This window comes from Paraburkholderia sp. FW306-2-2C-D06C, assembly GCF_058781505.1.
Genome location: NZ_JBYSWU010000005.1, coordinates 117,363 through 174,416 on the forward strand (window position 1 = coordinate 117,363; position 57,054 = coordinate 174,416).

Here is a 57,054-nt window from a genome sequence, read left to right on the forward strand (position 1 = left end):
AGCCCGACATATTCCGGCCCGACCTGGCGAAGTCGTTGCACAACCTGGCCTGGATGCGCAGTGAAGTCGGACAGCACGAGTCCGCCCTGCAGGCCGCCCAGGAGGCGTCCAAGCTCTTCCGCGAACTCGCCGCCCAGCAGCCCGACATGTTCCGGCCCGACCTAGCGAAATCTCTGATGGTGTTGGCACTTCGAACCCGCGATGTCAGCGGCGCAACCGAGGCACTGCAGTTTGCGCGGGAGGCCATCGTGACACTTGCGCCCGAATCCCTTCGCCACTCCAACGCCCACGCCGGATTGATAAAGGCGGTGGGTCGCGGTTACTTACAACTGTGTGAATCGGCAGCGTGCGTACCAGACCGCGAGCTACTGGAGCCGATGCTGCCTTACCTTGTTGACAAGGAGTGAACCATGCTGGACATCGCAACGCTGACCACCCTGGCCTCATCGGCGGTGGCCGCACTTACACCGCTGCTGAAGACGGCCGCCGAAAAAGGTGTCGAGGAGCTTGGCAAATCATCCGCAAGCATGTTCTTCGACAAGCTGAAGGAACGGCTCAACCACAAAGGCGCTAGGGAAGCACTGGACGACCTGGCCGCACAACCCGACGACGCCGCCGCACAGGGAGCGCTCACCATGCAGTTGCGCAAGGCGCTTGCCGACGATCCAGCGTTGGCAGCGTTTCTGCAGCGGTGGGTGGCCGAATCTCAGCCGGCAACGGGCACCAGCCAGAACGCAAATGTGTCTGGGGACAATAGCAAGGTGACGCAAATCGTCGGGTCCGGCAATAGCGTGAGCTGAATGTGCCAGACCAGACCAGGCACAGGTAAACGAAACGGCCACTTTTCGCAGCGAAATTGTCTAGAGATTGGCCGAGAACTTGCCGACTGGCGTTCCCACAAAGCCAGGAATGGCCGTTGTAACCTTGGAAGCCGTCATTGATATGGCGCGTGGTCCAGTAACTGAGTTGGGTCGTCTACTGCCCGTCGCGGCGGCTCAGTTTTGATCCGCGTCAGTTGCAGTCAATGTGAGTACGGGGCGATGGAATGCAAGCATGCCCGGCTGAATGCAAGCACGGCTGCAGATTATCCGAGCACGCGCGCCCCGTCAGTTGCAGTTATTTCGAGCAGAAAATCTGCGTCGATTGCAAGCACAGCCGGTTTGGATTGCAAGCAGCTACAGCTAGTGGGACGGCGGAAGAACGGCGGACGCGAATGCAATGCTGAAGAGAATTGAGAAGAAATGAGGGAGGAAAAAGCCTCACAGAATCAAAGATGTGACGCTACAATGGCTATTGGTGTCTGGGCTAGATAGCGGTTCACACGGCAGGGGTCACTGGTTCGATCCCAGTACTACCCACCAGAATCTTGGTGTGTCGATCACCGAAGAATAAAGGGCTTGCGTAGAAATACGCGAGCCCTTTTCTTTTGTGCGATTTTTTTGCGCGATATCGCATCCCATGTCGCGGTGATCACATCGGCACGTAGCAACGCGAGCGCACTGCCCCAGTTCGCAGTCAACAGCGAATCTTCGTACGATTGCGATCGCTTAACAGTGCTGATATAGTCAGTTTTCGGGCACTCGCCCCGCCTTACTTCCTCTTCACCTCATCGACTACAGGGAGGCGTCACATGTTCACAGTGCATATCGCCGTCCCTGGCATGGTCTCGCGATCATTCTCGCGACCTTAAGTCGTCGCTCACGCGGCTCTGCCTGACCAGGCGTCCCGCGCAATTTCCAGACAGTCCGTAGTCTTTTCGCCAGTGCGTTCTGGCGCCGTTCGACTGTCTCGCCTTTTCGCTCCTGACTGGAAACTCGGTGCGCTCTTACGCCGCCGGGTCGTGGCAAATGACCAGAAAAAAACTCGACTTTCGCGGACAAGCCTTCAAGGACGTCCTCGGCTTCACCTTCCGTCACTGGGCCCGGCAGCCCTGGCGCATCTTCGTCATTACCGTGCTGGTGCTGTTCTCAGCCTTGGCTGACGTGCTCACGCCAATGTTTGCCGGACGGCTCGCCGACGCAATCGCATCCGGCCCGGCCGGCAACGACAGCGCCTGGCACGCGGCGATCACGGCCTTCTGCGTGCTGACCGCGCTCGGGCTCGGCGCGACGCTGCTGCGCCAAGGCGTGTTCTTCAACATCATCAAACTGACGCTCAAGATGATGAGCGAGACCGCCGCGAACGCGTTCCATCGCGTGCAGCGTTTTTCGACCGACTGGCACGCCAACAGCTTCGCCGGGTCCACGGTGCGCAAAATCACCCGCGGCATGTGGGCGCTGGATCTGCTCAACGACACGCTGCTGATCGCGCTGTTTCCGTCGCTGGTCATGCTGGTCGGCGCAACGATTTTGCTGGGCGTGCGCTGGCCCGTCATGGGCGCGGTCGTCGGTCTTGGCTCATTGCTGTATATCGCGGTGACCGTTGCGCTGTCGCTCGGCTTTGTCGCGCCTGCCGCGCGCCTTGCGAACGCGTGGGATACGCGCATGGGCGGCGCGCTCGCCGATGCGGTCAGTTGCAACGGTGTGGTAAAGGCATTCGGCGCCGAAGACCGCGAAGAAGTACTGCTGGCCCGCGTGATCGGCAAGTGGCGCCATCGCACACGCCGCACGTGGATGCGCGGCACGATCAACGGCGGCGTGCAAGGCGGCATGCTGGTGACGATCCAGGCCGCGATCCTCGGTGCGGCGCTGCTGCTGTGGGCGCGTGGCGAAGCGAGCGTCGGCGACATCACGTTCGCGCTGACGATGTTCTTCATGCTGCAAGGCTATCTGCGCGAAGTGGGCATGCATATCCGCAACCTTCAACGCTCGGTCAACGATATGGAAGAACTGGTGTCGCTGGAGAGTCAGTCGCTCGGCATCGAAGACCGGACCGGTGCTGGTCCGATCTCGATCGGCAAGGGCGAAATCCGCTTCGAACATGTCACCTTCCACTATGGCGCGAGCGCCAAGCCGCTCTATGACGATTTCTCCGTGCGCATTGCGCCTGGCGAACGCGTGGGGCTGGTCGGGCATTCCGGCTCAGGCAAGACGACGTTCATCAAGCTGATCCAGCGGCTTTACGACATCTCGGAAGGCAGGATCACGATCGACGGTCAGGACATCGCCCACGCGCAGCAGGCGTCGTTGCGCAATCAGATTGCGATCGTCCAGCAGGAGCCCGTGCTGTTTCACCGGTCGCTTGCCGAGAACATCGCGTATGCGCGGCCCGGCACGAGCCGCGCGGAGATCGAACGCGCGGCAAGGCTCGCCAGCGCCCATGGCTTCATCGCGGCGCTGCCTGACGGTTACGACACGCTGGTGGGTGAACATGGCGTCAAACTCTCGGGCGGCGAACGTCAGCGGGTTGCTATCGCGCGGGCGTTCCTTGCCGACGCGCCGATCCTGATTCTGGACGAAGCGACGTCGAGTCTCGACAGCGAAAGCGAAGTGCTGATCCAGCAGGCGATGGAACGGTTGATGATGGGCCGCACGACATTGGTGGTGGCCCACCGTCTTTCCACCGTGTGAGCGCTCGACAGGCTGCTGGTGCTGGACAAGGGCAAGATCATCGAGGAAGGCAACCACGAGACGCTGATCAAGCTCGAGAACGGCCTGTACCGGCGCTTGTTCGAACGTCAGGCGCTGGAGCTGATCAAGGGATTGACCGATTCGGATGTCACGCACAAAACCGCTGGCGTGAAGGCGAATCGGATGGACGATTCGACGTTGCTGGTGGGGAAGTAAATTGCTTTAAATGTGCGGGACGTCATGCGTTCCGCACACTCACAGTTCTAGACCACGCCCGTCGGCAGCCCGATGCCGCGCGCCATCCCAGATGCAGCGAACACCATCGCAATCAAAAGCACCGTCTGGATCACGCTGATGTGCGCGAACCTGCGCGCTCGCCGCAGATCCGGCGGACTGCCTTTGCGGAGTGCGGCGCGCCAACGCATCAGCGCGAGCATCGGCGCGATTTCGAGGACGAGGATCAGCACGAGCAGCGTCATCTTGACGTGAAAGAGCGGCTCATGCAGGTAGTAATCGGCGCCCTTCTCGAAGCCGCCGAACGCGCGCATCAATCCGGTGACGATCAGCAATAGTGCCGAGATGCCCCACCCTGTGTCGGCGCGAAATACCGAGCGCAACGCGGCAGGTACGGTGGCGCGGCGCAACGCCCAGGTGCGCCGGAGAATCGACGCAAGCGCAAGACCATAAGCAAGCAGGTGAACAGCGGCAAGCAACCAGCGAACCAGCATAGCGACTCCCGTAAAAGGACGCGACACGATCGATGTATTTCCCACTCGCCGGCGTTCGCACTGGGCGCGCCGGGCGGTGTTGCCTCATTGATGCTCAGTATGGGCTTACGCTAAGCATGCCTGGACCGCAGGCGCGGCCGATCGCTTTCACCGCCGGATTCAAACTTGCCGCAGCAATGTATCGAGCGCCCGAGCGGCGACCCGATCGCCTTCGGTAGCGAGCGCGGCGCGGAACACGGTTTGCCGGTTGTGACCCGCCGCAGCCGGCGAATCCCACAGCAATTCGATTTTCGGCCGCCGGCCGAAACCGTCGCGCGCAAGCGAAGCCGCGGCAGCTGTCCTGACCGGCACCGGAGCCACACCCGGCTCGCCGGCGGCGCCGAAAGCCACCGCGGGCGTCGGTGTCGGCGGGCTTGTCATGCCCTGCCCCGCCGGCCAACGCACGGACAACTCGCGTGCATCGTACTGACCGACCTTGCGACGCTCGGCCCATACGACCACCGTGCGCGTCGCCGGATCGAGCGCGACCGCATAGCGGCCGATCGCGAAGCGCCGCGCGGCGATATTGGTGCGCCACAACGCGCGCGGCCGGCAGATCCACACGACCGCCGCGTACAACACCGGCGCGGCCAGCAGCCAGCCATTGGTGGCCGCCACCGCTTGCGCGGCGCGCCGCCAGCCCGCGCTCGCCGCAAAGGCGCCGACCGACCAGGCCGCGAACAGGAATCCCAGGAAAGCGAACAGACGCAGCGCCTGCCGCAGCCATTGCGGCAACGGATGAAACGGCCGCTCGGCCACCGCGCGCGCGCCCGGCAGGAAGATCAGCAGGAACAGGAAGACCAGATTGATGCACGCCCACGGCGACGACAGCATCGCTACCAGCGACGCGCTCAGATCCATCTGCGCCATCGAAAAAAGCCAGCGAGCGAGGAGCACGAGACCGATGGCGCGCAGCGCGAAAATCGTTCCGGCGCCGGGCGCCGCGTTCGCACGCGTCTCTTTCGTTCTCGCCAAGGCATCCTCCTGTCGTCGGCGGCGCCGCAGCCAATTTTGCGGCACGGCCATTATAGGGATATTACGGAGAGTGGCTCATGCTTGCCGGCCCGAAAACCGTACTTTCTGCCGCTCACGCGGAAAAACGCGGCGCGCATGCAACAACGCCCCGCGTGCATGACGCACGCGGGGCGTTGCTGGTGGCTGGCGGCGTCGCCCGGAAGCGCTCCGCAAGCCGGCTTCTACTGCTTTTACCGATTAAGCCATTTGCTAGTGTCGTAGCGTCGATTAGCCCGCGTTGACTTCGCGCAGCACCGTGCGGTGCTTCTGACGCAGCAGCTCTTCATAGGTGGCGACGTAGTTCTGCGCCATGACCTTCGACGAGAAGCGCGACTCGAACGCCTGGCGCACCTTGGCGCGCGGCAGCGTGTGCAGACGCTTCACGGCGGCGACCGCGCTGATTTCGTCTTCGACGACAAAGCCCGACACGCCGTTTTCGATCACTTCCGGCACCGAACCGCGATTGAACGCGATCACCGGCGTACCGCAAGCCATGGCCTCGATCATCACCAGACCAAAGGGCTCCGGCCAGTCGATCGGGAACAGCAGCGCATGCGCATTGCCGAGGAACTCGGTCTTTTCGGCTTCGCTGATTTCGCCGATGTATTCGACGTGCGGCAGCGACATCAGCGGCTTGATCACTTCGTCGTAATACGCGCGGTCGGCCTTGTCGAGCTTGGCGGCGACCTTGATCGGCATACCGGCCTGCTCAGCGATGCGGATCGCCGTGTCCAGACGCTTTTCCGGCGAAATACGGCCGAGGAACGCGAGGTAGCTCGGCTTCACGTCCTTGATCGGCGTGAGCAGGTTTTCCGGCAGGCCGTGATAGACGGTTTGCAGCCAGTTGGCCTGTTGCAACGGGATGCGCTGGTTGTCCGAAATCGACACCACCGGCACGTCGCTGAACGTATTGAAGATGGGCTGCAGTTCCGGCAGATCCAGGCGGCCATGCAACGTGGTCAGGAACGGCACCGGTTGACGGGCGAACAGCGAGAACGGGTAGTAATCGATGTGGAAATGCAGCACGTCGAATTCGTCCGCGCGGCGGCGCACTTCTTCGAGCAGCAACATGTGCGGCGCCATCACGTCGCGGATCGTCGGGTCGAGGCGCAACGCTTGCGGCCAGAATGCTTCGAGTTTCGCCGAGGTCTGTGAATCGCCGCTCGCAAAAAGCGTCACGTCATGGCCCTGTTCGACCAGCGCTTCGGTCAGGTAGGACACCACACGTTCCGTGCCGCCATACAGCTTGGGAGGAACCGCCTCGTGCAACGGAGCGATTTGAGCGATTCGCATAATGGAGAACTCCTCGTAAAAAATCAGGCAAAGGTACTGCGTTTGGTTAAAAGCGACTCGCTTGCTCGCCAGGGCAGTCTGGCCGGTTGATCCCGGCACGGGCCTGTTTCTTTCGAGAAATCCTGCGATGGATCGCTTGGGTAGTGAGCCCAGATCGATGTCGTCACCGTCTGCGCATGTGCCGGTAAACGCACATATGCCACCTACGTTGACAAACTGTCAGATATTTCGCTGGGCCAACGGAGCATGCATTATCAGTGCCGGAATTCGCGCTGCACCACAACATTTCAAAGTCTTTACGTTGTTACAAAGGCGAAACACTTTGCAAACCCTTGTTTTATAAGACAGTTCTAGAGTAGCCACTGGCTTGCAACGCGGAACGTCGAACGCGGCTCTGTAAGCTCTTGCGTCAACTTTGCCGGCACGCATTGAAGAAATGCATCGGCAAAATTGTATGCAACTTGTAATTATATCCAGAAATATTCCGCAGCCTGCGTGAACCACCGGCCTGTTGGCGGGTCGAGCAATAACAGGTCGCGGTGGTCTATCGCGAAATCAGTCGCGTCAGCACGCCGGATACCCAGGGCGTAATCGCTTTTGCATGTTTACAATGCGAAGCATCGGCTTCGCGGCGAGCTATTCGCCGTGGCCCATGCTTTGCTTGCACAACCCGAAACACTCCGACCTCACGATCAATTGGAACACTCAACCATTGCCCAGCGTAATGCCCAGAACGCAAAGCTTGCGAGCTATGCGCATCGGCCGCTTGCGTTTCTTTTCCGCTTTATCCGCCGCCACCCGCTCGCGCATGCGATCGTCCTGTGCAGCGTGATTGCGGCCGTGGGCTGTGCGCTCGCTTCGCAATACGCGATCAAACACCTGATCGACGTGCTCGGCGAAGGCCGGCATCATCCCGGTCCGCTGTGGGGGGCGTTCGCCATCCTCGTCGGTCTGATCGCCGCCGACAACCTGCTGTGGCGGGTCGGCGGCTGGTTCGCCGCGCATACCTTCGTCGCCGTTACGGGCGACTTGCGGCGCGATCTCTTCCAGTATTTGAGCGGCCATTCGCCTACCTACTACGCCGAGAAGCAGCCGGGCATGCTCGCAAGCCGCATCACGGCAACCTCGAACGCGGTGTACACCGCCGAGAACACCACCGCGTGGAACGTGCTGCCGCCTTGTATTGCCGTGCTCGGCGCGATCGTGATGATCATCGCCGTGAATCCGCTTATGGCGGCCGGCCTGATGCTGTGCTCGGCCATTCTGTCGGTCGTGCTTTACAAGCTCGCCGGACGCGGTTCGGCACGGCATCACCACTTCGCGACCAAAGCGGCGTCGGTGGACGGCGAGCTGGTCGACGTGATCAGCAACATGGGCCTCGTGCGCGCCTTCGGCATGACGTTTCGCGAACAGCAGCGTTTCGGCGCGACGGTCAAGGCGGAAATGGATGCGCGCCAGCAGAGCCTGCTGTATCTGGAAAAGCTGCGCCTGCTGCACGCGGTGATCACTGCGCTGCTGTCGGCCGGCTTGCTGGGCTGGGCGCTGTGGCTGTGGGATCAGGGCAAGGCGACCTCCGGCGACATCGTGCTGGTCAGCTCGCTCGGCTTTACGATTTTGCACGGCACGCGCGATCTGGCCGTGGCGCTCGTCGACGTGACGCAACACGTCGCACGGCTCGCGGAGGCGGTGCGCACGCTGCTCGAACCGCACGGCATGCCGGACCGCAATGACGCGACCGAACTCGTGCCGCAAGGCGGCCGGGTCAATTTCGAAGGCGCGACGTTCGCCTATCCGCGCCGCCGGCCGATTCTCGACCACTTCGATCTGCATATCGAACCGGGCCAACGGGTCGGCCTGATCGGCAAATCGGGCGCGGGCAAATCCACCGTGCTCGCATTGCTGCAGCGCTTCTACGAAACGCAAGGCGGCGCGATCAGGATCGATGGCCAGGACATCGCCTCGATCACCCAGGACAGCCTGCGCCATGCGATCGCGCTGGTGCCGCAGGATATCTCGCTGTTCCATCGCACGGTGTACGAGAACATCGCGTACGGCCGGCCTGAGGCGACCCGCGAAGAGGTCATGGCGGCCGCGCGCGAAGCCCGCTGCACGGATTTCATCGAAGCGATGCCGGAAGGTTTCGATACGATCGTCGGCGATCGCGGGGTAAAGCTGTCCGGCGGTCAGCGCCAGCGGATCGCGATTGCGCGGGCGATTCTGAAAAACGCACCGATCCTGCTGCTCGACGAAGCCACCTCGGCGCTCGACAGCGCGTCGGAAGAAGCGATCCAGAAGGCGCTCGACCGGCTGATGGTGGGCCGCACGGTGATTGCAATCGCGCACCGGCTGTCGACGCTGAACAACTTCGACCGGATCATCGTGATGAGCTCGGGCAAAGTCATCGATGACGGCAGCCCGGAAGAGCTGCGCTCGCGTCCGGGTCTGTATCGCGACCTGCTTTCGAAGCAATATGGCAAAGGCACGACGCTGCATATCGGCGGCAAGAAGGTCGACGAGCAGCACGTGGTTTGAACTGCGCGGCGCCGTTTTTGTGCCGCCGTTTGTGTGCCGCCGTTTGTGCAACACGCATCGCCAACAAAAAGCCGCTTTCGAGCGGCTTTTTGTTTTCCAACGTAGCCGCGAACGGCCTTTATAGCGGCTTATTCGGCCAACGTTTCGCGCACCGCTTTCTTGCCTGATCCAGCCCGCACCTTCACGGTTCTGGTGCTCTTTGCACCGTTGACGCTCTGCAGATCGCGCATGAAGTTATCGCGCCACACCGACACATTGTTCTCGCGCAACTGCACCATCATGTCGCGGTGACGCGCCTGGCGCTCCGCGAGCGGCATCTGCAGCGCCGTGGCCAGCGCGTCGGCCATGCCGTCGATATCGACCGGATTGACGATCAGCGCGCCGTCCAGCTCCTGCGCCGCGCCCGCAAAGCGCGACAGCACCAGCACGCCGGGATTCCCGGGATCCTGCGCCGACACGTACTCCTTCGCAACGAGGTTCATGCCGTCGCGCAACGGTGTGACGTAGCCGACGTGCGCGGTGCGAAACAGCGCGGCCAGCACCGAACGCTCGTACTGCTTGTGGATGTAGAGAATCGGCGTCCAGTCGAGCTCGGCAAAGCGGCCGTTGATGCGGCCCGACTCGCCTTCGAGCTGCACGCGAATGTCCTGGTAGGCGTTCATGTCGGCACGCGTCGGCGGTGCGATTTGCAGGAACGACACCTTGTTGCGCTGCGCGGTCGCGTGTTCGAGCAGGCGCTCGAACGCGCGAAAACGCTCGACCAGCCCCTTCGAATAATCGAGCCGGTCCACGCTCATGATCAGCTTGCGCGAATGCAGCGTCGCCTTCATCGTACGCACCGGTTTGCCACGCTCGCCCGCTTTCGCGAGCTCGGCGATCTCGTCCGGATACACGCCGATCGGGTAAGCCGCCGCACGCAGCGTGCGGCCGAACGCGTGAACGGTCAGCGGGCCACTCGCCGATACATCGACTGTGCCGTTCGCCTCGTTGACGATGTAATCGCAGAACGCGCGCAGATCCGGCGCGGTCTGGAAGCCGAGCAGATCGAACGAACACAGCGCTTCAACCAGTTCGCGATGCGGCGGCACCGCCAGCAGAACCTGCGAAGCCGGAAACGGAATATGCAGAAAGAAGCCAATGCGATTCTTCACACCGGCAGCGCGCAACGCTTGCGCAAATGGAATCAGGTGATAGTCGTGGACCCAGATCACGTCATCCTCGCGCAAGAGCGGCACGAGTTGCCGCGCGAGCCATGCATTGACGCGACAGTAGCCTTCGAAATCGTGACGATCGTAATGCAGCAGATCGGCGCGATAGTGGAACGCGGGCCATAGCGTTGCGTTCGAGAAGCCGCGGTAATACTGGTCGTAGTCGCGCCGCATCAGCGCGATGGTCGCGAAGGTTACCGGCCCGCGCTCTTCGACCTTGATCTGCGGCTGGCCCGAGCTGAGCACGTCGCCGCTCCAGCCGAACCACATGCCGCCGGTTTCCTTCAGCGCGTCGTACACGCCGACCGCCAGCCCACCGGCCGCCGGGCCGCCTTCCGAGATCGGCGCGACCCGGTTCGATACGATGATCAGTCGGCTCATGAAGCGCGATTCCCGATGCAGTGCGTTAAGTATGTTGAGCGATACGGCGCAGTCATCATGCTCCGCGCGCCGCCGCGACAATCGACTCCAGCCATTCGAGCAATGCGGAAACCGACTCGACGCGCGTATGCGCCATCGTGTCGCCCGCGCCGACCTTGATCGACAGGCCGCCGCGTTCGTTGACGACGACAAAGCCTTTCTCGTCGGTCAGATCGTCGCCGGCAAACACCGGAAAGCGGCCGACGAACGGCGGCTCCTCGAGAAACGCGCGCAGCGCGCGGCCCTTGTCGACGTCCTTGGGTTTGATCTCATAGACCATCTTGCCGGGCTGCAATACATAAGAGCCGGCGTAGTCGGCGACCAGCCGCCCGGTTGCCTCGCGCGCCACCGGCTCGCGATCCGGCGCATTGCGATAGTGCAGCGCGAGCGCCGCGCCCTTGATCTCCAGCAGCATGCCGGGATTCGAATTGACGACCTGCGCGAGCACCTGCTCCATGCGCAGCAAACGTTCGTCGTGAAAGCCGATGCGCTGTGTGTCGCCGTTCGCGTCGCGCCGCTCGGCGCCGTGCAGGCCGGCGATCGGCAGATCGGGCATGCCGAGGAAAGCGTCGATACTATCGATGCCGCGCCCCGACACGATCGCGACCGCGCCGTTCGTCAGACGCCGCAACTCGGTCAGCAGCACGATGACCTTGGGTTGCACCAGCACGCCATCCGGCGTGGGCGCGAGTTCAACGAGCGTGCCGTCGAAGTCGAAGAAAAATACCGTCTCGCTCGGAGACAGAACTGCCGGAAGTGCTTGCATCGGTTAGTTTTGCCTTTCAGCCTTCTGCGGCCGGAAAAGTGTGCGCATCTTACCGCGCATCCACCCATTTTTCGAGAAAGTAAGCCAGTACACAAGCCCGGCCGAGGCGTGCGAGCCGAGGCCACAGCGAATTTCGTTCAAAAAGAGAACCATCCGGCTTCACCGAACTTTCAGCCGCCTGCGTCAAATTGCCTCGCAAACCGCGCGCCAGCGGGCGCTGCGCGACGCCTCCGGGCATTTTGCGATACAGTCGCAGCCACGCAGGCCGGTCCGGTTACGGCCATATTTGCACACTATGACGGGCCGTGCGCTTTGCGCGAAGCGTGCTTGCGCGCTGACGCATCGCGTCGTGCGTGACCTGCACGCGCCACTTCGTGTACCGCTCTTCAAGAGAGTCATTGATACCCGCTTTGTTCCCGCTCATCTCATCCCGACGCCGGCAACCGAACCTTGCATCGCCCCACCGCGCGTGGTCGAAGCGCCTGTTCGCGCTGACGGTCATGGTGGGCGCGCTGGCTGCGCTAAGCGGCTGCACGCATCGCGCCGAACCGTGGCTGTTGACCAACGTGACCGGCCACTTGCCGGATCTGGATTTCTCGCTGACCGGCGGCGACGGCCGCCCCGTCAGCGGTGATTCATTCAAGGGCCGCACGTCGCTTGTCTACTTCGGCTACACGCATTGTCCGGATGTTTGCCCGGAGACCATGGGCCGTTTGATGCAGGTGCTCGGCAAGCTCGGCCCGGACGCGCAAAAGGTGCACATCCTGTTCATCACCGTCGATCCGGCGCGCGACACGCCCAAGGCCTTGCGCGATTACGTCGGCGCCTTCGACTCGCAACACGCCGAAGGGCTGACCGGCACCGACTGGCAAATCGAATCGCTCGCCAAGCGTTACCGGGTCGCCTATCAGATGGAAAAGCGCGACCCCAACGGCAACTACGAAGTCACGCATAGCTCCGCCGTCTACGTGTTCGACCGCCAAGGCCATGCGCGCCTGCTGGCCACCGATCACGACACGCCCGGTGCGATCGCACAAGACCTGCGCCGTATCATTGAAGACCGCTCCTGACCTTTCCCGAGTCCACCCATGTCGATCAAGATCAAGACGTTCGCCGCATTGAGTTGCGCCCTCGCCCTTTCATTCGGTTTCGCCCCAGGCGCGCAAGCGGCCGGCGCTCAAGCGATCAGCGCCAAGGAGGCGTGGGTTCGCTGGCTGCCGAACAATCTGCCCGCCGCGGGCTACGTGACGCTGGTGAACGCGAGCGACAAGCCGATCGACCTCGTCGATATTTCCAGTAACGACTATGGTGGCGCGATGCTGCATCAAACCGTGTCGAACGGCTCGACGCAAAAGATGGTGATGGTCGACAAGCTGACGGTGCCCGCGCACGGCCAGGTCGCGATTGCGCCAGGCGGCTACCACGTGATGCTCGAAGACGCGAAGCATACGGTGAAGCCGGGCGACACCGTGCATCTGACGCTGAAGTTCTCCGACGGCGAAACGCTCGACACGCCGTTCACCGTCAAATCGCCCGCACAGACCAAGTAACAACAACGACGCACGATGAACCTGCTCTACTGGCTCGATCCCTGGGAGTTCTCGCCGACCGTCGTGATCGCATTGCTGGTGCCCGCGATCCTGTTTGTGCGTGGCGCACACAAGGCGAAGGTATCGATCGCCCGGCGCATTTCCTTCTGGTTCGGGCTGGCCGCGTTGTATATCGCGCTGCATACGCGGCTCGATTACTTCTTCGAGCATGAGTTTTTCATGCATCGTGCGCAGCATCTAGTGCTGCATCATCTCGGGCCTTTCTTCATCGCGCTGTCGTATCCGGGCGCCGCATTGCGTGCGGGCATTCCATTCAGCTGGCGCCAACGCTTCGTGCGGCCCGCATTGCAAACCCGCGTGGTGCGCAAAGTGCTCGACGTGGTGATGCATCCGGTGGTTGCGGTCACATTGTTCGTTGGGCTGATTTATTTCTGGCTGATGTCGCCGATTCACTTCGTGGCGATGCTCGACTGGCGGCTCTACCGCGTGATGAACTGGAGCATGGTAATCGACGGCCTGCTGTTCTGGTGGCTCGTGCTCGATCCGCGCCCGGCTCCGCCGGCGCGGCTGTCGCCCGGCAAGCGGGTGCTGGTGGTGATCGCCGCGATTCCGCCGCAGATCATCCTCGGCGCATTCATTTTCTTTTCGCCGCGCGAGTTGTATCCGATCTATTCGATCTGCGGACGCGCCTTCACGTGGCTGAGCCCGATGCGCGATCAGCAGATCGGCGGACTGCTGCTGTGGATTCCTGGTTCGATGATGAGCGTAATCGGCGCCCTGCTGGCACTGCGTCACTGGATGCGGCTATCGGCGCGCGGACGCCTGCGTGGCGAACGCGGCGCCGGCGCGCCACGCTTGACGCAAGCCCCCTCGGTGGCCGCGAGCGCGCGACGCTGACGCTGGAACTTCCAAAGCGTTGAATGCGGCCGGCGCGCCTGCGCCTAGCTTCGTCGAAGCTTAGACCGAACGCATCCACACGTGCGGGATGCCGTCCTCTTCGTGAATGTCCGAGACCGGCGCAAAGCCGAACGCGCCATAGAAAGCCTGCAGATGCGCCTGCGCATGCAAACGGATCGGCGTGCCGGGCCACTGCGCCCGGATGTGCGCCAGCGCGCGTTCGAGCATCGCGTTGCCGAGTCCGATGCCGCGGAACTCCGCTGTCGTCAGCACGCGGCCGATGCGGATATCGGTATCTCCCGCGTCCGGCAGCAGCACGCGGAGATAACCTGCCAGCGGCGGACGGCGCTCGCCCGGACCGAAGGCGAACAGGTGCCAGGCCTCCGTGTCGAGCCCGTCGATATCGGCATAAAGGCAGTTCTGCTCGACGACGAACACCGCGCTCCGAGCGGCCAGCATTGCATAGACTTCGGCGGTGGTAAGGTCGTCGAAGGCTTTCCAGTACCATTCGAGTTGCGCCAGCGGCGTGGCGGCGGTGTGCTGCGGTTCGGTCATGAGAAGGCTTCAAAAAGGGGGCGCACCGGGGCGGCGGCGGCGATGCGGAATTATGCCGCGCCAGGCGGGCTTAGGCTATGCCGCGCAAATCTCGTGGGTCAGGCTACGCCGCGCCAATCTCGCGGAATTACGCGGTGCATCGCTTGCACGCGCGGCCTGGCTTCGGTGGCGCTCAACCACCACGGCCGGGACGCGCCCGGTTCTCGCACGTCGCGTGTATTCCGTGTGCTTTTCGCCAGGTTCGGCTCGTGCGCCCGCCCGCAGCAAACCCACTATGCGCCCAGGAAAACCGGCTCGACGGGGCGCGCGAGACACTCGATCAGATTTCCAGGACCGCACAAATGCAGCGCGCCGACGACCACCAGCGTCCGCTCCGGCCGCCCGAGCATTGCCGTCACACGCTCCGCCCACGCGCGATTGCGCGCATCGAGAATCGCGTGGCGAATGCCGGGCAGGTTGAACATCGGCGACTCGATAGCGATCTCGTGCACGGCTTGCAGATCGCCATGCAGCCAGGCCGCGTGCATGCGTTCGAGCGTGCGCTGCGGTTCCTTCAGATCGGAGATCAGCAAGCCGAGCGCGGCGGAGACGGCTTCCAGCGGAATCGACTCGAGCGACGCCGCCACTTCCTCCGCAGTTTCGAGATACCGATACGGTTTGCCTTGCGCGATCGCCGAACGCAGCATGCGCGGCTCGACGCCTTCGACGACCTGCTGAAACAGCGTCGGCGCGACAATCAGCGCGGCCCACGGCCGCAAATCGGTGAGCGGCGCCAACGGGCCGTCGACGGGCCATACGGCCTGGAGCTGATTCCAGGCGTCGGCGGAGAGCAAAGGACGCAGTTGATCCGCACTGCTTCGCGAATGCGCTTTCAGAAACGGCAGGATGGTCGGCGGATCGGATTCGAAGACCAGCTCCTCGGCCAGGTCATAGGCCTCGGCAATCCATGGCGGCGTCCGGCGGTTCGTTGCAGGGAATAGATGCATCGAGCCAAGCAGGCGTACGTTGGTGCCGGTGAGTTGTAGATACATGCGGTCTCGGTATTGGCGGGCAAGCAGGCGATTGGACAGTTGAACAATTCAATCGGCAATGCGCGGCGCGACGCGTCGGCGAACGGCGCCACGCCACGCTGTACGCACCGTGAGTGCAACGAACAGCAGAAACACGATCTGCGAAAGGTACAGGTCCATCCGGATCGGGTGATGTAGTGCGAACCACGAATTGTGCGCCACATCCGTCACGATAACGGCTACGCAGAGTATCAGTCCGGTTCGCGGGCTCAGCAGCAGGAGCAGCGCCGTCAATGGATCGATGAAGAGCAGCGAGGTCCAATAGATTCGCGTGCCGGGCGCCGCGCCGCCGTAGTCCCACCAGAGGCCGTGGGCCAAGGCCACTTGCAGGTGCGTCCAGGTGGCGCCGACGAGGCATAAAGCGTAGATCACGCGCGGGTGGAAAGAGCGGCGTTCGATATTTTGGATGCGCATGTGGGTGTCGGAGTGCCGGGCTTGGGCGCCTTCGCACTATAGCGGCGGGAGCAGCAAAGCGTGCGGACACGTGCAAGGCAACGCCGTGACCGGCGACCTTGAACGGGAAGCGCGATGAGCGATGAGGCATAGAAAAAAGAAAAGCCCCGACGTGTCGGGGCTTTTCTCTTCATCAACTACTGGAGGCGCGAGCCGGAGTCGAACCGGCCTAAACGGCTTTGCAGGCCGCTGCATAACCGCTTTGCTATCGCGCCGCAAGCGGACTGGAACCTGGCTGCAGATTCACAGATTTGTCTGATGGCCGATCAGCACGACCAGACCACCAAACAAAAAGGGAAGCGTTGCTTCCCCTAATGTGTGGAGCGGGAGACGAGGCTCGAACTCGCGACCTCAACCTTGGCAAGGTTGCGCTCTACCAACTGAGCTACTCCCGCATATTGCTGCTAACTACTGCCTTATTTACTGCTACTTCACTCTTACTGCCACCGACGTTTAGAACTGCGTGCATCGGAGAAACGAGATTATGGAGAAACGGCTGAAACGTGTCAACCCCTTTTGCGAATGTCTTTAACTGCACAGATTTCACTCACGATTTCGTCACGCCGCAGCCGAGCTTCGAGTCCCCAAAATTCAGACGCACTCAGGCCCCCTCAGGCAACGCCGCCCCGCTCGCGGATCTGCGGCCACGCGAGCTTCATGTAATAAAGCATCGACCAGATCGTCAGGAAGGCGGCCAGATAGATCAGCCACAATCCCCATACGCGCGTGTCGACAGAGACGCCGCCGAACGACAGCGGACCGTAGAACAGCAGCATCGGAATCGCGACCATCTGACACGCGGTCTTGAACTTGCCGAGCGAATTCACCGCGACGCTCTTCGACGCGCCTATCTGCGCCATCCATTCGCGCAGCGCCGAAATCGCGATTTCACGTCCGACGATCACCAGCGCGATCGCCGAATCGATCCGCGCGAGTTGCACCAGCACCAGCAGCGCGGCCGTCACCATCAGCTTGTCGGCGACTGGGTCGAGAAAAGCGCCGAACGCCGAGGTCTGATTCCATTTGCGTGCCAGATAGCCGTCGAACCAGTCGGTGAGCGCCGCCAGAACGAAGATCGTCGCGGCAGCCAGGTTGCGGTGCGCGAGGCTCATCATCATGTCGGGCAGATAAAACACCCCGACGACGAGCGGAATCAGGACAATTCGCAGCCAAGTCAGGAAAATCGGAAAGTTAAACGGCATGGGCAGGCGCAGCGTCTGACAAGGGAGATGCAATTGTGCCGTGTCACAAGGCCTGCCACAAGCAAAGCGGCGCGCGGGGCTTGGCCCGCGCGCCGTTCATCGCCCTTCGTAGCCCCGTCGCGGCTCTGCCTGGCGCTGCGTGGCGGCCGCTCGCCGGGCAGCCCCATCGCATCAGGGTCAGTGCAATTGCCGATAGATCTGCTCGGCGAGCGCCTGCGAAATCCCCTCGACGCTCGCGAGATCTTCGACGCTTGCCGCGACTACGCCACGCAGCCCGCCAAAGCGCGCCAGCAGCCGCTGACGCCGCTTCGCACCCACGCCTTCGAGTTCCTCGAGCCGCGAGGTCTGCCGCGTCTTGCCGCGCTTCGCGCGCATCCCGGTGATGGCGAAGCGATGCGCTTCATCGCGGATCTGCGCGACCAGCATCAGCGCCGCGCTTTCCTTGCCGAGTTCGAGCGGCGCGCGGCCGTCGGCGAAAATCAGCGTCTCGAGACCGACCTTGCGCCCTTCGCCCTTTGCGACGCCGACCAGCATGCCCGTATCGAGACCCAGTTCCGTGAACACCTGGCGCGCGATCTCGACCTGGCCCTTGCCGCCGTCGATCAACACAATGGTCGGCAAAATGCCGCCCGCGGCTGCCGGCTCCGCCGCATCGGGCGTGAATGACGGATCGGCCGTCGCGTCCGTTTGCAACTCAGCGGCTTCGGCGGCGGCCTCATCGGCAGCATGCGCGGCGGCTTGCGCGACCATCTTCTCGTAGCGGCGCGTGAGCACCTGACGCATCGCCGCGTAGTCGTCGCCAGGCGTGATGCCGGTGATGTTGTAGCGCCGGTACTCGGACGACTGCATCTTGTGATGGTGATACACCACGCACGACGCCTGCGTCGCCTCGCCCATCGTATGACTGATGTCGAAGCATTCGATACGCAGATGCGCGAGATCGTCGCACTCCATGCCGAGCGTGTCGGTGAGCGCGCGCGTGCGCGCCTGCTGCGAGCCTTGTTCGGACAGCAGGCGGGCGAGCGCGAGCCGGGCGTTCTGCTCGGCCATCGCGAGCCATGCACGCCGCTGACCTTGCGGCTGACGCAGCACGGTCACCTTGTGGCCGGCCTGCTCGATCAGCACGTCGACCAACTCGCGCGTGGCCGGCGCGTGGCTGACCACCAGCACCGGCGGCACACGATTGCCCAGGTAGTGCTGCGCGATGAACGCTTCGAGAACTTCGGACTCGATGCCGCCGGCGGCGCGGCCTTTGCGCGGCTTCGAGGGAGCGCCCGCATCCGCCTCGCCTTCGGCTTCCACGTCCACGGCGGCGTCTTCGGCGTCTTCGTCCTGCGGCAGCTCTTGCGCGATAGAGAGGGCGTCGGCGGCATCGAACGATTCGGCCGCACTGTTTGCAGCAGCGGATGGCGCATCGTTTAACGTCGAACCCGGCTCGGCCAGTGCATCGGACAGCCCCTCGCCGCCCGTTTCCAGGCCGCCCTCCTCTGCCGTCAGCGCGCTTTCCACATGCGCCGGGAAGTACGCCTTGTCGCCCAGATGCCGTCCGCCGCGCACCATCGCGAGATTCACGCACACGCGTCCGCCGAGTGCGACCACCGCGAGAATATCGACGTCGCTGTCGCTGCCGACTTCGATCGCCTGCTGATGCAGCACCGTCGACAGCGAACTCATCTGGTTACGCACCGCCGCCGCCTGCTCGAACTTCAGCTCGCTCGCGAATGCGTGCATTTTCTGCTCGAGTTCCTTCATCACCTCGCCCTGCCGGCCGAGCAGAAAGCGCGATGCGTTGGCGACATCGCGTGCGTAATCCTCTTCGCCGATGGCTCCAACGCACGGCGCCGTACAACGGCCGATCTGATGCAGCAGACAGGGCCGCGTGCGGTTGCTGAACACGGAGTCTTCGCACGTGCGCAACTGGAATACGCGCTGCAGGATCTGGATGCTCTCGCGAACGGCCCATGCGCTCGGGAACGGTCCGAAGTACTGATTCTTGCGATCCACCGAGCCGCGGTAATACGCCATGCGGGGAAACTTGTGGCCGGTCAGCTTCAGGTACGGATACGATTTGTCGTCGCGAAACAGGATGTTGTAGCGCGGCGCGAGCGCCTTGATCAGATTGTTTTCGAGCAGCAGCGCTTCGGCCTCGGAGCGTGTCACGGTGGTTTCGATGCGCGCAATGCGCGTCACCATCATCGCGATACGCGGCGACAGCAGGGTCTTCGTGAAGTAGCTCGAGACGCGCTTCTTGAGGTCGCGCGCCTTGCCCACGTAGAGCACCGCGCCGTGCGTATCGTAATAGCGATAGACGCCGGGCAGATGCGGCAATTGGGTGAGCACTTTTTTCGGCTCGAAAGCGTCGGTTACTTCGGGTTCGGTCATGCAGGATCGGTTGGGCGGAACAGTGTCGCGAAGCCTCGGCTCGAGTGCTGCGCGCTCGCGCGCTCACTTGAGTGCTCGCTTGCGCGCGGAACCGCGGACGAGTGCTTTAGAATCGCCAGTTTAGAACATTCCGCGTGGGTTCGAGCCCGCTGCATCGAATGGCGCATCGCAGCGGCATGGGCCGGCGGCTGAACCCAACTGCACGGCTCAAATGCCCGACCCAACCACGCGCCCGCTCGAACCCGCGACCCAGGCCACCATGTCTTCCGCTACGCCCCTTCCCGAACAACCGGCCACCACGCCCACGGCAATCGCCTGCGATATCTTTTGCGCGGTGATCGACAATTTCGGCGACATCGGCGTGTGCTGGCGCCTCGCTCGCCAGTTGGCGAGCGAGCACGGCTGGCAAGTGCGCGTGTTCGTCGATGACCTGCATGCGTTTCAGAAGCTCTGCCCGTCGCTCGCGCCCGATCTCGCGCGCCAGGCGATCGGCGGCATCATCGTCGAACACTGGCACGACCCGGCGCACGCGGGCGAGACGCTCGAAGTGGCCGACGTGGTGATCGAGGCGTTCGCGTGCGAGCTGCCGCCGATCTACGTCGCCGCGATGGCGCGGCGCGAGCGCACGCCGGTTTGGCTGAACCTCGAATATCTGAGCGCCGAAGACTGGGTCGCGGATTTCCATCTGCGGCCGTCGCCCCATCCGCGCTATGCGTTGACGAAGACGTTCTTTTTCCCAGGGTTGGGCACCGGCACCGGCGGCGTGCTGAAGGAACGGCATCTGGACGCCGCGCGGGCGGCCTTCGAAGCCTCGCAGCCAGCCCGCGAAGCCTGGTGGCTGAAAACCGCCGGCCGCCCGCCGCCGCCCGCCGCGGCCACCGTCGTCTCGCTGTTCGCCTACGAGAACCCCGCCGTCGACAGCCTGCTCGAACAGTGGCGCGATAGCGCCGAACCGGTCGTGCTGCTCGTGCCGGAAGGCCGGATCTCGGGCGCGGTCGCACGCTTTTTCGGGCTACCGTCGTTTGCCGCCGGTGCGCACGCCGAGCGCGGCAGCCTCAGCGCCCACGCGCTCGCCTTTACCGGGCAACCCGGCTACGACGCGCTGCTGTGGGCCAGCGACGTCAATCTCGTGCGCGGCGAGGATTCGTTCGTGCGGGCGCAATGGGCCGCGAAGCCCTTCGTCTGGCACATCTACCCGCAAGCCGACGACGCCCATCTGCCGAAGCTCGACGCCGCACTCGCCCACTACGCCCGCACCTTGCCCGCCGACGCGCGCGACGCGCTCGCGCGCTTCTGGCACGCATGGAACGGCGCCGGTCAGCCGGACTGGGCAGATTTCCTGCGTCACCGAGCCGCCCTGAAGCAACGCGCGGCCGAATGGGCGCGCGAATTGGCGCAGGTGGGCGACCTCGCCGGAAATCTGGCCTTGTTCGCAAAAAGTCAGTTAAAATAAACGGTTATCCAACGGCCGACGACGCAAGCGCGGCCCGATCGAAACAGCGAACCCCGCATCCACTGGCATGTCATCTGCTCTAAACGGCAGTTGAGCGGCAGTGAGTGGCACAGATAAGGCGGCAGATAAGGCGGCAAGCAAGGTAGCCGAATCAGCCGCCGATGCGCCGGCAGAAATGTCAAAAAAGGGACGCATGATGCGAATCGGCGCCACTCGTGTAACGCCCGCACAGGGTAAAAGCAGGTAACGGATTGCAGGGAATGCAGGAATCGCAGGTATTGCCCTGCGATCCGCCGCGGGCAGCCGCGGCAAGCCGGCCACGCTTCACGCACTACCCCGGCCCAGCCGCTCCCAGGCGGTGCGGCGCCGGAGTGCGAGAAGCGCCGAAGCCGCTTGCGCCGTATGCCGTTGAGCAAAAGTTGAAGCTACTTATTTCGTACAGGACAGTTTTATGAAGACCGCACAGGAACTCCGCACCGGCAACGTAGTGATGATCGGCGCAGACGCGATGGTCGTGCAAAAGGCCGAATACAACAAATCGGGCCGCAACTCCGCCGTCGTCAAGATGAAATTCAAGAACCTGCTGACCGGCGCAGGCATGGAAAGCGTGTACAAGGCGGACGACAAGTTCGACGTCGTCGTGCTGGAGCGCAAGGAAGTGACGTACTCGTACTTCGCTGACCCGATGTACGTGTTCATGGACGCCGACTACAACCAGTTCGAAGTCGAAAACGAAATGATGGGCGACGCCCTTCACTACCTCGAAGACGGCATGGCTTGCGAAGTCGTGTTCTACAACGACAAGGCCATCTCGGTCGAACTGCCCACCACGCTGGTCCGCGAAATCATCTACACGGAACCGGCTGTCAAGGGCGATACGTCGTCGGGCAAGGTGTTGAAGAACGCCAAGCTGACCACCGGTTTCGAACTGCAAGTGCCGCTCTTCTGCAGCATCGGCGACAAGATCGAAATCGACACGCGTACGCACGAGTACCGCAGCCGCGCCTAAGCGCCCGCGGACTGAATCCTGCGCCGGAGCAACGCCGGCGCCGCGAAAAAAATGCGACAAAAAAAAGCGCCCACTTTGGGCGCTTTTTCTTTTTTGCGCTGCCGTGTATGGTTGAGGAAAACTTTACCGGCAACCTTCTCGAAAATGCCTGCCCGACACCCTCGCGTTTCCGCTCTGCATCCCTCAAACCATTGATAAGCTTAAGTAAATGGTTGTGGCACAGTCCGTGCTCACCCTGAGTCATAGGCCTGCACGGCTTTATTTTCCTCAACTGCGGAGATGGCATGAATAACGACATCGCTGAAGGCAAGTGAAAACCAATGCTCGGCAAGGCAAAGACTGCATGGGGCGAGCTGACGGACGACCAATTGTCCAAAGCGAAAGGCCGCGCCGACAAACTCGCCGGGTTGATCCAGGAGCGTTACCGCAGGACCCGCGAGCAGGCGGAACTTGAGGTACGGCGCTTCTTCGACAGAAACCGGGATATCTGACCGGTCGAATGAAGGAAATACAGGCGCCCTGCCATGCGTTATAGAAATCCAGGCACCTGACCGAATTGCAAAGGACCAGAACTACATGAGTCGAATCGCCGTCGCACGCATCACGCCGCGCCCATCTCCATTGCCCGGCGGCTACCGCGCCGCCCTGGCGGACGCTGCTCGCGCGGCGCTCGACCGGCCATTCGACCGCTCATACCGGCCAGCCATCGCGCCCGTGTCGCACGCCGGAGTCCCGGCGGTGCGACGCGGGTATTCCATCCATCTAAAAAATTGCGCTCGCTATGCCACACGCCCTGATTGTTGAAGACGATCCCAATAGCCTGTCGGGCCTGTCCGCCATCCTCGCTGCCGACGGCTTCTCCGTCGACACCGCGACGACGATCGCCGAGGCCCGGGCCGCGCTGACACGCTTCATTCCCGACGTCGTGCTGGTCGACCTGAATCTGCCGGACGGCAGCGGGCTCGATCTGCTGCAGCATCTGCCCGCGCATCCGCCCGGCGGCGCCTTGCCTGTGATCGTGATGACCGGCAATGCGACGGTCGAGAGCGCGATCGAAGGCTTGCGGCACGGCATCTGGGACTATCTGCTCAAGCCGGTCAACATTCCGCGCCTGCGCAGCCTGCTTGCGCGTATTCCGCGTCCGTACGAACTGACCGAGGAAGTGCAGACGCTGCGCGCGTCGCTGCGTCAGCTCGGGCGCTTCGGTGCGATGCTCGGTAGAAGCGGCGCGATTCAGCATGTCTACGACACGATCGAACATATCGCGCCGACCGAAGCCGCCGTGCTGATCGCCGGCGAAACCGGCACCGGCAAGCATGTCGCCGCGCGCACGCTGCACGACATGAGCCGGCGCCGCAAAGGTCCGTTCGTGACCTTTGATTGCCGTACCGCGGGCAGCGCCGCTGTGCACCGTCCGCTCGACAGCCTGATGTTCGGCCACGAGCACGGCGCCTTCAGCGGCGCCGAGCAGCGCGAACCCGGTCTGTTCGAGCAGGCGAGCGGCGGCACGCTGTTCATCGACGAAATCGCCGAACTGCCGCGTGTGCAACAGGAAGCGCTGCTGCGCGCGCTCGATTCGCAGACCTTCATGCGGGTCGGCGGCACGCATCAGGTGGTGACGGACTTCCGGCTGATCGCGTCGACACGCAAGGCGCCGCGTGCGGCAGTCGCTGACGGCAGCCTGCACGAGGATCTCGCATTGCGCCTCGAAGCCGCGGCGGTGACGCTGCCGCCGCTGCGCGAACGTGCCGACGACGCTGCCTTGATCGCGCAAACCGTCGTCGACGAGTTGAATCATGAAGCGGCCGTGCGCGGCACGGCGGAGGTCGCCAAGCAGATTGGGCCGAATTTCCTGCGCGAGTGCCTCGCCTATGAATGGCCGGGCAACGTGCGCGAATTGCAGGACCGCGTGCGGCGCGCTTATCACGCGTCGGGCGACGTGCTGGAATCGTTGCGCGCCGACGAGGCGGGTTCGGTTAACGGCCGTGATCTGAGCGGCAGCCGCGTGCAGGTGACGGTGGGCACGCCGCTCGCCGATGTCGAAGAAATGCTGATTCGCGCGACGCTCGACGCGGTCGGCGGTACGCGGCATCGTGCGGCGTCGCTGCTGGGGATCAGTCCGAAGACGCTTTACAACAAGCTGCAGCGGATGCGGTTGAACTGAGTGCTGCCGGCCTCGCGGTAGAGCTTGAATAAAAAACGGCGCCTCGAAGGCGCCGTTTTTTAGTCTGACTCGATCGCCTGACGCAATTGCGTGACCCAGCGCGTCACGCAAACACGCTACGCAACAATGCCTGTGCTTGCTGATATTGCGGATCGGCCACCAGCTTGCTCCAGGTGAGCGCCTTGCCGCGCGGCCGCATGCGCTTCAGACGCCGCTGCGATTCCTTCGACGGCGTGAAACGCAATGCATCGAGCACCTTCTCCGCTTCGTCCGGCTGATTGCAGATCAGCACCATGTCGCAACCGGCCTGCAACGCGGCGCTCGCGCCTTCGGTCAGCGTGCCGCCTTGCCGTGCCGCTTCCATCGATAGATCGTCGCTGAAAATCGCGCCTTCGAAGCGCAGCTTGTTACGCAGAATGTCCTGCAGCCAGACGCGCGAGAAGCCGGCTGGCTTCGAGTCGACTTGCGGGTAGATCACGTGCGCCGGAATCACCGATCCCAGCGACAAACCGAGCCAGTCATACGGCGCCACGTCGTCGCGCAGGATTTCGTCCAGCGTCCGGTCGTCGACCGGCATCGCGACGTGCGAGTCCGCCTGCGCGAAGCCGTGCCCCGGGAAGTGCTTGCCGCAATTGCTCATGCCCGCCAGCACGAGACCGTGATTGAGGCTCTTTGCCAGCAAGGTCACGACGCGCGGATCGCGGTGAAACGAGCGATCGCCGATTACTTGCGACTGACCGTAATTCAGATCGAGCACCGGCGTAAAACTCATATCGAGACCGCACGCGCGCAATTCCGACGCAAGGATATAGCCGACCGCCGTCGTCACTTTGGTGGCGTGCAGCACGTCGCTGTCCCACAGCGCGCCGAGCTTGCCCATCGCCGGCAGCACCGTGAAACCGTCGGTCCGAAAGCGCTGCACGCGGCCGCCTTCATGATCGACGGCAATCAGCAGATCCGCACGGATGGCACGGATCGAATCGGTCAGCGCGATCAGTTGCGCGCGGCTCTCGTAGTGACGCGCGAACAGGATCACGCCGCCGGTCATCGGATGGGCAAGGCGGCGCTTGTCGTCGTGGTTCAGCGTTGTGCCGACCACGTCGAGCATCACCGGTCCGGGAATGGTTTTCATCGAATTCCGCTAGAAAAAAGCTTGAGACAAGGAGAGACGCGGCCGGCGTGCTCCGCGTTCAACGTATTTTTATTCGTCGCTGGCGGGCGCATAAGGGGAGTCCAGCCCTCGCACCACCTCCCCTGTCTCCGCGATCACGAACGACACCGCGTAGTCGCGCTCATCGCTGATCGTCACGCGCGCGGTGATGCCACGCGCATCGAGCCATTCGGCGAGTTCGCCCGAGGCGACCACCATCGGCTCGCCGCTCGGCTTGTTGAGCGTTTGCAGCGCGCGCCAGGTCATCGGCCAGTGCATGCCGAGGCCAATCGCTTTCGAGAACGCTTCTTTGGCCGAGAAGCGCGTGGCGAGAAACGCGAGACCGCGCGCCGCCGACCGGGCCTGGCGCGCGTGATAGATGCGCAATTCGTCCGGGCCGAGCACCTTTTCGGCGAAGCGGCCGTTGGTGCGCGTCATCACCGCGGCCACGCGGCTGACCTGAACGATGTCCGTGCCGATACCGTAAATCGCCATGCGGGGCGCCGTGGCGTTAGGCGCACGCGCCGAGACGCGCGGCGACCATGATCGCCTTCATCTCGCGCACCGCGTTGTCCCAGCCGGCGAAGATCGCATGCGCGACGATCGCGTGGCCGATATTCAGCTCGACGATGCCTTCGATCGCGGCGATCTGCTGAACGTTGGTGTAGTGCAGACCATGACCCGCATTCACCTTGATGCCAAGCGTCGCGCCGAATTCGACGGCGCGCACCACCCGCTCGTATTCGCGCTGCTGTTCGGCGGGATCGCGCGCTTCTGCGTAACGGCCCGTGTGCAGCTCGATCACCGGCGCGCCGGCTTCGTGCGCCGCGCGAATTTGCGTTTCGTCCGGATCGATGAAGAGCGACACGCGCGAATTCGCTGCCGCGAGCTGCATGCACGCGGCGCGCACGGCTTCGAACTGGCCGGCAACGTCCAGCCCGCCTTCGGTCGTCAGTTCCTGGCGCTTTTCCGGCACGAGGCAAACGTCATGCGGTCGCACTTCGCACGCGATGTCGAGCATCTCCTGCGTCACCGCGCATTCGAGATTCATCCGCGTCTTGAGCAGCGGACGCAGCGTGCGCACGTCGGCGTCGACGATATGGCGGCGATCTTCACGCAGGTGCAGCGTGATCACGTCGGCGCCGGCTTCTTCAGCCTGCAACGCGGCGCGGATCGGATCAGGATAAGTCGTGCCGCGCGCGTTGCGCAGCGTGGCGACGTGATCGATGTTCACGCCAAGATCAATCACATTCGGCGACGTAAGAAAGAAGCTCATAAGTTCTGCAAGTCGATCAGGATCTGGCGCGTCGCAAGCGGCGTGCCGCCAAGGTAAGTGTTGAGCAGAAAGCGCATCAGCGTTTTGCTTTGCGCCACCGTCTGCGCTCGATGGTAATCGTCCTGTTCCATGTCGAGCAAGGTTTGTCCGGAGATCACGGGCCATTGCGCGGGCAGGTCGTCGGACGCTTCGCGCACGCCGCGCTCGGGATCGAACACGTAGCGGCCATCCGCTTGCACGGCTTTTCGCGTGACGGTGCGGTCGAGCGCCATCGCATAGCCGGTTTCGCGCAGCAGTACGCGCTCGAACGAGCGCAGCACCTGCACGGGCGGCTCGTCGTGCGCGAGACGCGTCATGGTCACGACGTAATGATGGAACAGTTGCGGATGCGGATCTTCGCGCGCGCAGAATTTGACCAGCAGTTCGTTGACGTAGAAGCCGCAGAGCAACGCGTCGCCCGTCAAAGGCAACATCCCGCCGACCCATTCGGCGCCGGTCAGCGTGCGCACTTCGGATTTGCCCGACCACGACAACGCGAGCGGCTGAAACGTCTGCAGCACGCCGCGCAATGCGGAGTGCGGACGCTTCGCGCCTTTCGCGACGAGCGCAAGACGACCGTGATCGCGCGAGAGCACGTCGATGATCAGGCTGGTCTCGCGATACGGATAGCTGTGCAGGACGAAAGCGGGTTGCTCCGCGATCCGGTACTCGGACGCGGACGCGGAGGTGCGAGGTGCGCGGCGCGCCGGCGCTTTGCGCGGCTCGCCTTCGGCGCCCTGTGCGCTTTTACTGGAGGATTTTCGGGTGGTGCGGGCGGGTTTGGACGGCTCGCGCGCCGGCGCGGCCGGCTCCGGGTCGTCCGGGTCAGCGTCGGAATTCAGCGTCATCCACGCGTCATTCGTACCCATACGCACGAAGTCCGGCTTCGTTGTCGGCCCAGCCGCTCTTCACCTTGATGAAGGTTTCGAGATAGACCGGACCGTCGAACAGCTTTTCCATGTCGAGGCGCGCTTCCGTGCTGATCTGCTTCAGCTTCGCGCCCTTCTGGCCGATGATCATGGCCTTGTGCGTGTCGCGCTCGACCATGATGGTCGCGAAAATGCGGCGCAGGCGCCCTTCGGTTTCGAATTTGTCGATCAGCACGGTGCTGGTGTACGGCAGTTCGTCGCCAGTCCAGCGGAACACTTTTTCACGCAGGATCTCGGCGGCAAGAAAGCGCTCGCTGCGATCGGTCAGGTCATCTTCGCCGTAGATCGGCGCGCCTTCCGGCAGGAACGGCTTGACGGTCGCCATCAAACGTTCGATGTCGTCCGGATTCTTCGCCGACAGCGGCACGATCTCGTTGAACTCGCGCAGCGCGCTCACCTGTTGCATGAACGGAAACAGCGAATCCTTATCCGACACGCGATCGAGCTTGTTCGCGATCAGCAGCGTGGGCACCGACGGCGGAATCAGATCGAGCACCTTCTGATCGTCCGCGCCGAAGCGGCCCGCTTCGATCACGAACAGGATCGCGTCGACCGAAGTCAGCGTGGACGTGACCGCGCGATTCAGCGACCGGTTCAGCGCGCCGCTATGCTTGGTCTGAAAACCCGGTGTATCGACGAAAATGTACTGCGCGTCCTCGAGCGTGTGAATGCCGGTGATGCGGTGGCGCGTGGTCTGCGCCTTGCGCGACGTGATACTGACTTTCTGGCCGACCAGCGCGTTCATCAGCGTGGACTTGCCGACGTTCGGGCGGCCGACGATCGCGACCATGCCGCAGCGAAAACCAGTGGGGGTGGGAGCGTTCATATTCGGGCTACGGCAAGTTCAGAACGACGCGCGGAAGCCGCGCGCCGATGGCAATCAATGGCCCGCGTCGGCGACGCGCGTTTGCACTGCGTCGGCTACACCGGGTTCGGGTTCGGTTTGCGCCGGCGCGTTGGACGTGGGCACGGCTGCGCCGGGTGTGATTTCGCGGCTGCGATGTTTGTCGACGCTGCGGACGGTGGCGCCTTCGGGCTTGGCATCGGCGGATTTGGCGTCCGCCGGCTTTGAGTCCGCCGGTTTGGCGTCCACGGGCTTTACGTCTGGCTTTACTTCCGGCTTTACGTCCGGCTTCTCGGCCGGGTTGTCCGCCGCGGCCTTGTCAGCGGACTTTTCGCTCGCGTGGGTGGCCGCTTTATCCGCCTTTTCAGCCTTCTCGGTGCGCTCGGGTTTGTCCTGCCCGCTGTACTCGACGTGCGCCGCGCGAATCATCGCCAGCGGTGCGGGTGTGGCGGCCAGCGTTGGCCGGTCGGCCGCGGATTCCGATGCAGCGGCAGCGCGGCTCTCGCCACGTCCCGCTACCCGTTCGTTCTTGCGATCCGGGCTGCGCAAATCGAGCGCGGTCTGCACACCGGTCACGCCGGGCACGATCTCCGGCTCGATATGCTTCGCCGCACGGGCGCTCTTCGAGCGCTTGGGCTTGGCGACGACGGCGGGCGCCGCAGCCATCACCTCGTCGAGCGCTTTCTTGGCCGCGGCCTGCTCCGCCGCGCGGCGGCTTGCGCCCGAACCGGACACTTTCACATCCAGTTTCGGCACCGTGCATTCGACTTCGAATTGCTGATTGTGCGCCGCACCATGAGTCGCGACGACCGTGTAGGTAGGCAGAGCGATCTTGTGACCCTGCAAATATTCCTGCAGAAGGGTCTTGGCGTCTTTGCCGAGCGTGCGCGGGTCGATGTGATCGAGAATCGGCACATAGAGGCGCTTAATGACCGTCTGGGCGGCCTCGAAGCCACCGTCGAGGAACACTGCACCCAACACCGCCTCAAGCGTGTCAGCGAGGATAGACGGCCGGCGGAAGCCGCCGCTGCGCAGTTCGCCCTCGCCAAGCCGCAGGCCTTCCGAAATATTCAGGGCCTGAGCAATTTCGTACAGCGACTGCTGTTTGACCAGATTGGCACGGACGCGTGACAGATCGCCTTCGTCCAGTTTGCCGAAACGTTGGAACAAAAGCGCAGCCACCGCGCAATTCAGAACGGAGTCGCCGAGAAACTCGAGCCGTTCGTTATGCGTGGCGCTATGACTGCGGTGCGTTAAAGCCTGGCGCAACAATTCCGCATTGCGAAATTCGTAGCGCAAACGGCTTTCCAACGGAGATAGGGGCATGGGCAGAGTATAACGCGGGCGCCTGCCCCGGCGAAAACGCGGGACGGCCAGCGGAAAAAGCGTAGTGAAGCGACGTTACCGCAGGTTCTTAAAGTAGCGTAATAACACGCTGCGACTGATGCGACCTCTCGGCCATTTGCGCAGCGTGCCGTGCAGTCAATGCATGCGTGCTCAGTTGAAAGAGCCGATACGCTTCAGATTGCTGAAGTTCATCCAGATGAAAAACGCGCGGCCGACGATATTCTTGTCCGGCGCGAAGCCCCAATAACGGCTATCGGCGCTGTTATCGCGGTTGTCGCCCATCATGAAGTAATTGCCCGGCGGCACTTTGCAGATCACGCCGCGTGCGTTGTACGTGCAGTTGTCGCGAGACGGATAATCTTCCGCGCCGACGATGAACGGCGGCACAGCCGGATTGTTCAGGATCGCGTTCTTGCGGCCGTCGATACCTTCTTCGAACTGCTTCGCGTAACCGAGACGCTCTTCGTCGAGGTAGTCCGGCAGCGACGTTTCCGGCACCGGTTTGCCGTTGATCGTCAGTTTCTTGTCCTGATACGCGACAGTGTCGCCCGGCAAGCCGATCACGCGCTTGATGTAGTCGACCGATTCGTCTTTCGGGTAGCGGAACACCACCACGTCGCCGCGTTCGAGCGGACGGCCTTGCGTGATCTTTGTGTTGCTGATCGGCAGACGGATGCCGTAGTCGAATTTATTGACGAGGATGAAGTCGCCCACCAGCAGCGTCGGCACCATCGAACCCGACGGAATCTTGAACGGCTCGACCACAAACGAGCGCACCACGAACACCACCAGAATCACCGGGAAGAAGCTCGCTGAATACTCGAGCCACCACGGTTGACGCAGCTTGTCGTCACGCAGACGGGCGCGCGTTTGCGCCGCGTTTTCATCGGCGAAACGCTCGCCGACACGTGCTTGCTGGCGGTCGAACTCGACGACCGCCGCTTCCGCCGCGAGCCGCCGTTGCGGCATGAAAACCAGTTTATCTGCGACCCATGCGACGCCCGTCAAAATGACGAGCACAAAAAGAATCAGCGCAAAATTCATAAGGTTCCGTTGTTCGTCTTATTTGTCTTCGACACGCAGGATCGCGAGGAAAGCCTCTTGCGGAATCTCGACGGACCCGACCTGCTTCATTCGCTTCTTGCCTGCCTTTTGCTTTTCCAGCAGCTTCTTCTTACGCGTAATATCGCCGCCGTAGCATTTTGCCAGCACGTTCTTACGCAACGCTTTAATGTTTTCGCGCGCGATAATGTTCGAGCCGATGGTGGCCTGAATCGCGACGTCGTACATCTGGCGCGGAATCAGTTCGCGCATTTTTGCCGCCACTTCGCGGCCGCGATACTGGCTTTGCGAACGGTGCACGATCACCGACAACGCATCGACCTTGTCGCCGTTGATCAGCATGTCGACCTTCACGACATCAGCCGCGCGATATTCCTTGAACTCGTAATCCATCGACGCGTAACCGCGCGACAGCGACTTCAGACGGTCGAAGAAGTCGAGCACCACTTCGCCCATCGGGATTTCGTAGGTCAGCTGAACCTGGCGGCCGTGGTACTGCATGTTGATCTGCGTGCCGCGCTTTTGCGTACACAGCGTGATCACCGCGCCGACATAGTCTTGCGGCATGTACAGATTCACGGTGACGATCGGCTCGCGCACTTCCTCGATCTTCGACGGCTCCGGCATCTTGGCCGGGTTCTCGACCATGATGGTCGTGCCGTCGCGCTGCAGGACTTCGTATACCACGGTCGGCGCCGTGGTGATCAGGTCCATGTCGAACTCGCGTTCGAGCCGCTCCTGCACGATCTCCATGTGCAAAAGGCCCAGGAAGCCGCAACGGAAACCGAAACCGAGCGCCTGCGACACTTCCGGCTCATATTGCAGCGAAGCGTCGTTGAGCTTGAGCTTTTCCAGCGACTCACGCAGCGCGTCGTACTGATTGGCTTCAACCGGATAGAGACCCGCGAACACCTGCGGCTTCACTTCCTTGAAGCCCGGCAGCGGCTCTGCTGCCGGCCGGTTCACCAGCGTGACGGTATCGCCCACTTTCGCCGCGGCCAATTCCTTGATGCCGGCGATGATGAAGCCCACCTGCCCCGCCGACAACGATTCGAGGTTCTTCGACTTCGGCGTGAACACGCCGATGTGCTCGACCGGATACTGCGCGCCGGTCGCCATCATGCGGATCTTGTCCTTCGGACGCAGCGTACCGTTGACGATGCGCACCAGCATCACGACGCCGACGTAGTTGTCGAACCACGAGTCGATGATCAGCGCTTGCAGCGGCGCTTCCGGATCGCCCTTCGGCGGCGGCACTTTGGCGATCAGCGCTTCGAGCACGTCTTCCACGCCCTGGCCGGTCTTCGCGCTGCAATGCGTGGCGTCGGTCGCGTCGATGCCGATCACGTCTTCGATTTCGGAGATCGCGCTTTCAGGGTTCGCGGCCGGCAAGTCGATCTTGTTGAGCACCGGAATCACGTCGACGCCCAGTTCGATCGCCGTGTAGCAGTTGGCCACCGTTTGCGCCTCGACGCCCTGGCTCGCGTCGACGACGAGCAGCGCGCCTTCACATGCGGACAGCGAACGGCTGACTTCGTACGAGAAGTCGACATGGCCCGGCGTGTCGATCATGTTCAGGTTGTAGACCTGCCCGTCACGGGCCTTATACGTCAGTGCGGCGGTTTGTGCCTTGATGGTGATGCCGCGCTCGCGCTCGAGATCCATCGAGTCGAGCACTTGAGCTTCCATCTCACGGTCGGACAAACCGCCGCAGATCTGGATGATGCGATCGGCGAGCGTCGACTTGCCATGGTCGATGTGCGCAATGATCGAGAAGTTACGAATATGATCCATTCAGTGCCGATCAAGCAAAAAAGGCGCGCTCGGACAATAGCGGAGCACGCCTTGTAAGTAGGTGAAAAACCTATCTATTTTAGCCGAAAAGGCTATCGCCCGGCGCATCTTGCAAGGACCGGGCGGAAAAGACGGCTCAGGAGAGGCGTGAAACCTGGTATGAACGGCGCATGCGTTTATGCATCTGGGGCGCTCAAGGCGCCGCCGCGACGCGTGCGGCGAGCGCGGTACGGACCCGCGCCGCATCGAGGTGGTAGTGACACAGTTCGACGCCGTCGCAAACCAGAACCGGTACCAGTTCGTTGTAACGGGCTTCCAGCAGGGGATCGGAGTCGACATCGACCACCTCGACCTGCGCGCCGAACTCGGCCAGCAGCGGCTCGAGCACGGCGCGCATCTCGTCGCACAAGTGGCACCACGCGCGCCCGTAAAGCGTGAGGGGCGCCACCGTTTTCACTTCTGCGCGCTGCGCGGACGAATCGGCACGAACTGCGTGTTCTCGCCGCGGCGAACCAGCAGCGCGACCATTTTCTGCGGATCGAGGTGTGAGATCACGTCGTCGAACTGCTTTGCGCTCGTGATATCCGTGTCGCCGACGCGCAGCACGATGTCGCCCTTTTGTAGACCCACGCGCGCTGCCGGACCGTCCACCGCGTCGATCTGCACACCATTGCGCAGTTTCAGCGCCTTCAGCTGATCGGCGGGGATATCGCTGACCGCGAGGCCCAACACGTTCGTCGCGCGCTGCTTCGGCACCGGCGGCTTCCTCGAATCCGCCTTGGCGGTCTTGTCCGGCTGCATCTCCGCAATCGTGACCGGCAAGTCGCGCGTCTGGCCCTTGCGCCAGACGGTGAGCGTCGATTTGGTGCCCGGCTTCGTATCGCCGACCATGCGCGGCAAATCCGTCGCGGTGTCGACCGAATGGCCGTTGAACTTCAGGATGATGTCGCCCGGCTGCACGCCGGCCTTGTCGGCCGGACCGCCCGGCTCGACGCTGCTGACCAGCGCGCCTTGCGCCTTCGGCAAACCGAGCGAATCGGCCACATCTTTGGTCACTTCGCCGATCGCCACCGCGATGCGCCCACGCACGACCTTGCCCGACGCCTTCAGCTGATCGGCCACGCGCATCGCTTCGTCGATCGGAATCGCGAACGAAATGCCCATGAAACCGCCGGTGCGGCTGTAGATCTGCGAGTTGATGCCGATCACTTCGCCCTGCATATTGATCAGCGGACCGCCCGAGTTGCCCGGATTGACGGCCACGTCGGTCTGGATGAACGGCAGGTAATCGCCCGTGTCGCGCCCCTTGGCGCTGACGATGCCGGCGGTCACGGTGTTCTCGAGACCGAACGGCGAGCCGATCGCGACCACCCACTCGCCCACACGCACCTTGTTGGAGTCGCCGATCGTGATGGTCGGCAGATTGGCGGCGCTGATCTTGACGACGGCAACGTCCGTCCGATCGTCCACGCCGATCAGCTTCGCCTTGAATTCGCGCTTGTCGGTAAGCGTGACGTAAATGGTGTCCGCATCGTCGACGACGTGCGCGTTGGTCATCACGTAGCCGTCGGCCGACAGGATGAAACCGGAGCCGACGCCACTGTTCTGTTCGGCATCGTTGCTATCCGGGGCGTCCTGGCTGCCGCCGCTGCCGCCGTTATCGCCGCCGCGCGGCGTACCCGGCGTACCCGGCGTACCCGGCGTACCCGGCGTTTGCGGCAACGGGATGCCGAAGAAGCGGCGGAAAAACTCCGACATGTCGCCGTCGTCCATGCCCGGAGGCAGACCGCCGCGCGCGCCGCTGTTCGACACACGCGTCGTTGTGCGGATGTTGACGACAGCCGGGCCGACCTTGTCGACCAGATCGGTGAAATCGGGCAGATTGGCTGCGGGAGCCGCCGACGCCATATGCGGCAAAAGCGGCAAACACGCCGCTACCACCGCGGCCGCGAGGAATTTGCGCACCGAGAAAGTCGTCATATCGTAGCAAGCCGAGGGATTCGAGGATTCAGAAAGTTACTTCGGAGCTTTGTATTCTATGGCAGACGCGAATTGCTGCAATGTGCTCTGGGGCACCTCACCGAGCAGGGTAATCCAGAAGTCGCCGCGCCGCTTGACCAGCACATGCGTCGCGCCGCTACTGCCCGCGCCTTCCTTGCGGGTGTTGTTTTCGACCGGCTCGACGAACACCGAAATGGCCGCGAGACCGTCGGAGAACACGGCCTGGTCGACCGGAATGGTAGGTTGGCCCGCGTCGCGTGCGGCCATTGGGCGGCGTAATTCGCGAATCTTGCGGAAGCCCGGCACTGTCGGCGCGATCTGCCAACCTTGCGCTTGCATATCGACCGGCTCGACCGGCGGACGCACGACGGTCCAACCTGCCGTATTACGAATTCCGCTGACGATCGCGGCCTTGTCGACCGGCACGCCGACGCGAATCTGGGAAAACGACAATTGCTCGAGCACCTGGCCGTTCGGGTCGAGCGTCTGGACACGCAGCAGCAAGCCTGTCTTCTTGTCGGCCCACAGCTTGTACGCGAAGCGATAGGCATCTTTCGGATCGAGTTCGATCACCTGGCTGTCGACGCCCGCGACGCGGTCGTCGACGAGCAGTTTCGGCTCGTAAACCGACAGCACCTGTTCGCCGCTCACTGCCAGCAATGCCGGGAACGAATCTTTGTTCTGGCGCTTCTCGACGACGCACAGATGCCGCTCCGGCACGAAGGTGTAAAGCTCTTCGTTATGACGCAGCATTTTGCGCGGCTTGCCGTCGAGGCTTTCGAGTTGCTCGAATTCGCCGTCCGCGCGGGTCGCGTAGTGCGCGATCCGCGACGTCTGCACGTAATTGCCGCGCTGATAGACGAAGGCGCCCTCGTAGTTCTGCTGCTGCGCGGCCTGATGGATGCGGTCAAGCAGATCCGCAGCCGTGCGACGGGCGACGAGCGGATCGTCGGTTTGTGCAAAGACCCGCGGTGTAGCGGACAACAATACGGCTGCGCAGAACAGAAATGCCGGCAGCCGCCCCCAGATAGTCGTTTTATTCAACCGCGGAGTCTGCATCAAACTATTGGCCTTGCGTAGAGACGGCGGCAGCACGGATCAGCGGCATCGAGCCCGGCATGACCGGTTGTTGCGCGAATTGCTGGTGAGCTTCCAGATACTGGTCGAGACTTGCATCACGAATGATATTGGCGTCTTGTGCGACCGGCGCAACGGTCGCGGCCGGCACGGAAGCCATGGCCACACGTTGCAGCGCATCGCCATGCGCCTCTACCGACGCGACTTGCGAAACACCCGGACCGCCCGGCACGCCTTGCAGTTGCGGCACGACGATCCACGTCAGGGTAGCGGCGGCGGCGGCGGCGGCAAAAGCCGGTACAACGCGGCGGCGCAAAGCCAGCAGACGACGCGCGACAGGCATCGCAGCAGACGCGAGCACGTGTGGCTCGTTTTCGAAGCGCGCGGCAAAACCGCTCAGGAACGCACTGCTCGCCGCCGGGCTGACCGCCAGATCGTCGGAACGCAGTGCGTCGCCGATCAGGTGATAGCTCGACCAGGCGGCACGATCGTCGCCGTCCAGTTCGGAAAAAAACTTGTTCAGATTCAGATGCTCTTCACCGAACAGCTCACCGTCGACAAAAGCGGACAGACGCTCGCTGCGCGAGCTGGCTTGCGATTGCATCGAGACCGACCCCATGATGCTCCCCATCTTACAAACACCCCGTAGTGACACCACTAACCCAGATATTGCACCCGCGCCCCGTCCTGCCGGCTGGTCGATTACCAGCGCTTGCCTTCAGGTGTGTCAAGCAGCGGACGCAATTTTGCCGCAATGGCTTCGCGAGCGCGGAAAATTCGTGATCTGACAGTGCCAATTGGGCAACCCATCATCTCAGCGATTTCCTCGTAGCTCAAACCCTCAATTTCACGAAGAGTAATGGCGGTGCGCAACTCTTCCGGTAAAACCGCCATCGCAGCATTGACCGTCTCAGCGATCTGCTTGCTCATCAACATCGACTCAGGCGTGTTGATATCCCTTAGTTGGTCGGCGTCCGAGAAAGTTTCAGCTTCTTCAGCATCCGCTTCGGTCGATGTCGGTGCGCGCCGCCCCTGGGTCGCAAGGTAGTTCTTTGCCGTATTGACCGCAATCCGGTACAACCACGTATAAAACGCCGATTCGCCGCGAAACTGCGGCAATGCCCGGTACGCCTTGATAAAGGCGTCCTGAGCGACGTCTTCCACTTCGGCGGGGTCCCGCACGAGGCGCGAGATCAGCCGGAGAATCTTGCGGTGGTATTTGGAGACCAGAAGCTCGAACGCGGCCTTGTCGCCCTTCTGGACGCGCTCGACCAGCACCTGATCAATTTCTTTTTCGCTCACCTGATAAATCCGTTAACTATAGCGCGCATGGCGGGGCACCATTGTAGCGTCCCCATCATCACGGCACGTTACTACGGTAACAGCGGTTACAGTCGTTACAGTCACGCACCTGCGCCGCGCCGGCCTCGCACCGCCAGTTCCCGGAAGACAGGTGCTGGGAGTGCGTCGGCGGCGACCAATAGCGTACGGGGGCGCCCATGATCCGGCGCGAGGGCCAGAACGAGCAGACGGCCGCTCCATTGCGAACAGCCGGCAATGCGGCCCTGCGCCAGCAGATTCCCCGCGCGATCCCACGCAGACAATCCGTCCGGCCCGAGTTTGAGCGCGACAGGCTGCGCACGCTCATGTCTCGCTGCGCACAGCGTCAGCAACGCCAACCCGGCGAGCGACAACGGAAGCGCCTGCCACGCGCCCAGATGCGACGCGAGGCAGGTATGGACAGCCAGCGCGGCGGTCAGAACGAAAACCCCCAACGCGGCGCGCATGGCGACGGAGCGCCGCAACGCAATTCGTTGCGGCGCTCCGTTCGGCGTTGCCGATTCGGGGGAAGCCGCCGGCTGAGCCGGCGTCGTGGACTGGCGCGTCACCGGGCGATCAGGTGGTCAGGCGCGCTTGAAAACCAGCGTGCCGTTCGTGCCGCCGAACCCGAACGAGTTCTTCAGCGCGACGTCGATCTTCATCTCCCGCGCAATGTTCGCGCAGTAATCGAGATCGCAGTCCGGATCTTGATTGAAGATGTTGATCGTCGGCGGCGACACCTGATGATGCAAGGCCAGCACGGTGAACACGGACTCCAGACCGCCGGCGCCGCCCAGCAGGTGGCCTGTCATCGACTTGGTCGAATTCACGACCATGTCGTTGGCGTGGTCGCCGAAAGCGCGCTTGATGCCGGTGGTTTCGGCCAGGTCGCCGAGCGGCGTGGACGTGCCGTGCGCATTCAGGTAAGTCACCTGATCCGAGTTGACACCCGCGTTCTTCATGGCGGCCAGCATGCAGCGGCGTGCGCCGTCGCCGTCTTCCAGCGGCGCGGTCATGTGATAGGCGTCGCCGCTCATCCCATAGCCGCCGACTTCGGCGTAAATCTTCGCGCCGCGCGCCTTCGCGTGTTCGTACTCTTCGAGCACCATCACCCCGGCGCCCTCGCCCAGCACGAAACCGTCGCGATCCTTGTCCCACGGACGGCTCGCCGTTGCCGGATCGTCGTTGCGTTGCGACAGCGCACGCGCCGCCGCAAAGCCGCCGATACCGAGCGGCGACACTGTCGATTCCGCGCCGCCGGCGATCATCACGTCGGCGTCGCCGTATTCGATCAGGCGCGAAGCCTCGCCAATACAGTGCAGCCCCGTGGTACACGCGGTGACGATCGCGAGATTCGGGCCCTTGATGCCGAACTTGATCGACAGATGGCCGGAGATCATGTTGATGATCGAAGCCGGCACGAAGAACGGCGAAATGCGGCGCGGACCGCGATTCAGCAACTCGGTTTGCGTCACTTCGATCATCGGCAAGCCGCCGATGCCCGAACCGACCACCACGCCGATGCGCTCCGAATTCTCATCGGTGACTTCGAGGCCGCTGTCCTGCATCGCCTGGATGCCTGCAGCCACGCCGTAATGGATGAACGTATCCATGTGGCGCGCTTCCTTACTGGGGATGTAGTCCTCGATATTGAAGCCCTTCACCTCGCCGGCGAAACGAGTCGAAAAGTTCGACGCATCGAACTTCGTAATATTGGCAATACCCGACTTGCCGGCGACCAGATTGGCCCAGCCGTCGGCAACATTATTGCCAACAGGCGAAATCAGCCCCAGGCCTGTAACAACAACACGACGGCGGCTCACGGTAACCCCTTTTTCATAGATGACAAAAGCAAAAGCCACAGCGGCCACAGGAACCTGCCCTGTATGCCCTGTGGCTGTTAAGTCGGCAATCGCGCGGAAAATTGCGCTGTCAACATCGCTGGCTCCTGCACGGCAAAAAACGCCAGCCCCGCTGGCGTCGGCAACCGACACGGCAGGGCGTCATACGCCGCCAACGCAGAAACGCAGGCGCGAATGACTTTAGGCCTTGACGTTCGCGCGAGCGTAATCGATCGCTTGCTGAACGGTCGTGATCTTCTCGGCTTCTTCATCCGGAATTTCCATACCGAATTCGTCTTCGAGGGCCATCACGAGTTCGACGGTGTCGAGCGAGTCAGCGCCGAGGTCGTTCACGAACGAAGCTTCGTTCTTGATTTCAGCTTCTGCAACGCCCAGTTGTTCTGCGACGATCTTCTTGACGCGCTGTTCGATATTGTCCATTACCCCTCCAAGGGAAAAGAAGTTCAAAAATACAGGTGCGCGCATTTTATCAGGTTTGACCCGGCAAAAAAGCGGCGCATCCGGTTGCTGTCAAGGCATGCGCCTTACGCTTTTGCAAACGCATCAAGGCGCGGATAGTAACCGAAATTGGTTACGACATGTACATTCCGCCGTTCACATGCAGCGTCGTGCCGGTGATATAACCCGCTTGCGGCGACGCGAGAAACGCGACGGCGTGCGCAATATCTTCCGGGCTGCCGAGGCGGCCAAGCGGAATCTGCGTCTTCAGCGCGGTTTGCTGCTCTTCCGGCAGGGTCCTGGTCATGTCGGTATCGATAAAGCCCGGCGCGACGCAATTCACGGTGATGCCGCGGCTGCCGATCTCACGTGCGAGCGCCCGCGTCATACCCGCCACGCCCGCTTTCGCGGCGGCGTAGTTGACCTGCCCCGGGTTGCCGGCCGAGCCGACCACCGACGTGATATTGATGATGCGGCCGCCACGCGCCTTCATCATCGGGCGCAGCACCGCGCGCGACAGACGGAACACCGACTTGAGATTGGTATCGATCACCGCGTCCCAGTCTTCGTCCTTCATGCGCATGGCCAGCTGGTCTTGCGTGATGCCGGCGTTGTTCACGAGTACGTGCAGCGCGCCGAATTCCTTCACCGTGCCGTCGATCAGCGCTTCTGCCGCGGTTGCGTCGTTGACGTTGAGCACCGCGCCGCGGCCGTTCACGCCTGCCGCGCTAAACGCTTCAGTGATTGCGGTTGCGCCGCTTTCGCTGGTCGCCGTGCCGATTACCGTCGCGCCCTGGCGCGCCAGTTCCAGCGCGATCGCACGGCCGATGCCGCGCGAAGCGCCCGTCACGATTGCGATCTGCTTGTCGAGAGTCTTTTCCATCTGTCAGTCCGGATGCCCTTCGGAGGGCTGATTGATTCCTGATGCCGATTTTTGCTGCCGATTCCCGGCGCTTACACGGGGGAGTTCAGCCTGCGGTAACAAGCTTGAGCGTTTCTTCGAGCGAAGCCGGATCGAACACCGAGGCGCCGACCAGGTTGCCGTCGATACGCTTGGTCAAACCCGCAAGGACCTTGCCCGGCCCGCATTCGATCACGTGCGTGACGCCTTGCCCAGCCATCGCCTGCACGCTTTCGACCCAGCGCACCGCGCCGGCCGCCTGGCGCACCAGCGCGTCCTTGATCTTTGCCGGCTCGTTGACGACCGCGACGTCGACATTGTTGATCACCGGAATGGAAGGCACCCGCACGTCGACGCTCGCCAGGTATTCGCGCAGCTGATCCGATGCCGGCTTGAGCAGCGACGAGTGGAACGGCGCCGAGACCGGCAGCGGCAACGCGCGCTTCGCGCCCTTCGCCTTCGCGACTTCGCAGGCCTTTTCGACCGCGGCCTTGTGGCCGGCAATCACGACTTGCGCAGGCGCATTGAAATTCACCGCTTCGACGACACCTGCAACCGACGCTTCCGCACACACCGCGCGCACAGTCTCGTCGTCGAGGCCGAGAATCGCGGCCATGCCGCCTTCACCGACTGGCACCGCCGTTTGCATTGCCTGCGCGCGAAAACGTACGAGCGGCACAGCATCGCGGAATGCGATTGCGCCCGCCGCGACCAGCGCGGTGTATTCACCGAGGCTGTGGCCGGCGACAACGACCGGCTTCGGGCCGCCGGCCTGCTGCCACGCGCGATAGATCGCGTAGGCTGCCGTCAGCATGACTGGCTGGGTGTTGGCGGTGAGGTTCAGATCTTCGGCGGGGCCTTCGGCGATCAGCTTGCCGAGGTCCTGATTGAGCGCGTCGGATGCTTCCTGAACCGTCTCACGCACGACCGCATGATCGGCGAATGCGTTGAGCATGCCGACCGACTGCGAGCCTTGCCCAGGAAAAACGAACGCAAATTTCATATCGTCCCCAAAATCGATTTAGTCAGATGTGGGTGGCGCGCGCTGTCCATGTGACTTCGGCGCGCACGAGGGCGCCGCAAACAGCGCCCGCCGGCTCGTCACCGCGATCAGTAGCGGATAACCGATGCACCCCACGTGAAGCCGCCGCCGACGCCTTCGATCAGCACGTTCTGGCCGCGCTGGATGCGGCCGTCGCGCACCGCGACGTCGAATGCGAGCGGAATGGACGCAGCCGACGTATTGCCGTGCTCGCCCACTGTGACGACCATGCGTTCCTGCGGCAAGCCGAGCTTGCGGCAGGTGCTCTGCATGATGCGGATATTGGCCTGGTGCGGAATCAGCCAGTCGATCTGCCCGGCCGCCAGATCGGCCTTTGCGAGTGCTTCGACCGCGACCTTTTCGAGCACGTTGACAGCAAGCTTGAACACGGCCTGCCCATCCATATGCAGGAAGGCGCTGCCGGCGACCACGCCGCCATTCACATTGCCCGGCGTGCAGAGGATGTTCGAATAGCTGCCGTCGGCATGCAACGCGCTAGCGAGCACGCCCGGCTCCTCGGACGCCGACAGGATCACCGCGCCCGCGCCGTCGCCGAACAGCACGCAAGTGGTGCGGTCGTTGAAATCGAGAATACGCGAGAAGGTTTCCGCGCCGATCACGAGCGCCGTGCGATGCTGGCCGCTGCGAATGAAGCTGTCCGCCGTCGCCACCGCGTAAGCAAAGCCGGAACAGACGGCCTGCACGTCGAACGCCGCGCCGTTGTTCCTGATGCCGAGCCTGTTCTGCAACAGGCACGCCGTGCTCGGAAACACGAAGTCCGGCGTGGAGGTTGCAACGATGATCAGATCGATGGATTGCGGATCGATATTGGCCGCTTCGATCGCGCGCTGCGACGCGATCAGCGCCAGATCGCTGGTGGTGACATCGGGTTCAGCGAAGTGGCGCGCATGGATCCCTGTGCGGGCGACGATCCATTCGTCGCTCGTCTCGATGCCCTGCTTCGCGAGACGCTCAGCCAGATCCTGATTGGTGACGCGCGCGGGCGGCAGGTAGCTGCCGGTGCCCAGCACGCGGGAATAAATTGTCGATTGAGCCATTATGCCTTCGAGGATTGCGCAGCGTAGGGCTCGGCCGGCTGGCCTGCGAGCGGGCTTGCGTGACCCGCACCGCTTGCGTCGCGCGCCGCCTGCTCGAGAGAACCCGCGTTCTCTTCCATCGCTCGCGCAAGCCGCTCCAGCACGCCGTTTTTGACGGCATCATACCCGCGTTTGATAGCCCACTCAAACCCGTAGGCATCCGCCGAACCGTGGCTTTTGATCACCAGTCCGCGCAGGCCGAGCAATGCGGCGCCGTTATATTGCCGATGGTCGACGCGTTTCTTGAAGCGCATCAATACCGGCAAGGCGAGCACCGCCATCACCTTGGTCAGCCACGAACGGCCGAACTCTTCCTTGATGATGTTGGAGAGCATCTGCGCGAGGCCTTCCGACGTCTTCAGCGCGACATTGCCGACAAAACCGTCGCAGACGATCACGTCGACCGTGCCCTTGAAAATGTCGTTGCCTTCAACGTTGCCGTGAAAGTTAAGTGTACTCGCGCGCAGCAGTTCGCCGGCACGTTTGATGGTGTCGTTACCCTTGATGACTTCTTCGCCGATGTTGAGCAGGCCGATGGTGGGCCGGTCGCGGCCTTCGAGCGCGGACACGAGCGCATGCCCCATCTCGGCGAACTGCAGCAGATGCTGCGGCTCGCAATCGACGTTGGCGCCCAGGTCGAGCATCATCGTGTAGCCATTGGGGTTGGGCAGAGCGGACGCGATGGCCGGGCGTTCGATGCCCGACAGCGTTTTCAGCACATACCGCGAGACCGCCATCAGCGCGCCGGTGTTGCCGGCGGAAATGCAGGCTTGCGCCTCGCCTTCCTTGACGCGGTTCAGCGCCACGCGCATGGATGAATCTTTTTTCTTGCGCAGCGCCACCTCGACCGGATCGTCCATGGCGACGATCTCCGTCGCAGGTACGACGGTCAGCGCCTGCAGGTCCTGAGCCTTCAACTTCTTCAACTGCGCACGAATCGCACTTTCAATGCCGACGAGCAGCAACTGCGCGTCAGGATGCGAACGAACGAAGTTGACGGCCGCGGGAACGGTCACGGACGGGCCGTGGTCGCCTCCCATGCAATCTATCGTGAGCTTTACTGTCATGGAGTGCGACGAATTTCAGGCACCCTGCATGGGACCGCAGTAAGCGCTAAAGCGCCAACTGCGATCGACACAAAAAAGCGGCAGTTGAATGCCGCCTTTTTGCCGAGCCGGGAAAATGTCAAGCGAGCCGATCGCCACGCGAAACGCCAAGGGGCGCAACGCAGTGAAACGATTAGTCGTTCTTCGTCTTGACGACTTTCTTGCCGCGATAGTAGCCGTTCGGGCTAACGTGGTGACGCAGATGCACTTCGCCCGTGCTCGGTTCCACCGCCAGCGGCGCTGCCGTCAGGAAATCGTGCGAACGGTGCATGCCGCGCTTCGACGGCGACTTCTTGTTTTGTTGAACTGCCATGACTAACTCCTAAAAATTTTCCGAATTCTAACACAGCCCGATCCGGTCTCCGCCACTGGCCGAATGGCCAATGCGCCCGCATCGCGCTCCCATGCAACTGTTCAGCGCTTCTTGTCGCCCGGCTCACCGCGCTTGAGACTTTCGAGCGCCGCGAACGGATTGGGCCGTTCGGGCTCGCCGCCCTCATCAGCCTCATCAGCCTCATCAGCCTCATCCGGCGCAGCCTCGTCGCCTTCGCCTTCCGTACCGGCCACACCAGAGACGAGGCTCTCGTGCACTTCGGGACAGACCTCGTGCCTGGGCACGAGCGGCAAGGAAAGCAGCAACTCTTCTTCGATCAAGTCGATGAGATCGAACTGGCGCGAGCCCACGATCACTTCGACTTCATCCTCGTCGAGCGGAAACTCTTCGGCTTCCGCCTCAGTGTTGACGATCCGGTAAGTTGCATCGACGTTGAACGCCTGCGAATACGGCGCCATGCAGCGCTGACATTCGAGCCATGCGGCGCCGTGAATCGCCATCCTCAAATAAGGCTGCGGACCCTCGGTGCCGTCGTCCTGCAATTCCGGCTGCGTCGCCCCTTCGGCTTGCCAGGTGAACGCGGTATCGCGGTCTGGCGCTTCTGCCGGGACTTCGTTTAACATGCGCGGCAGTTGCGAGACGCGCACGACACCCGCGGCCTGACGCCCACTCCGCGCAAATTCGAACAGATCGAGCTCATGCGGGTCGGTAAGACCAGCAGGGTTGCCAGGATGTTGAGTCATGTGCGCTCCTGCGTCGGCAAGGATTTCGCCGGGGGTAAACCGGTTTGCAAAGTAGCCCGCGACCCGTATGGATATCCGCATGGATGTCCATATGAAGGCCCGCTTGCGCAATAGCATACCGATGAAAAGCCCAAAATCATATCCGTTTTGTCTTTTCGAGTCAAACACTTAAGCCCGTACACGTGCAAGCTCCGCACAACCCTGTACGCCCCGCCTCTCTAGCCGTTGGTTGACCATGCCAGATTCCCCCAATCGCCCGCCACGCCTGATCCTGGCGTCGAGTTCGCCGTATCGTCGCGAATTACTCGAGCGCCTGCGCGTTCCATTCGAGGTTGTCGTACCGGCCATCGACGAAACCCCGCTCGCGGGCGAAACGCCGGAAGTAACCGCGCTGCGGCTCGCGGAAGCGAAAGCCCGCGCAGCGGCCGCCAGCCTCGGCGTCGACGAAGCCATGCTCGTGATCGGTTCCGATCAGGTCGCCACCTACGACGGCCTGCAAATCGGCAAGCCCGGCACGCATGGCAAGGCGCTCGCCCAGTTGCAGGCGATGCGCGGTCGCGAAGTGCTGTTTCATAGTGCACTGTGCCTGTTCGACAGCCGCTCGGGCACGGCGCAATCGGCCGACATCATCACGCGCGTGCTGTTCCGCAATCTGCCGGACGCCGCGCTGGAAGCCTATCTGCACGCCGAAACGCCGTACGACGTCGCCGGCAGCGCCAAATCCGAAGGCCTCGGCATCGCGCTGCTCGACGCCATCCACTCGGACGATCCGACCGCGCTGGTCGGGCTGCCGCTGATCGCCCTGTCGCGCATGTTGCTCGCAGCCGGCTATCCACTCCTGGGGGCGCAATGAGCGGCACGCTATATCTGATCCCGAACACGCTAGGCGAAGGCGACGCCGACGCGCTCGACGCCGTCCTGCCCGCGCCAGTGCGCGCCCGCGCGGCGTCGCTGCACTATTACATCGGCGAAAACGCGAAGACCACGCGTGCGTTCCTGAAGAAAGTCGGCACCGAACGGCCGATCCAGGAAATCGAGATTCGCGAACTGAACGTCAACACGCCGGCCGGCGAGATCGACAAACTGCTCGCCCCCTTGCTGGCCGGCACGGATGCCGGCCTGGTATCCGAAGCCGGTTGCCCGGCGGTCGCGGATCCGGGCGCCCTGCTGGTGCGCCGCGCGCATGAGCGCGGCGTCAAGGTCGTGCCGTTTGTCGGGCCGAGTTCGATTTTGCTGGCCTTGATGGCTTCGGGCCTGAATGGCCAGAGCTTTGCCTTTCACGGCTATTTGCCGGTAGACGCCACCGAACGGGCCAAGCGTCTGCGCGATCTGGAACAACAATCGCGCAAGGCCAGGCAAACGCAGATTTTCATCGAGACGCCTTATCGGAATCGCGCGCTGCTCGACACGTTGCTGGCGACCTGCGCACCGTCGACGCTGGTGTGTGTCGCGGTGGATCTGACGCTGGAAACGGAAACCATCGCGAGCCGCACGGTGGCCGACTGGAAGAAGAAACCGGCCATCGATCTGCACAAGCGGCCGGCGATTTTCCTGATACTCGCCGTCTGATCCTGCGCCGCAGAACGAAAAAAACCCCGTGCGGTCGTTGCTCGACCGCACGGGGCTTCTTTGCCAGCGATCAACGCAAATTGAACTTCCCGCCGAGCGCCATCGCATGCACGGCGCCGCTACCGACCGCCGCGCCGAACTTGCGAGCAACACGGTCCGTAATGCTCTCCTTCACCGTGTAATCGACGATGTCCGGCGCCTTGATGATGTCGCGCGCGACGTAATTCGCATCGCCGAAACCGTCGGCCAGACCCAGCTCGACGCTCTTCTGGCCCGTCCAGAACAGGCCGGAGAACATATCCGGCGTTTCGTGCAGCCGTTTGCCACGGCCTTGACGAACCGCGTCGATAAACTGCGCGTGAATCTGGTCGAGCATGTCTTGCGCATGTTCATCCATCTTCGGCGTTTCCGGCGAGAACGGATCGAAAAAGCCCTTGTTCTCACCCGATGTGCGCAAACGGCGCTGAACCCCCAGCTTGTCCATCAGGCCGGTAAAGCCAAAGCTGTCCATCAGCACGCCAATCGAACCGACGATGCTCGCCTTGTCCACGTAAATCTTGTCTGCGGCCGCGGCTGCGTAATAACCACCCGACGCGCACATATCGCCGACCACGACGTACAGCGGGATCGACGGATATTTGGCCCGCAAACGGTGAATCTCGCGATAGATGATGTCCGCCTGAACCGGGCTGCCGCCCGGGCTATTGCAACGTAGGATCACGCCGGCGGTGCCGGAGTCGTCGAACGCGCTTCGCAGCGCCGTGTTGATATCTTCCGCGTTCGCGTTCGTATCGGCGGAGATTTCGCCGTCAAGCGCGATCATCGCCGTATGCCGGCCGGTGGCCGCGACCTTGTCGCCGGAAAACCCGATTGCGATCCAAACCGCCAGCAGCAATACGATCAGGAACACAAAGCGGAAGAAGATTTTCCACCGCCGCGCCGCGCGCTGTTCGTTGATGGCCGCGAGGGCGATGCGTTCGAGCGCGGCGCGCTCCCAGCCTGGCTCGTCGGCAGGCGTGCGGGAGCGGCCTGTCAGGGACGGTTCTTTCGGTTCGGGAGTCAAATTGTCGGGCATGCGTTGCAGTGGAAAGGTCGAAGAGAAAAGTCAGGCACTGGCCGGGCACAGTTCGCCGTCGGGCAGCCAGAATACGGCACGGCCTTCGGGCGTATCCCGCTCGTCCACCTGAACGGGGCGCAGCCTGCTGCCGCGGCACGGACCGCCGACACATTTGCCTGTATCCGGCGCGTAAATCGCGCCGTGCGTGGCGCACATCAAGTATAAACCGGAGGACTCGAAGAACTGCCCTTCGGCCCAGTCCAACTCCATCGGCACGTGGGCACAGCGGTTCAGATAGCCATACGCGCGGCCATCATAACGAACGAAAAACACCACGACCTCCGAGCCGCCCAGCGTCGCCGCGCGCCGCACGCCGACGCCGCCGTCGACCAGATCCCCGGCCGCGCAAACCCGCACCGGCTCCACTGCCGCCCCGCCGGGGTGGCCAGTCACGTGCTCATTCATATGCTGCGCGCTCATGCGTTCTCGCGCAGCCAGCCGGACAGCGCACCAACGCTCGAGGCGACGAATTTCGGCGACAGCGCGGTCAACGAACCGGCTGGGTGGGCGCCATACGTCACGCCGATGCCCGCGACACCTGCATTGATCGCCATCTGCAGATCATGCGTCGTATCGCCGACCATCACGGTGCGCGCGGGATCCTGCCCCAGTTCGCGCGTCAATTCGTGCAGCATGGCCGGATGGGGTTTCGAGAACGTCTCGTCCGCGCAGCGGGTGCCGTCGAACAGGCTCGTCAGGCGCGACTGGTCGAGCGCGCGGTTCAGGCCGACGCGGCTCTTGCCCGTCGCCACCGCCAGCAGATAACCCAGATCGCGCAATTCCTGCAGCATCTCGCGCACGCCAGCGAACAGCTCGGTGGTCTGATCCTTGACTAGATAGTGGAAGCGGTAGCGCTCGGCGAGCCGCGGATAGTCGGCCGGATCGAGCGTGGGCGCGGCGATTTGCAGCGCATCGCGCAGGCCGAGGCCGATCACGTAACTGGCAGCCTCGTCGGCGGGCACCGGCAGGCCGAGATCGCGGCACGCCGCCTGGATGCTGCGCGTGATGTGCGCAGTCGAATCCATCAGCGTTCCGTCCCAATCGAAGACGATCAGATCAAATTGCTCTCTAGCCATGCGGTGTCGTCTCCGGGTGTGCCCCATTTCGTAATTCGTTGAGCTGCGCGATGAAACTGCGGCATTCGTCCGGCAACGGCGCCTCGACCTGCAGCGGCGCGCCGGTTGCCGGGTGCGTCAGCTTGAGCCGGTACGCATGCAGGAACATACGCTTCAGGCCCGGCTTCGCGTTGGCGCGCGCCAAAGCTTTATTCAGCGCGAAGTCGCCATATTTGGCGTCGCCGACGATCGGCAGTTCCAGATGCTGCAAATGGACGCGAATCTGATGCGTGCGGCCGGTCTTCAGTTCCGCCTCGAGCAGCGCGTACTCCGGCCAGCAGTCGATCAGGTTGAATACCGTATGCGACGCGAGGCCATCCGGCTGTACGCGCACGCGCCGTTCGCCGTCTGCGGTCAGATACTTGTGCAGCGGTTCCTTGACCGCGCGGCGGCGGCCCCAGTCACTGGCCCATTCGCCGTGGACGCACGCATAGTAGCGCTTATCCATCTTGTTCTCGCGAATCTGCTCGTGCAGATTGACCAGCGCGGCGCGCTTCTTGGCGAGCATCAGGATGCCGGAGGTCTCGCGGTCGAGCCGATGCACCAATTCGAGGAATTTCGCCTGCGGCCGCGCTTCACGCATCTGCTCGATGACGCCGAACGCGACGCCGCTGCCGCCGTGGACCGCCACGCCGGCCGGTTTGTCGATGACGAGCAGGTGCTCGTCTTCAAAAATGATCTTGAAATGGGCGGTCGGCACCGGCGCCCGGGCGATCGCCTCGTTCGGTTGAGCGACGCGGATTGGCGGCACGCGCACCAGATCGCCGAGCTCGAGACGATGCTGCGCATCGACCCGGCCCTTATTTACGCGTACTTCCCCGCTGCGCAGGATGCGGTAAATATGGCTTTTCGGTACGCCCTTACAGACGCGCAACAGGAAGTTATCAATGCGCTGTCCGGCCGCACTGTCATCGATCTCGATGATCGAGACCTGGTCACTTGCGACCGATTTCTGGGATATTTTGCCTAACTCTTTCATTCTGAATATAATTTGCCCAGCAGTCTGCGGCGGCCGGCGCAGTGTCCGGAATTCAGGCGGACTGCGCAGGTGCAAGCGATAAACCGTTATTTTACTTGCGCCGGGGTCTGGTTGCTCACCCTGAAAATGAGATGCAACAAGTTGCACGCACGAAGTCAGTGCCCGGCAGGGACGGCGCCCACAGGCGCGTTCGGTCAAGGTCGGCTTCGACGGTAACGGAATTTTGGTAAAAAAGAATTTAACTTTCAGCTTCGGTATCGGGCGGTCTGACGCCTGTTGTATGAAGCTGCCGGTTGCGAAAATACGGCGTGCGCCCAAGGCGTCTTGTAGAAAGTACAAGACATGGCGACGTCAAAATGAGGCGAGACACCCCCGGCGAGAAAAGACGCGCCCCTTGCGCGAACTTCCCGCTGCGGCATGACCGCAGCCTTCGACCCTCCGGTCACGCGCCCAGTTGGCGCACCGGCACGAGTGGATGAAGGCGTATGAAGGTCAGCCAGCAGAACCCGCGGCGTGTCGGGCCGTTATTTGAAGCCGTGTTCGCATGTGCCCTGCGGCACCGCGTCCTTTTGACCGGACCGGGCCCTCTCAGGCAATTCTCCCGCCAATTTTCCCGCTCCAGCGTGCTTGTGAAAACACAATAAAGCGCGGCATGCCGCTGCCCTCTTCGCTCTCGCGGCTGACAACCGCGCAGCTTGGGTCATGCAAAGCCGCTCTGGAGCCGTTCAATGAAACGCATGTTGTTTAATGCGACGCAGCAGGAAGAACTGCGCGTCGCCATCGTCGATGGGCAAAAACTCATCGATATCGACATCGAAACCGCCGGGCGCGAACAGCGCAAAGGCAATATTTACAAGGGCATCATTACCCGCATCGAGCCGTCGCTCGAAGCCTGTTTCGTCAACTACGGCGAAGACCGCCACGGTTTTCTGCCGTTCAAGGAAGTCGCCCGCCAGTATTTCCGCGACGGCGTCGACATGCGCTCCGCGCGCATCCAGGACGCCCTGAAAGAAGGTCAGGAACTGATCGTTCAGGTCGAAAAGGAAGAGCGCGGCAACAAGGGCGCGGCCCTCACCACCTTCATCTCGCTCGCCGGCCGGTATCTGGTTCTGATGCCGAACAACCCGCGCGGCGGCGGCGTGTCGCGCCGGATCGAAGGCGACGACCGTCAGGAACTGCGCGAAACCATGGCGCAGCTGCAATTGCCGGAAGGCATGAGCATCATCGCGCGCACGGCCGGCATCGGCCGTTCCGCCGAAGAGCTGCAGTGGGATCTGAACTACCTGATGCAACTGTGGCGCGCAATCGAAGCCGCGTCGCAAAGCGGCTCGGCCGGCCAGCCGATGCTGATTTATCTCGAATCGAGCCTGGTGATCCGCGCGATTCGCGACTATTTCCAGCCGGATATCGGCGAAATCCTGATCGACACCACTGAAATCCATGACCAGGCCCGCGCCTTCATGGACATCGTGATGCCGGACAACGTCAGCAAGGTGAAGCGCTACCACGACGACGTGCCGCTCTTCTCGCGCTTCCAGATCGAACACCAGATCGAAACCGCCTACTCGCGCACGGTGCCGCTGCCCTCAGGCGGCGCCATCGTGATCGACCACACGGAAGCGCTGGTCGCGATCGACGTGAACTCGGCGCGTGCCACCAAGGGCGCCGACATCGAGGAAACCGCCGCGCGCACCAACCTCGAAGCCGCGGACGAAGTGGCCCGTCAGTTGCGTCTGCGCGACCTGGGCGGCCTGATCGTGATCGACTTCATCGATATGGAGTCGGCCAAGAGCCAGCGCGAAGTCGAACAGCGCCTGAAAGACGCGCTGAAGCACGACCGTGCACGCGTCCAGATGGGCAAGATCTCGCGCTTCGGCCTGATGGAACTGTCGCGTCAGCGTCTGCGCCCGGCTCTGTCGGAAGGCAGCCATGTGACCTGCCCGCGCTGTAACGGCACGGGCCACATCCGCGACACCGAATCGTCCGCGCTGCAAGTGCTGCGGATCATTCAGGAAGAAGCGATGAAGGAAAACACCGCGGCAATCCATTGCCAGGTACCGGTCGAAGTGACCGCCTTCCTGTTGAACGAGAAGCGCGCAGAAATCAACAAGATCGAATCGCGATTCAAGGTCAATGTCGTCCTGATCCCGAACAAGCACCTCGACACGCCGCATTACAAGCTCGAGCGTCTGCGTCACGACGACGCGCGCCTCGACGAACCGCGCGCTTCGTGGAAGATGGCCGAAGAAGCGGCTCGCGAACTGGAATCGGAAACCGGCTACAGCAAGCGCACCGAGGAAGTGAAGCCGAAGCAGGAAGCGGCGGTCAAGGGCATCACGCCCGAGAAGCCGGCGCCGAGCGCACCGGTTCGTCCGGCGGCAACCCCGGCTCCGGTGGCGGTCACGCCGGCTGGCGGCGGCTTCATCGGCTGGTTGAAGAATCTGTTCGGCATGCAGCCGGCGGCACCGGCGCCTGTCGCACCGGCCGCGACCGAAAAGCAGACGCGTCCGCAACGCGGCGAACGCACGGAGCGCGGTGAGCGCACCGGCGAACGCGGCGGCGATCGCAACCGCAATCGCCGTGGCGGTGCAGGCGGCCGCGATGCAGCAGGCCGTGGCGAAGGCGCGACGGGTGGCCGTCAGGCTCAAGGGCAGCAGCCGTCGCCGCGTCGCGAAGAACGCGAACCGCGTGAAGCACGCGAAGGCCGTGAAGCACGTGAACCGCGTGGCAATCGCGAGCCGCGTGAAGCACGTGAAGGCCGCGAACCGCGCGAGGTCCGTGAGCCGCGCGAAGGTCGCGAGGGTCGTGACCTTCGCGGCAATGAGCGTGCTGAAACCGTGGAAGGCGCAGCGCGCGCCGAGCGGGGCGAGCGTCAGGAACGCGGCGAACGCCGCGAACGTGGCGAGCGCGCTGAACGCGGCGAGCGTCGCAAGCAGCAACCGGAAGCCGCAGATGCGCTGACGCAAAATGAGGCGCAAGCGGAAGAACTGGCGCAAAACCAGGCTGTGTTGGGCGAAAACGGCGCGCCGGTCGATCAGGAAGCGGTGGCGCGTGACGGTGAAGAGCGCCGTCGCCGTCGTCGCGGCCGTCGCGGTGGCCGTCGCGAGCGTGAAGAAGAAGGCGTGAACAGCAATCTGGCTGCGGACGTCGCGGAAGCCGAAGGCGACAACGTCGCCGACGAAGCACCCGTGCGTACGCCGCACCAGCCGGTCGAGCACAAAGTCGAGGCCGATGAAGCGAAAGCGGTGACGCCGGCGGAAGTGGTGGTCGCGGCTGTTGCGACTGAAACCGCGGTGGTCACCGAACTGCAAGCTGCAACCGAAACGCCGGCTCTGGCCGTCGAGAAGGCTGTGAAAACGGAAACGGTTGTGCCGGTCGAAGAAGCGCCGGCCGCATCGGCTGTAGTCGAGCCTGTGGTGCAAGCCGCTGCCGCGCCGGTCGAAGCCGTGCAGGCCACACCGCCCGCGCCGGCTGTCAGCGAGACCGTTTCGCTGGCCGAACCGGTGGCTCACGTTGAAGCGCCGGTTGAAACCCGCGTTGAAGCCCACGTCGAAGACCGCGTTGAAGCCCCCCTCGCCGCTCCGGTCGTCGAAGCTCAGGCCGCACCGGCGCCGGTCGAGGCCCCGGCCCCGGCCGCTGTGGTCGAAGCACCGGCAGTTCAGCCGGCGCCGCAAGCCGAGATCGCCGAGCCGCAGCCGGTCGTTGCTGCCGCTGCACCGGCAGCGGAACCGGCAGTCGTCGAGCCGGCGCCTGTCGCCGCTGCGCCGCAAGCACCGCGCCCTGGCTTCGCGTCCGCGGAATCCCTGCAACCGGTGCTGGAACAGGCCGGCCTCGTCTGGGTGAACACGGACGTCAACAAGCTGCAGGCCGCGCAGGAAGCTGCTGCGCAAACCGTCAAGCCGGCTCGCGTCGTGCGTGAACGCAAACCGTTGCCGCCGCTCGACAGCGCGCCGATGCAACAAGTGGAAACGGGCAAGCATCCGCAGTAAGCTGTCCGTCGCTATGCAAAAAGCCCGCCCGAACCGGCGGGCTTTTTTTGTTTATGGGGCCGGAAAGCCGTGCCCTGGGTGTTGGCATTGGAGACGTCATGTCCGCCCCGGTATACCCGGAGAGCGGCCGGGCGCGGCGGCGGCCCAATGCATTTCCGCTAGAATGAAGATCCAGGTTCCGGTCCAAGCCCAATCGAAGCAATTCATGTCCCGACGCATCATCCCTGTTGCCGATCTCAGCGCGGTGCCGGTCATCTCCGGCGCCGTGCAAGCGCCCAGCGGTGCGCTGCACGACACGCTGGCGCGCCCGCTGCGCGACCTGCGCATCTCGGTGACGGATCGCTGCAACTTCCGCTGCGTCTACTGCATGCCGCGCGCGGTGTTCGACAAGGACTATGCCTTTTTGCCGCATAGCGCGCTGTTGAGCTTCGAGGAAATCGAGCGGCTGGCGCGGCTCTTCGTCGCACATGGCGTCGAGAAAATCCGTCTGACGGGCGGTGAACCGCTGCTGCGCAAGAATCTGGAATTCCTGATCGAGCGGCTCGCGCAACTGACCACGCCGGAAGGCCGCCCGCTCGATCTGACGCTGACGACCAACGGCTCGCTGCTGGAACGCAAGGCGCGCAGCCTGAAAGACGCGGGCTTGACCCGCGTCACGGTCAGCCTCGACGCGCTGGATGACACGCTGTTTCGCCGCATGAACGACGCCGACTTCGCTGTCGGCGACGTGCTGGACGGCATCGCCGCGGCCCGGGCAGCAGGACTTGCGCCGCTCAAGGTCAACATGGTGGTCAAGCGCGGCACCAACGACAGCGAAATCGTACCGATGGCGCGCCACTTCAAAGGCTCGGGCGCGGTATTGCGCTTTATAGAATACATGGACGTCGGCACCTCGAACGGCTGGAACATGACTGAAGTGCTGCCGTCCGCCGATGTGGTGACGCGCATCGCCGAGCATTTCCCGCTCGTGCCGCTCGAAGCGCATAGCGCCGGCGAAACCGCGCAGCGCTGGGGTTACGTGGACGGCGGCGGAGAAATCGGCGTGATTTCGAGCGTCACGCGCGCCTTTTGCGGCAGTTGCACGCGGGCGCGGCTGTCGACCGAGGGCAAGCTGTATCTGTGCCTGTTCGCGTCGTCGGGTCATGATCTGCGCGCCCTGCTGCGCGGCGGTGCGAGCGACGCGGAGATCGCCACCGCCATCGCCGAAATCTGGCAGGCACGCACCGATCGCTATTCGCAATTGCGCGGCAGTAACATGGCGCAAGCCCATGCGCAGGATGGCCGCCGTGTCGAAATGTCGTACATCGGCGGCTGAGCAGCCGGGCGCATGAGTCCAGCGCGCGAGCACATCACCGGTCTGGTCCTCGCGGGCGGGCGCGGCATGCGTATGGGCGGCGTCGACAAAGGCTTGCAAATGCTGCACGGCGAGCCGCTCGCTTCCCACGTACTGAAACGGATCGCGCCGCAAACAGGTGCCCTGCTCATCAGCGCCAACCGTCATGCCGACGTCTACACTGCACTCGGCGCCCCATTCAACGCCAAGGTCGTCGCCGATACCCTGCCCGGCTTTCCAGGGCCTCTGGCAGGTTTGCTCGCCGGGCTGCGCGCGGCCGACACCGCGTACGTCCTGAGCGCACCGTGCGACACACCGGGACTACCCGCCGACCTCGCCGCCCGCCTCGCGCATGCCCTGGACTCGAACCAGGCCGACCTCGCCACCGTCACCACCGCCGACGCGCAGGGCAACGTCTCGCTCCATCCGGTGTTCGCGTTGCTGCGCACGAGTCTGGCCGACGACCTGGCGGCCTTTCTGGCCGCCGGTGAACGCAAGGTTCGCGCGTGGTACGCGCGCCACAAGACGGTGGAAGTCGCCTTTGCCGACGAGCGCGCGTTTTACAATATCAATTCGTTACAAGAACTCGCCGACCTCGACCGTTGTTGAGGCCCCGGTTGAAATCCCGCTCCGGCCCCACGGCAAATACCGGTCCCGCCTCCGGTCGCGACGTCTAGCTCTTCATGACCACGCTTAACGAATTTTCCCGCTGCGTCGCGCAGTACGATCCTCACGCGCTACCTGTTTCGGCCGCCCAGGCAATCGTCCGTGAATGGGCCGCGCCGGTCACGGCAATCGAACGCGTGCCGCTGCGCGACGCGCTCGACCGCGTGCTGGCAGCCGACATCGTGTCGCCGATCGACGTCCCCGCGCACGACAACTCGGCCATGGACGGCTACGCGTTCAACCACGCGGCGCTGGCAGCAACCAGCGCGTCCACGGTCGACCTGACCGTCACCGGCAAGGCGCTGGCGGGCCATCCGTTTGCGGGCCGCGTCGAGGCGACGCAATGCGTGCGCGTGATGACAGGCGCCTGCATGCCGGCCGATTGCGACACTGTCGTGCCACAAGAACTCGTCGAACGCAGCGGCGACTCCGCCACCATCCGTTTCGCAGCCAACGCCGTGCCGCCGGGCGCCAACCGGCGCCTTGCCGGTGAAGACCTGGCGCGCGGCCATGCGGCGTTGCGCGCCGGCCGGATCGTGCGCGCATCGGATCTCGGCTTGCTGGCGTCGCTCGGCATCGGCGAAGTCAGCGTGCGGCGGCGCTTGCGCGTCGCCTTCTTCTCGACCGGCGACGAACTGCGTTCGCTCGGCGAGCCGCTCGACCCAGGCTCCGTGTACGACAGCAATCGCTACACGCTGTTTGCGATGCTCCGGCGCCTGAATGTGGACACGCTCGATCTGGGCGTGGTGCGCGATCAGCCCGCCGCGCTCGAGGCCGCGTTGCGCAGCGCCGCTGCCAGCGCGGACGTGGTGCTGACTTCCGGCGGCGTCTCGGTCGGTGAAGCGGATTTCACCAGGCAATTGCTGCAGACATTCGGCGACGTCGCCTTCTGGAGCCTGGCCATGCGTCCTGGCCGGCCGCTCGCTTTCGGCCGCGTCTGGTCCGGCGAACATCCGGGCCTCGGGCTGCCTGCGCTATTCTTCGGCTTGCCGGGCAATCCGGTCGCCGTCATGGTGACGTTCTATCAAATCGTGCGCGAGGCGCTGCTGCGGATGTCCGGCGCGACGCCGCAAGCGCTGCCGGTCCTGCATGCCACGAGCCGCCGGGCCATCCGCAAGCGCGCCGGCCGCACTGAATACCAGCGCGGCGTGGCCGAACGGGACGCGCACGGTCAATGGCACGTCACGCCAACCGGCTCGCAAAGCTCCGGCGTCCTGAGCTCGATGAGCGAAGCGAATTGTTTCATCGTACTCGGGCACGACGAAGCCGATATTGTCGAGGGCGAACGCGTCGATATCATGCTCTTCGATGGTCTTATCTGACACCTGATTTGCTGCTCATTTTCCGCATTACCCATCACTACTACGACATACGGGTTGGACTTACATGAAAAAACAGATCTCGTTCATTGCGCCGGGACAGACGGCCAAAGCGCTCATCCTCGTCTACCTGACGTTCTCGGTGCCGATCGTGCTGCTCGGCGTGCTGGTCGCGTTCGTGCGCTATGGTTCGGTCGAACTGAGCACGGTGTTCAGCGCGCTGCTACTGAACGCGATCCTCGGCTTCGTCCTGTTGTGGATTGCGTGCCACGCGTACAACTGGGTCGCGTCGCGCTTCGGCGGCATCGAAATCCAGCTGACCGACGCGCCGGAAGAAGCGTAATGACCGCAACGATCCGCG

The 57,054-nt window shown here is 63.1% G+C and carries 54 protein-coding genes, 2 tRNA genes and 1 pseudogene (1 of these 57 cut by a window edge); 19 read left to right on the forward strand and 38 right to left on the reverse strand.

The window, feature by feature from the left end:
* The 3 genes and pseudogenes from AC3WLT_RS05625 to AC3WLT_RS05635 all read left to right on the forward strand — a co-directional run.
* Positions 1-407: hypothetical protein (locus tag AC3WLT_RS05625; RefSeq protein WP_492590923.1), on the forward strand; the 407-nt coding region annotated here is incomplete at its 5' end.
* Positions 408-410: 3 nt separating this feature from the next.
* Positions 411-800, forward strand: a complete 390-nt coding sequence (locus AC3WLT_RS05630; protein ID WP_492590924.1) for a hypothetical protein — start codon at positions 411-413, stop codon at positions 798-800.
* Between the two features lie 1,047 nt (positions 801-1,847).
* Positions 1,848-3,725 (forward strand): annotated as a pseudogene (locus AC3WLT_RS05635) (ABC transporter ATP-binding protein).
* 47 nt (positions 3,726-3,772) lie between these two features.
* Here the strand turns inward: AC3WLT_RS05635 and AC3WLT_RS05640 are convergent.
* The 3 genes from AC3WLT_RS05640 to AC3WLT_RS05650 all read right to left on the reverse strand — a co-directional run bounded on the left by AC3WLT_RS05640 (position 3,773) and on the right by AC3WLT_RS05650 (position 6,583).
* A complete protein-coding gene (locus tag AC3WLT_RS05640; RefSeq protein WP_492590925.1) occupies positions 3,773-4,237 on the reverse strand; it encodes a DUF2214 family protein in 465 nt (154 codons plus the stop codon).
* 159 nt (positions 4,238-4,396) lie between these two features.
* A complete protein-coding gene (locus tag AC3WLT_RS05645; RefSeq protein WP_492590926.1) occupies positions 4,397-5,251 on the reverse strand; it encodes a hypothetical protein in 855 nt (284 codons plus the stop codon).
* A 267-nt stretch (positions 5,252-5,518) separates the two neighbouring features.
* A complete protein-coding gene (locus tag AC3WLT_RS05650) occupies positions 5,519-6,583 on the reverse strand; it encodes a glycosyltransferase family 4 protein (RefSeq protein WP_492590927.1) in 1,065 nt (354 codons plus the stop codon).
* A gap of 696 nt (positions 6,584-7,279) precedes the next feature.
* Between AC3WLT_RS05650 and AC3WLT_RS05655 the strand changes: the two genes are divergently transcribed.
* On the forward strand, positions 7,280-9,115 hold the full coding sequence (locus AC3WLT_RS05655) for an ABC transporter ATP-binding protein (RefSeq protein ID WP_492590928.1): 1,836 nt from the start codon (positions 7,280-7,282) through the stop codon (positions 9,113-9,115).
* 128 nt (positions 9,116-9,243) lie between these two features.
* Here the strand turns inward: AC3WLT_RS05655 and otsA are convergent, their stop codons facing one another.
* Positions 9,244-10,704 (reverse strand): alpha,alpha-trehalose-phosphate synthase (UDP-forming), encoded by a 1,461-nt coding sequence (otsA, locus tag AC3WLT_RS05660; RefSeq protein ID WP_492590929.1) that lies wholly within the window; start codon positions 10,702-10,704, stop codon positions 9,244-9,246.
* A 55-nt stretch (positions 10,705-10,759) separates the two neighbouring features.
* Positions 10,760-11,509, reverse strand: a complete 750-nt coding sequence (otsB, locus tag AC3WLT_RS05665) for a trehalose-phosphatase (protein ID WP_492590930.1) — start codon at positions 11,507-11,509, stop codon at positions 10,760-10,762.
* A 500-nt stretch (positions 11,510-12,009) separates the two neighbouring features.
* On the opposite strand from otsB, the gene AC3WLT_RS05670 reads away from it, so the two are divergent.
* The 3 genes from AC3WLT_RS05670 to AC3WLT_RS05680 are packed head-to-tail and all read left to right on the forward strand — an operon-like array spanning position 12,010 to position 13,956.
* Positions 12,010-12,579, forward strand: coding sequence for an SCO family protein (locus tag AC3WLT_RS05670; protein ID WP_492591016.1), 570 nt, complete (start codon positions 12,010-12,012; stop codon positions 12,577-12,579).
* A gap of 18 nt (positions 12,580-12,597) precedes the next feature.
* Positions 12,598-13,059, forward strand: coding sequence for a copper chaperone PCu(A)C (locus tag AC3WLT_RS05675; RefSeq protein ID WP_492590931.1), 462 nt, complete (start codon positions 12,598-12,600; stop codon positions 13,057-13,059).
* A gap of 15 nt (positions 13,060-13,074) precedes the next feature.
* Positions 13,075-13,956: a cytochrome c oxidase assembly protein gene (locus AC3WLT_RS05680; RefSeq protein WP_492590932.1), complete on the forward strand. Its 882-nt coding sequence runs from the start codon at positions 13,075-13,077 to the stop codon at positions 13,954-13,956.
* Positions 13,957-14,016: 60 nt separating this feature from the next.
* On the opposite strand, the gene AC3WLT_RS05685 is transcribed toward AC3WLT_RS05680, so the two are convergent.
* The 7 genes from AC3WLT_RS05685 to uvrC form a co-directional block, all read right to left on the reverse strand.
* Positions 14,017-14,511, reverse strand: coding sequence for a GNAT family N-acetyltransferase (locus tag AC3WLT_RS05685; protein WP_492590933.1), 495 nt, complete (start codon positions 14,509-14,511; stop codon positions 14,017-14,019).
* Between the two features lie 272 nt (positions 14,512-14,783).
* Positions 14,784-15,542, reverse strand: a complete 759-nt coding sequence (locus AC3WLT_RS05690; protein ID WP_492590934.1) for a TraB/GumN family protein — start codon at positions 15,540-15,542, stop codon at positions 14,784-14,786.
* 48 nt (positions 15,543-15,590) lie between these two features.
* The gene (locus AC3WLT_RS05695) at positions 15,591-15,995 is read right to left on the reverse strand and encodes a hypothetical protein (RefSeq protein WP_492590935.1); all 405 of its coding nucleotides are present in this window, start codon (positions 15,993-15,995) and stop codon (positions 15,591-15,593) included.
* A 180-nt stretch (positions 15,996-16,175) separates the two neighbouring features.
* Positions 16,176-16,249: transfer RNA gene (locus AC3WLT_RS05700), tRNA-Cys, on the reverse strand.
* A 104-nt stretch (positions 16,250-16,353) separates the two neighbouring features.
* Positions 16,354-16,429, reverse strand: a tRNA-Gly gene (locus tag AC3WLT_RS05705).
* Between the two features lie 216 nt (positions 16,430-16,645).
* The gene (pgsA, locus tag AC3WLT_RS05710) at positions 16,646-17,236 is read right to left on the reverse strand and encodes a CDP-diacylglycerol--glycerol-3-phosphate 3-phosphatidyltransferase (protein ID WP_492590936.1); all 591 of its coding nucleotides are present in this window, start codon (positions 17,234-17,236) and stop codon (positions 16,646-16,648) included.
* Between the two features lie 177 nt (positions 17,237-17,413).
* Positions 17,414-19,618, reverse strand: coding sequence for an excinuclease ABC subunit UvrC (uvrC, locus tag AC3WLT_RS05715; protein WP_492590937.1), 2,205 nt, complete (start codon positions 19,616-19,618; stop codon positions 17,414-17,416).
* A 259-nt stretch (positions 19,619-19,877) separates the two neighbouring features.
* On the opposite strand from uvrC, the gene earP reads away from it, so the two are divergent.
* From earP to AC3WLT_RS05735, 4 genes are all read left to right on the forward strand, one after another.
* Positions 19,878-21,071: an elongation factor P maturation arginine rhamnosyltransferase EarP gene (gene earP, locus AC3WLT_RS05720; protein ID WP_492591017.1), complete on the forward strand. Its 1,194-nt coding sequence runs from the start codon at positions 19,878-19,880 to the stop codon at positions 21,069-21,071.
* Positions 21,072-21,522: 451 nt separating this feature from the next.
* Entirely contained in the window at positions 21,523-22,080 is a 558-nt protein-coding gene (gene efp, locus AC3WLT_RS05725) for an elongation factor P (protein WP_492590938.1), read from the forward strand.
* A 320-nt stretch (positions 22,081-22,400) separates the two neighbouring features.
* Positions 22,401-22,571, forward strand: a complete 171-nt coding sequence (locus tag AC3WLT_RS05730) for a CsbD family protein (protein WP_492590939.1) — start codon at positions 22,401-22,403, stop codon at positions 22,569-22,571.
* Positions 22,572-22,861: 290 nt separating this feature from the next.
* On the forward strand, positions 22,862-24,244 hold the full coding sequence (locus AC3WLT_RS05735; protein WP_492590940.1) for a sigma-54-dependent transcriptional regulator: 1,383 nt from the start codon (positions 22,862-22,864) through the stop codon (positions 24,242-24,244).
* A 103-nt stretch (positions 24,245-24,347) separates the two neighbouring features.
* Here the strand turns inward: AC3WLT_RS05735 and nagZ are convergent, their stop codons facing one another.
* The 22 genes from nagZ to AC3WLT_RS05845 all read right to left on the reverse strand — a co-directional run bounded on the left by nagZ (position 24,348) and on the right by AC3WLT_RS05845 (position 44,606).
* A complete protein-coding gene (gene nagZ / locus AC3WLT_RS05740; RefSeq protein WP_492590941.1) occupies positions 24,348-25,376 on the reverse strand; it encodes a beta-N-acetylhexosaminidase in 1,029 nt (342 codons plus the stop codon).
* A 69-nt stretch (positions 25,377-25,445) separates the two neighbouring features.
* Positions 25,446-25,889 (reverse strand): holo-ACP synthase, encoded by a 444-nt coding sequence (acpS, locus tag AC3WLT_RS05745; RefSeq protein WP_492590942.1) that lies wholly within the window; start codon positions 25,887-25,889, stop codon positions 25,446-25,448.
* Between the two features lie 16 nt (positions 25,890-25,905).
* Positions 25,906-26,670, reverse strand: coding sequence for a pyridoxine 5'-phosphate synthase (pdxJ, locus tag AC3WLT_RS05750; protein ID WP_492590943.1), 765 nt, complete (start codon positions 26,668-26,670; stop codon positions 25,906-25,908).
* The gene (recO, locus tag AC3WLT_RS05755) at positions 26,667-27,578 is read right to left on the reverse strand and encodes a DNA repair protein RecO (RefSeq protein ID WP_492590944.1); all 912 of its coding nucleotides are present in this window, start codon (positions 27,576-27,578) and stop codon (positions 26,667-26,669) included. The genes pdxJ and recO overlap by 4 nt, the downstream gene beginning before the upstream one ends.
* Positions 27,565-28,464 carry a GTPase Era gene (gene era / locus AC3WLT_RS05760; protein WP_492590945.1) on the reverse strand — a complete coding sequence of 300 codons (900 nt, stop codon included), beginning with the start codon at positions 28,462-28,464 and terminating at the stop codon, positions 27,565-27,567. Before era ends, recO begins: the two co-directional genes overlap by 14 nt.
* A 54-nt stretch (positions 28,465-28,518) precedes the next feature.
* Complete coding sequence (gene rnc, locus AC3WLT_RS05765; protein ID WP_492590946.1) at positions 28,519-29,808, reverse strand: ribonuclease III; 1,290 nt, start codon at positions 29,806-29,808, stop codon at positions 28,519-28,521.
* A 171-nt stretch (positions 29,809-29,979) separates the two neighbouring features.
* Positions 29,980-30,873 (reverse strand): signal peptidase I, encoded by an 894-nt coding sequence (gene lepB / locus AC3WLT_RS05770; protein WP_492590947.1) that lies wholly within the window; start codon positions 30,871-30,873, stop codon positions 29,980-29,982.
* An 18-nt stretch (positions 30,874-30,891) separates the two neighbouring features.
* A complete protein-coding gene (gene lepA, locus AC3WLT_RS05775) occupies positions 30,892-32,685 on the reverse strand; it encodes a translation elongation factor 4 (protein ID WP_492590948.1) in 1,794 nt (597 codons plus the stop codon).
* A gap of 193 nt (positions 32,686-32,878) precedes the next feature.
* Positions 32,879-33,142 carry a glutaredoxin family protein gene (locus AC3WLT_RS05780; protein ID WP_492590949.1) on the reverse strand — a complete coding sequence of 88 codons (264 nt, stop codon included), beginning with the start codon at positions 33,140-33,142 and terminating at the stop codon, positions 32,879-32,881.
* Entirely contained in the window at positions 33,139-34,665 is a 1,527-nt protein-coding gene (locus tag AC3WLT_RS05785) for a DegQ family serine endoprotease (protein ID WP_492590950.1), read from the reverse strand. The genes AC3WLT_RS05780 and AC3WLT_RS05785 overlap by 4 nt, the downstream gene beginning before the upstream one ends.
* Positions 34,666-34,701: 36 nt before the next feature.
* Entirely contained in the window at positions 34,702-35,745 is a 1,044-nt protein-coding gene (locus tag AC3WLT_RS05790) for a MucB/RseB C-terminal domain-containing protein (protein WP_492590951.1), read from the reverse strand.
* 4 nt (positions 35,746-35,749) lie between these two features.
* Entirely contained in the window at positions 35,750-36,382 is a 633-nt protein-coding gene (locus AC3WLT_RS05795) for a sigma-E factor negative regulatory protein (protein ID WP_492590952.1), read from the reverse strand.
* An 83-nt stretch (positions 36,383-36,465) separates the two neighbouring features.
* A complete protein-coding gene (gene rpoE, locus AC3WLT_RS05800) occupies positions 36,466-37,065 on the reverse strand; it encodes an RNA polymerase sigma factor RpoE (RefSeq protein WP_006051939.1) in 600 nt (199 codons plus the stop codon).
* 101 nt (positions 37,066-37,166) lie between these two features.
* Entirely contained in the window at positions 37,167-37,652 is a 486-nt protein-coding gene (locus tag AC3WLT_RS05805; RefSeq protein ID WP_492590953.1) for a hypothetical protein, read from the reverse strand.
* Between the two features lie 15 nt (positions 37,653-37,667).
* Positions 37,668-38,906, reverse strand: a complete 1,239-nt coding sequence (gene fabF / locus AC3WLT_RS05810; RefSeq protein ID WP_492590954.1) for a beta-ketoacyl-ACP synthase II — start codon at positions 38,904-38,906, stop codon at positions 37,668-37,670.
* A gap of 219 nt (positions 38,907-39,125) precedes the next feature.
* On the reverse strand, positions 39,126-39,365 hold the full coding sequence (gene acpP, locus AC3WLT_RS05815; protein WP_004197638.1) for an acyl carrier protein: 240 nt from the start codon (positions 39,363-39,365) through the stop codon (positions 39,126-39,128).
* Between the two features lie 151 nt (positions 39,366-39,516).
* Positions 39,517-40,266 (reverse strand): 3-oxoacyl-ACP reductase FabG, encoded by a 750-nt coding sequence (fabG, locus tag AC3WLT_RS05820; protein WP_492590955.1) that lies wholly within the window; start codon positions 40,264-40,266, stop codon positions 39,517-39,519.
* Between the two features lie 85 nt (positions 40,267-40,351).
* Entirely contained in the window at positions 40,352-41,287 is a 936-nt protein-coding gene (fabD, locus tag AC3WLT_RS05825; RefSeq protein ID WP_492590956.1) for an ACP S-malonyltransferase, read from the reverse strand.
* 107 nt (positions 41,288-41,394) lie between these two features.
* Positions 41,395-42,384: a beta-ketoacyl-ACP synthase III gene (locus tag AC3WLT_RS05830; RefSeq protein ID WP_492590957.1), complete on the reverse strand. Its 990-nt coding sequence runs from the start codon at positions 42,382-42,384 to the stop codon at positions 41,395-41,397.
* Positions 42,384-43,490, reverse strand: a complete 1,107-nt coding sequence (plsX, locus tag AC3WLT_RS05835; protein ID WP_492590958.1) for a phosphate acyltransferase PlsX — start codon at positions 43,488-43,490, stop codon at positions 42,384-42,386. The genes AC3WLT_RS05830 and plsX overlap by 1 nt, the downstream gene beginning before the upstream one ends.
* Before the next feature lie 172 nt (positions 43,491-43,662).
* A complete protein-coding gene (rpmF, locus tag AC3WLT_RS05840; protein WP_006051932.1) occupies positions 43,663-43,842 on the reverse strand; it encodes a 50S ribosomal protein L32 in 180 nt (59 codons plus the stop codon).
* Between the two features lie 101 nt (positions 43,843-43,943).
* The gene (locus tag AC3WLT_RS05845) at positions 43,944-44,606 is read right to left on the reverse strand and encodes a DUF177 domain-containing protein (RefSeq protein ID WP_492590959.1); all 663 of its coding nucleotides are present in this window, start codon (positions 44,604-44,606) and stop codon (positions 43,944-43,946) included.
* Positions 44,607-44,841: 235 nt separating this feature from the next.
* Between AC3WLT_RS05845 and AC3WLT_RS05850 the strand changes: the two genes are divergently transcribed.
* Together AC3WLT_RS05850 and AC3WLT_RS05855 are read left to right on the forward strand one after the other, a co-directional pair.
* Complete coding sequence (locus tag AC3WLT_RS05850) at positions 44,842-45,459, forward strand: Maf-like protein (RefSeq protein ID WP_492590960.1); 618 nt, start codon at positions 44,842-44,844, stop codon at positions 45,457-45,459.
* Positions 45,456-46,175 carry an SAM-dependent methyltransferase gene (locus tag AC3WLT_RS05855; protein WP_341314722.1) on the forward strand — a complete coding sequence of 240 codons (720 nt, stop codon included), beginning with the start codon at positions 45,456-45,458 and terminating at the stop codon, positions 46,173-46,175. The genes AC3WLT_RS05850 and AC3WLT_RS05855 overlap by 4 nt, the downstream gene beginning before the upstream one ends.
* Positions 46,176-46,245: 70 nt before the next feature.
* Here the strand turns inward: AC3WLT_RS05855 and AC3WLT_RS05860 are convergent, their stop codons facing one another.
* Genes AC3WLT_RS05860 through AC3WLT_RS05875 form a run of 4 tightly spaced genes read right to left on the reverse strand, consistent with a single transcriptional unit; the run spans position 46,246 to position 49,386 of the window.
* Positions 46,246-47,250 (reverse strand): S49 family peptidase, encoded by a 1,005-nt coding sequence (locus AC3WLT_RS05860; protein WP_492590961.1) that lies wholly within the window; start codon positions 47,248-47,250, stop codon positions 46,246-46,248.
* A 30-nt stretch (positions 47,251-47,280) separates the two neighbouring features.
* The gene (locus tag AC3WLT_RS05865; RefSeq protein WP_492590962.1) at positions 47,281-47,712 is read right to left on the reverse strand and encodes a Rieske (2Fe-2S) protein; all 432 of its coding nucleotides are present in this window, start codon (positions 47,710-47,712) and stop codon (positions 47,281-47,283) included.
* Positions 47,709-48,368 carry an HAD-IA family hydrolase gene (locus AC3WLT_RS05870; RefSeq protein ID WP_492590963.1) on the reverse strand — a complete coding sequence of 220 codons (660 nt, stop codon included), beginning with the start codon at positions 48,366-48,368 and terminating at the stop codon, positions 47,709-47,711. Before AC3WLT_RS05870 ends, AC3WLT_RS05865 begins: the two co-directional genes overlap by 4 nt.
* A complete protein-coding gene (locus AC3WLT_RS05875) occupies positions 48,361-49,386 on the reverse strand; it encodes an RluA family pseudouridine synthase (RefSeq protein WP_492590964.1) in 1,026 nt (341 codons plus the stop codon). Before AC3WLT_RS05875 ends, AC3WLT_RS05870 begins: the two co-directional genes overlap by 8 nt.
* Positions 49,387-50,114: 728 nt before the next feature.
* On the opposite strand from AC3WLT_RS05875, the gene AC3WLT_RS05880 reads away from it, so the two are divergent.
* The 6 genes from AC3WLT_RS05880 to AC3WLT_RS05905 all read left to right on the forward strand — a co-directional run.
* Positions 50,115-53,375: an Rne/Rng family ribonuclease gene (locus AC3WLT_RS05880; protein ID WP_492590965.1), complete on the forward strand. Its 3,261-nt coding sequence runs from the start codon at positions 50,115-50,117 to the stop codon at positions 53,373-53,375.
* A gap of 205 nt (positions 53,376-53,580) precedes the next feature.
* Positions 53,581-54,690: a GTP 3',8-cyclase MoaA gene (gene moaA, locus AC3WLT_RS05885; protein ID WP_492590966.1), complete on the forward strand. Its 1,110-nt coding sequence runs from the start codon at positions 53,581-53,583 to the stop codon at positions 54,688-54,690.
* A 12-nt stretch (positions 54,691-54,702) separates the two neighbouring features.
* Positions 54,703-55,317 carry a molybdenum cofactor guanylyltransferase MobA gene (mobA, locus tag AC3WLT_RS05890; RefSeq protein ID WP_492590967.1) on the forward strand — a complete coding sequence of 205 codons (615 nt, stop codon included), beginning with the start codon at positions 54,703-54,705 and terminating at the stop codon, positions 55,315-55,317.
* Positions 55,318-55,391: 74 nt separating this feature from the next.
* Entirely contained in the window at positions 55,392-56,696 is a 1,305-nt protein-coding gene (gene moeA, locus AC3WLT_RS05895) for a molybdopterin molybdotransferase MoeA (protein WP_492590968.1), read from the forward strand.
* Positions 56,697-56,760: 64 nt separating this feature from the next.
* Positions 56,761-57,036 carry a hypothetical protein gene (locus AC3WLT_RS05900; protein WP_091792546.1) on the forward strand — a complete coding sequence of 92 codons (276 nt, stop codon included), beginning with the start codon at positions 56,761-56,763 and terminating at the stop codon, positions 57,034-57,036.
* Positions 57,036-57,054, forward strand: the 5' end (the start) of a protein-coding gene (locus tag AC3WLT_RS05905; RefSeq protein WP_492590969.1) for a hypothetical protein. It continues 245 nt past the right edge of the window; 19 of the gene's 264 nt are visible here — the first part of the coding sequence; the start codon lies at positions 57,036-57,038; its stop codon lies beyond the right edge, outside the window. The genes AC3WLT_RS05900 and AC3WLT_RS05905 overlap by 1 nt, the downstream gene beginning before the upstream one ends.

Bases quoted from the DNA above. Each gene is read 5' to 3' on its own strand.
- AC3WLT_RS05630 (WP_492590924.1), top strand. From the start codon at position 411: ATGCTGGACATCGCAACGCTGACCACCCTGGCCTCATCGGCGGTGGCC.
- AC3WLT_RS05640 (WP_492590925.1), bottom strand. From the start codon at position 4,237: ATGCTGGTTCGCTGGTTGCTTGCCGCTGTTCACCTGCTTGCTTATGGT.
- AC3WLT_RS05650 (WP_492590927.1), bottom strand. From the start codon at position 6,583: ATGCGAATCGCTCAAATCGCTCCGTTGCACGAGGCGGTTCCTCCCAAG.
- otsA (WP_492590929.1), bottom strand. From the start codon at position 10,704: ATGAGCCGACTGATCATCGTATCGAACCGGGTCGCGCCGATCTCGGAA.
- otsB (WP_492590930.1), bottom strand. From the start codon at position 11,509: ATGCAAGCACTTCCGGCAGTTCTGTCTCCGAGCGAGACGGTATTTTTC.
- AC3WLT_RS05670 (WP_492591016.1), top strand. From the start codon at position 12,010: ATGGTGGGCGCGCTGGCTGCGCTAAGCGGCTGCACGCATCGCGCCGAA.
- AC3WLT_RS05675 (WP_492590931.1), top strand. From the start codon at position 12,598: ATGTCGATCAAGATCAAGACGTTCGCCGCATTGAGTTGCGCCCTCGCC.
- AC3WLT_RS05680 (WP_492590932.1), top strand. From the start codon at position 13,075: ATGAACCTGCTCTACTGGCTCGATCCCTGGGAGTTCTCGCCGACCGTC.
- AC3WLT_RS05685 (WP_492590933.1), bottom strand. From the start codon at position 14,511: ATGACCGAACCGCAGCACACCGCCGCCACGCCGCTGGCGCAACTCGAA.
- AC3WLT_RS05690 (WP_492590934.1), bottom strand. From the start codon at position 15,542: ATGTATCTACAACTCACCGGCACCAACGTACGCCTGCTTGGCTCGATG.
- AC3WLT_RS05695 (WP_492590935.1), bottom strand. From the start codon at position 15,995: ATGCGCATCCAAAATATCGAACGCCGCTCTTTCCACCCGCGCGTGATC.
- pgsA (WP_492590936.1), bottom strand. From the start codon at position 17,236: ATGCCGTTTAACTTTCCGATTTTCCTGACTTGGCTGCGAATTGTCCTG.
- uvrC (WP_492590937.1), bottom strand. From the start codon at position 19,618: ATGACCGAACCCGAAGTAACCGACGCTTTCGAGCCGAAAAAAGTGCTC.
- earP (WP_492591017.1), top strand. From the start codon at position 19,878: ATGTCTTCCGCTACGCCCCTTCCCGAACAACCGGCCACCACGCCCACG.
- efp (WP_492590938.1), top strand. From the start codon at position 21,523: ATGAAGACCGCACAGGAACTCCGCACCGGCAACGTAGTGATGATCGGC.
- AC3WLT_RS05730 (WP_492590939.1), top strand. From the start codon at position 22,401: ATGCTCGGCAAGGCAAAGACTGCATGGGGCGAGCTGACGGACGACCAA.
- AC3WLT_RS05735 (WP_492590940.1), top strand. From the start codon at position 22,862: ATGCCACACGCCCTGATTGTTGAAGACGATCCCAATAGCCTGTCGGGC.
- nagZ (WP_492590941.1), bottom strand. From the start codon at position 25,376: ATGAAAACCATTCCCGGACCGGTGATGCTCGACGTGGTCGGCACAACG.
- acpS (WP_492590942.1), bottom strand. From the start codon at position 25,889: ATGGCGATTTACGGTATCGGCACGGACATCGTTCAGGTCAGCCGCGTG.
- pdxJ (WP_492590943.1), bottom strand. From the start codon at position 26,670: ATGAGCTTCTTTCTTACGTCGCCGAATGTGATTGATCTTGGCGTGAAC.
- recO (WP_492590944.1), bottom strand. From the start codon at position 27,578: ATGGGTACGAATGACGCGTGGATGACGCTGAATTCCGACGCTGACCCG.
- era (WP_492590945.1), bottom strand. From the start codon at position 28,464: ATGAACGCTCCCACCCCCACTGGTTTTCGCTGCGGCATGGTCGCGATC.
- rnc (WP_492590946.1), bottom strand. From the start codon at position 29,808: ATGCCCCTATCTCCGTTGGAAAGCCGTTTGCGCTACGAATTTCGCAAT.
- lepB (WP_492590947.1), bottom strand. From the start codon at position 30,873: ATGAATTTTGCGCTGATTCTTTTTGTGCTCGTCATTTTGACGGGCGTC.
- lepA (WP_492590948.1), bottom strand. From the start codon at position 32,685: ATGGATCATATTCGTAACTTCTCGATCATTGCGCACATCGACCATGGC.
- AC3WLT_RS05785 (WP_492590950.1), bottom strand. From the start codon at position 34,665: ATGACGACTTTCTCGGTGCGCAAATTCCTCGCGGCCGCGGTGGTAGCG.
- AC3WLT_RS05790 (WP_492590951.1), bottom strand. From the start codon at position 35,745: ATGCAGACTCCGCGGTTGAATAAAACGACTATCTGGGGGCGGCTGCCG.
- AC3WLT_RS05795 (WP_492590952.1), bottom strand. From the start codon at position 36,382: ATGGGGTCGGTCTCGATGCAATCGCAAGCCAGCTCGCGCAGCGAGCGT.
- acpP (WP_004197638.1), bottom strand. From the start codon at position 39,365: ATGGACAATATCGAACAGCGCGTCAAGAAGATCGTCGCAGAACAACTG.
- fabG (WP_492590955.1), bottom strand. From the start codon at position 40,266: ATGGAAAAGACTCTCGACAAGCAGATCGCAATCGTGACGGGCGCTTCG.
- fabD (WP_492590956.1), bottom strand. From the start codon at position 41,287: ATGAAATTTGCGTTCGTTTTTCCTGGGCAAGGCTCGCAGTCGGTCGGC.
- AC3WLT_RS05830 (WP_492590957.1), bottom strand. From the start codon at position 42,384: ATGGCTCAATCGACAATTTATTCCCGCGTGCTGGGCACCGGCAGCTAC.
- plsX (WP_492590958.1), bottom strand. From the start codon at position 43,490: ATGACAGTAAAGCTCACGATAGATTGCATGGGAGGCGACCACGGCCCG.
- rpmF (WP_006051932.1), bottom strand. From the start codon at position 43,842: ATGGCAGTTCAACAAAACAAGAAGTCGCCGTCGAAGCGCGGCATGCAC.
- AC3WLT_RS05845 (WP_492590959.1), bottom strand. From the start codon at position 44,606: ATGACTCAACATCCTGGCAACCCTGCTGGTCTTACCGACCCGCATGAG.
- AC3WLT_RS05850 (WP_492590960.1), top strand. From the start codon at position 44,842: ATGCCAGATTCCCCCAATCGCCCGCCACGCCTGATCCTGGCGTCGAGT.
- AC3WLT_RS05855 (WP_341314722.1), top strand. From the start codon at position 45,456: ATGAGCGGCACGCTATATCTGATCCCGAACACGCTAGGCGAAGGCGAC.
- AC3WLT_RS05860 (WP_492590961.1), bottom strand. From the start codon at position 47,250: ATGCCCGACAATTTGACTCCCGAACCGAAAGAACCGTCCCTGACAGGC.
- AC3WLT_RS05865 (WP_492590962.1), bottom strand. From the start codon at position 47,712: ATGAGCGCGCAGCATATGAATGAGCACGTGACTGGCCACCCCGGCGGG.
- AC3WLT_RS05870 (WP_492590963.1), bottom strand. From the start codon at position 48,368: ATGGCTAGAGAGCAATTTGATCTGATCGTCTTCGATTGGGACGGAACG.
- AC3WLT_RS05875 (WP_492590964.1), bottom strand. From the start codon at position 49,386: ATGAAAGAGTTAGGCAAAATATCCCAGAAATCGGTCGCAAGTGACCAG.
- AC3WLT_RS05880 (WP_492590965.1), top strand. From the start codon at position 50,115: ATGAAACGCATGTTGTTTAATGCGACGCAGCAGGAAGAACTGCGCGTC.
- moaA (WP_492590966.1), top strand. From the start codon at position 53,581: ATGTCCCGACGCATCATCCCTGTTGCCGATCTCAGCGCGGTGCCGGTC.
- mobA (WP_492590967.1), top strand. From the start codon at position 54,703: ATGAGTCCAGCGCGCGAGCACATCACCGGTCTGGTCCTCGCGGGCGGG.
- moeA (WP_492590968.1), top strand. From the start codon at position 55,392: ATGACCACGCTTAACGAATTTTCCCGCTGCGTCGCGCAGTACGATCCT.
- AC3WLT_RS05900 (WP_091792546.1), top strand. From the start codon at position 56,761: ATGAAAAAACAGATCTCGTTCATTGCGCCGGGACAGACGGCCAAAGCG.